General features: G+C 65.4%; 51 protein-coding genes and 1 tRNA gene (1 of these 52 running past the window's edge). 15 read left to right on the plus strand and 37 right to left on the minus strand.

The window, feature by feature from the left end:
- Positions 1–221: 221 nt before the first annotated feature.
- Both VSR71_RS00005 and VSR71_RS00010 read left to right on the plus strand, forming a co-directional pair.
- Positions 222–977, plus strand: a complete 756-nt coding sequence (locus VSR71_RS00005) for a hypothetical protein (RefSeq protein ID WP_342911957.1) — start codon at positions 222–224, stop codon at positions 975–977.
- A complete protein-coding gene (locus VSR71_RS00010) occupies positions 929–1318 on the plus strand; it encodes a hypothetical protein (RefSeq protein ID WP_342911958.1) in 390 nt (129 codons plus the stop codon). The genes VSR71_RS00005 and VSR71_RS00010 overlap by 49 nt, the downstream gene beginning before the upstream one ends.
- Before the next feature lie 100 nt (positions 1319–1418).
- On the opposite strand, the gene VSR71_RS00015 is transcribed toward VSR71_RS00010, so the two are convergent.
- From VSR71_RS00015 to VSR71_RS00040, 6 genes are all read right to left on the minus strand, one after another.
- Positions 1419–1494: transfer RNA gene (locus VSR71_RS00015), tRNA-His, on the minus strand.
- A gap of 102 nt (positions 1495–1596) precedes the next feature.
- Positions 1597–1875 (minus strand): hypothetical protein, encoded by a 279-nt coding sequence (locus tag VSR71_RS00020; protein WP_342911959.1) that lies wholly within the window; start codon positions 1873–1875, stop codon positions 1597–1599.
- A 980-nt stretch (positions 1876–2855) separates the two neighbouring features.
- Complete coding sequence (gene dusA / locus VSR71_RS00025) at positions 2856–3893, minus strand: tRNA dihydrouridine(20/20a) synthase DusA (RefSeq protein WP_342911960.1); 1038 nt, start codon at positions 3891–3893, stop codon at positions 2856–2858.
- 275 nt (positions 3894–4168) lie between these two features.
- Complete coding sequence (locus tag VSR71_RS00030) at positions 4169–4642, minus strand: NAD(P)H-dependent oxidoreductase (protein ID WP_342911961.1); 474 nt, start codon at positions 4640–4642, stop codon at positions 4169–4171.
- 133 nt (positions 4643–4775) lie between these two features.
- Positions 4776–5864 (minus strand): enoyl-CoA hydratase/isomerase family protein, encoded by a 1089-nt coding sequence (locus VSR71_RS00035; protein ID WP_342911962.1) that lies wholly within the window; start codon positions 5862–5864, stop codon positions 4776–4778.
- Positions 5865–5979: 115 nt separating this feature from the next.
- On the minus strand, positions 5980–7548 hold the full coding sequence (locus VSR71_RS00040) for a methyl-accepting chemotaxis protein (protein ID WP_342911963.1): 1569 nt from the start codon (positions 7546–7548) through the stop codon (positions 5980–5982).
- Between the two features lie 260 nt (positions 7549–7808).
- Here VSR71_RS00040 and VSR71_RS00045 point away from each other — a divergent pair, with 260 nt between their 5' ends.
- Entirely contained in the window at positions 7809–8669 is an 861-nt protein-coding gene (locus VSR71_RS00045; protein ID WP_342911964.1) for a sterol desaturase family protein, read from the plus strand.
- Between the two features lie 74 nt (positions 8670–8743).
- Here VSR71_RS00045 and typA read toward each other — a convergent pair whose 3' ends face one another.
- Positions 8744–10564 carry a translational GTPase TypA gene (gene typA / locus VSR71_RS00050; RefSeq protein ID WP_342911965.1) on the minus strand — a complete coding sequence of 607 codons (1821 nt, stop codon included), beginning with the start codon at positions 10562–10564 and terminating at the stop codon, positions 8744–8746.
- A gap of 211 nt (positions 10565–10775) precedes the next feature.
- On the opposite strand from typA, the gene VSR71_RS00055 reads away from it, so the two are divergent.
- The 9 genes from VSR71_RS00055 (at position 10776) to VSR71_RS00095 (ending at position 20336) form a co-directional block, all read left to right on the plus strand.
- On the plus strand, positions 10776–11261 hold the full coding sequence (locus tag VSR71_RS00055; protein ID WP_342911966.1) for a MarR family winged helix-turn-helix transcriptional regulator: 486 nt from the start codon (positions 10776–10778) through the stop codon (positions 11259–11261).
- Positions 11262–11360: 99 nt separating this feature from the next.
- On the plus strand, positions 11361–12917 hold the full coding sequence (locus VSR71_RS00060; RefSeq protein ID WP_342911967.1) for an efflux transporter outer membrane subunit: 1557 nt from the start codon (positions 11361–11363) through the stop codon (positions 12915–12917).
- Positions 12918–12961: 44 nt separating this feature from the next.
- Positions 12962–14275 (plus strand): HlyD family efflux transporter periplasmic adaptor subunit, encoded by a 1314-nt coding sequence (locus VSR71_RS00065; RefSeq protein ID WP_342911968.1) that lies wholly within the window; start codon positions 12962–12964, stop codon positions 14273–14275.
- A 2-nt stretch (positions 14276–14277) separates the two neighbouring features.
- Positions 14278–15888, plus strand: a complete 1611-nt coding sequence (locus tag VSR71_RS00070; RefSeq protein ID WP_342911969.1) for a DHA2 family efflux MFS transporter permease subunit — start codon at positions 14278–14280, stop codon at positions 15886–15888.
- Between the two features lie 174 nt (positions 15889–16062).
- A complete protein-coding gene (locus VSR71_RS00075) occupies positions 16063–16851 on the plus strand; it encodes an IclR family transcriptional regulator (protein WP_342911970.1) in 789 nt (262 codons plus the stop codon).
- A gap of 33 nt (positions 16852–16884) precedes the next feature.
- Entirely contained in the window at positions 16885–17601 is a 717-nt protein-coding gene (pepE, locus tag VSR71_RS00080) for a dipeptidase PepE (RefSeq protein ID WP_342911971.1), read from the plus strand.
- Positions 17602–17642: 41 nt separating this feature from the next.
- Complete coding sequence (locus tag VSR71_RS00085) at positions 17643–18566, plus strand: DUF1177 domain-containing protein (protein ID WP_342911972.1); 924 nt, start codon at positions 17643–17645, stop codon at positions 18564–18566.
- Complete coding sequence (locus VSR71_RS00090; protein ID WP_342911973.1) at positions 18563–19276, plus strand: AroM family protein; 714 nt, start codon at positions 18563–18565, stop codon at positions 19274–19276. Before VSR71_RS00085 ends, VSR71_RS00090 begins: the two co-directional genes overlap by 4 nt.
- Positions 19277–19343: 67 nt before the next feature.
- Positions 19344–20336 (plus strand): tripartite tricarboxylate transporter substrate binding protein, encoded by a 993-nt coding sequence (locus VSR71_RS00095; protein ID WP_342911974.1) that lies wholly within the window; start codon positions 19344–19346, stop codon positions 20334–20336.
- A gap of 24 nt (positions 20337–20360) precedes the next feature.
- Here the strand turns inward: VSR71_RS00095 and truB are convergent, their stop codons facing one another.
- From truB to scpB, 7 genes are all read right to left on the minus strand, one after another.
- A complete protein-coding gene (gene truB, locus VSR71_RS00100; RefSeq protein ID WP_342911975.1) occupies positions 20361–21317 on the minus strand; it encodes a tRNA pseudouridine(55) synthase TruB in 957 nt (318 codons plus the stop codon).
- An 85-nt stretch (positions 21318–21402) separates the two neighbouring features.
- Complete coding sequence (gene rbfA, locus VSR71_RS00105) at positions 21403–21771, minus strand: 30S ribosome-binding factor RbfA (protein ID WP_029046201.1); 369 nt, start codon at positions 21769–21771, stop codon at positions 21403–21405.
- A gap of 59 nt (positions 21772–21830) precedes the next feature.
- Positions 21831–24722, minus strand: a complete 2892-nt coding sequence (gene infB / locus VSR71_RS00110) for a translation initiation factor IF-2 (RefSeq protein ID WP_342911976.1) — start codon at positions 24720–24722, stop codon at positions 21831–21833.
- A 90-nt stretch (positions 24723–24812) separates the two neighbouring features.
- Entirely contained in the window at positions 24813–26288 is a 1476-nt protein-coding gene (nusA, locus tag VSR71_RS00115) for a transcription termination factor NusA (protein ID WP_342911977.1), read from the minus strand.
- Positions 26285–26773, minus strand: a complete 489-nt coding sequence (gene rimP, locus VSR71_RS00120; RefSeq protein ID WP_029046198.1) for a ribosome maturation factor RimP — start codon at positions 26771–26773, stop codon at positions 26285–26287. Before rimP ends, nusA begins: the two co-directional genes overlap by 4 nt.
- Positions 26774–27074: 301 nt before the next feature.
- Complete coding sequence (gene rluB / locus VSR71_RS00125; RefSeq protein ID WP_342911978.1) at positions 27075–28961, minus strand: 23S rRNA pseudouridine(2605) synthase RluB; 1887 nt, start codon at positions 28959–28961, stop codon at positions 27075–27077.
- A gap of 5 nt (positions 28962–28966) precedes the next feature.
- Positions 28967–29833 carry an SMC-Scp complex subunit ScpB gene (scpB, locus tag VSR71_RS00130; RefSeq protein WP_342911979.1) on the minus strand — a complete coding sequence of 289 codons (867 nt, stop codon included), beginning with the start codon at positions 29831–29833 and terminating at the stop codon, positions 28967–28969.
- On the opposite strand from scpB, the gene VSR71_RS00135 reads away from it, so the two are divergent.
- Positions 29822–30190, plus strand: a complete 369-nt coding sequence (locus VSR71_RS00135) for a hypothetical protein (protein WP_342911980.1) — start codon at positions 29822–29824, stop codon at positions 30188–30190. The genes scpB and VSR71_RS00135 overlap by 12 nt on opposite strands.
- Positions 30191–30389: 199 nt before the next feature.
- Here VSR71_RS00135 and VSR71_RS00140 read toward each other — a convergent pair whose 3' ends face one another.
- Entirely contained in the window at positions 30390–31148 is a 759-nt protein-coding gene (locus VSR71_RS00140; RefSeq protein WP_342911981.1) for a sulfite exporter TauE/SafE family protein, read from the minus strand.
- A gap of 77 nt (positions 31149–31225) precedes the next feature.
- Between VSR71_RS00140 and fnr the strand changes: the two genes are divergently transcribed.
- Positions 31226–31951, plus strand: coding sequence for a fumarate/nitrate reduction transcriptional regulator Fnr (gene fnr / locus VSR71_RS00145; RefSeq protein ID WP_342911982.1), 726 nt, complete (start codon positions 31226–31228; stop codon positions 31949–31951).
- 61 nt (positions 31952–32012) lie between these two features.
- On the opposite strand, the gene VSR71_RS00150 is transcribed toward fnr, so the two are convergent.
- From VSR71_RS00150 to ugpB, 18 genes are all read right to left on the minus strand, one after another.
- The gene (locus tag VSR71_RS00150; protein ID WP_342911983.1) at positions 32013–32258 is read right to left on the minus strand and encodes a hypothetical protein; all 246 of its coding nucleotides are present in this window, start codon (positions 32256–32258) and stop codon (positions 32013–32015) included.
- Positions 32255–32464, minus strand: coding sequence for a hypothetical protein (locus VSR71_RS00155; RefSeq protein ID WP_342912656.1), 210 nt, complete (start codon positions 32462–32464; stop codon positions 32255–32257). Before VSR71_RS00155 ends, VSR71_RS00150 begins: the two co-directional genes overlap by 4 nt.
- A 35-nt stretch (positions 32465–32499) precedes the next feature.
- Entirely contained in the window at positions 32500–33972 is a 1473-nt protein-coding gene (ccoG, locus tag VSR71_RS00160) for a cytochrome c oxidase accessory protein CcoG (protein ID WP_342911984.1), read from the minus strand.
- Positions 33973–34021: 49 nt separating this feature from the next.
- Positions 34022–34939 carry a cytochrome-c oxidase, cbb3-type subunit III gene (ccoP, locus tag VSR71_RS00165; RefSeq protein WP_342911985.1) on the minus strand — a complete coding sequence of 306 codons (918 nt, stop codon included), beginning with the start codon at positions 34937–34939 and terminating at the stop codon, positions 34022–34024.
- A gap of 2 nt (positions 34940–34941) precedes the next feature.
- A complete protein-coding gene (locus VSR71_RS00170) occupies positions 34942–35106 on the minus strand; it encodes a cbb3-type cytochrome oxidase subunit 3 (RefSeq protein ID WP_010809472.1) in 165 nt (54 codons plus the stop codon).
- A gap of 3 nt (positions 35107–35109) precedes the next feature.
- Positions 35110–35805 carry a cytochrome-c oxidase, cbb3-type subunit II gene (gene ccoO, locus VSR71_RS00175; protein WP_342911986.1) on the minus strand — a complete coding sequence of 232 codons (696 nt, stop codon included), beginning with the start codon at positions 35803–35805 and terminating at the stop codon, positions 35110–35112.
- 18 nt (positions 35806–35823) lie between these two features.
- Complete coding sequence (gene ccoN / locus VSR71_RS00180; RefSeq protein ID WP_342911987.1) at positions 35824–37272, minus strand: cytochrome-c oxidase, cbb3-type subunit I; 1449 nt, start codon at positions 37270–37272, stop codon at positions 35824–35826.
- A gap of 165 nt (positions 37273–37437) precedes the next feature.
- Entirely contained in the window at positions 37438–37584 is a 147-nt protein-coding gene (gene ccoS / locus VSR71_RS00185; protein ID WP_063238066.1) for a cbb3-type cytochrome oxidase assembly protein CcoS, read from the minus strand.
- Between the two features lie 7 nt (positions 37585–37591).
- Complete coding sequence (locus tag VSR71_RS00190; RefSeq protein ID WP_342911988.1) at positions 37592–40147, minus strand: heavy metal translocating P-type ATPase; 2556 nt, start codon at positions 40145–40147, stop codon at positions 37592–37594.
- Positions 40148–40263: 116 nt separating this feature from the next.
- Positions 40264–41361: a cell division protein ZapE gene (zapE, locus tag VSR71_RS00195; RefSeq protein ID WP_342911989.1), complete on the minus strand. Its 1098-nt coding sequence runs from the start codon at positions 41359–41361 to the stop codon at positions 40264–40266.
- A gap of 250 nt (positions 41362–41611) precedes the next feature.
- Positions 41612–43036, minus strand: coding sequence for a dihydrolipoyl dehydrogenase (lpdA, locus tag VSR71_RS00200; protein ID WP_342911990.1), 1425 nt, complete (start codon positions 43034–43036; stop codon positions 41612–41614).
- Between the two features lie 104 nt (positions 43037–43140).
- Positions 43141–44382 carry a 2-oxoglutarate dehydrogenase complex dihydrolipoyllysine-residue succinyltransferase gene (odhB, locus tag VSR71_RS00205; protein WP_342911991.1) on the minus strand — a complete coding sequence of 414 codons (1242 nt, stop codon included), beginning with the start codon at positions 44380–44382 and terminating at the stop codon, positions 43141–43143.
- A gap of 84 nt (positions 44383–44466) precedes the next feature.
- Positions 44467–47319: a 2-oxoglutarate dehydrogenase E1 component gene (locus tag VSR71_RS00210; protein ID WP_342911992.1), complete on the minus strand. Its 2853-nt coding sequence runs from the start codon at positions 47317–47319 to the stop codon at positions 44467–44469.
- Between the two features lie 322 nt (positions 47320–47641).
- The gene (gene ugpQ / locus VSR71_RS00215) at positions 47642–48397 is read right to left on the minus strand and encodes a glycerophosphodiester phosphodiesterase (RefSeq protein WP_342911993.1); all 756 of its coding nucleotides are present in this window, start codon (positions 48395–48397) and stop codon (positions 47642–47644) included.
- 1 nt (position 48398) lies between these two features.
- Positions 48399–49502, minus strand: coding sequence for a sn-glycerol-3-phosphate import ATP-binding protein UgpC (locus VSR71_RS00220; RefSeq protein ID WP_342911994.1), 1104 nt, complete (start codon positions 49500–49502; stop codon positions 48399–48401).
- Positions 49503–49553: 51 nt separating this feature from the next.
- Positions 49554–50402 carry a sn-glycerol-3-phosphate ABC transporter permease UgpE gene (gene ugpE / locus VSR71_RS00225; RefSeq protein ID WP_133096505.1) on the minus strand — a complete coding sequence of 283 codons (849 nt, stop codon included), beginning with the start codon at positions 50400–50402 and terminating at the stop codon, positions 49554–49556.
- 11 nt (positions 50403–50413) lie between these two features.
- Complete coding sequence (ugpA, locus tag VSR71_RS00230; RefSeq protein WP_342911995.1) at positions 50414–51295, minus strand: sn-glycerol-3-phosphate ABC transporter permease UgpA; 882 nt, start codon at positions 51293–51295, stop codon at positions 50414–50416.
- 132 nt (positions 51296–51427) lie between these two features.
- The gene (gene ugpB, locus VSR71_RS00235; protein ID WP_342911996.1) at positions 51428–52744 is read right to left on the minus strand and encodes a sn-glycerol-3-phosphate ABC transporter substrate-binding protein UgpB; all 1317 of its coding nucleotides are present in this window, start codon (positions 52742–52744) and stop codon (positions 51428–51430) included.
- 196 nt (positions 52745–52940) lie between these two features.
- Here ugpB and VSR71_RS00240 point away from each other — a divergent pair, with 196 nt between their 5' ends.
- Positions 52941–53732: an HAD-IIB family hydrolase gene (locus VSR71_RS00240; protein ID WP_342911997.1), complete on the plus strand. Its 792-nt coding sequence runs from the start codon at positions 52941–52943 to the stop codon at positions 53730–53732.
- 70 nt (positions 53733–53802) lie between these two features.
- On the opposite strand, the gene ntrC is transcribed toward VSR71_RS00240, so the two are convergent.
- The 4 genes from ntrC to VSR71_RS00260 all read right to left on the minus strand — a co-directional run.
- On the minus strand, positions 53803–55350 hold the full coding sequence (gene ntrC / locus VSR71_RS00245; protein WP_342911998.1) for a nitrogen regulation protein NR(I): 1548 nt from the start codon (positions 55348–55350) through the stop codon (positions 53803–53805).
- A gap of 74 nt (positions 55351–55424) precedes the next feature.
- Entirely contained in the window at positions 55425–56603 is a 1179-nt protein-coding gene (gene glnL, locus VSR71_RS00250; RefSeq protein WP_342911999.1) for a nitrogen regulation protein NR(II), read from the minus strand.
- A gap of 5 nt (positions 56604–56608) precedes the next feature.
- Positions 56609–57172 (minus strand): DUF4124 domain-containing protein, encoded by a 564-nt coding sequence (locus VSR71_RS00255; RefSeq protein ID WP_342912000.1) that lies wholly within the window; start codon positions 57170–57172, stop codon positions 56609–56611.
- A gap of 151 nt (positions 57173–57323) precedes the next feature.
- A protein-coding gene (locus tag VSR71_RS00260; RefSeq protein WP_063238097.1) for a 3-hydroxylaminophenol mutase crosses the window boundary here: on the minus strand, positions 57324–57671 show its end. 1068 nt of this gene lie beyond the right edge of the window; the window shows 348 of its 1416 coding nt (coding positions 1069–1416); its start codon lies beyond the right edge, outside the window; its stop codon occupies positions 57324–57326.

The following is a 57671-nucleotide window of genomic DNA, read 5'->3' on the forward strand; positions in this document are numbered from 1 at the left end:
TTTGAGCACTACAACGAGCAGCACCCCCATAGCGCCCTGAATTACCGCTCTCCGCGCGAGTTCAGGCGTGCGATGGCCTTATCAACCTAAGGGTGTGACCGTGTCCGCGGACACGGGGGCAAATCCAACCGCCGATACTATGACGCCCGAATGCACGGGGTCGCCCCTGTCTCGAATGTCGCGCCGGCTCCCGTAGAACCCGATTTCTCTGCCATCTGAACATGATTGGACGTCGTCATCGGCCCGACGGGCTGCCATTTCGCCTCTACATGCGTGCGGGCAAGTTCAAGACGAGCTACGGCTACAAGCTCGATACCGGTAAATGGGCCTTCCGGCTGTCGGCCTCGACAAATAATCCCGAGGCGGTTGCCGCTATCCGCGACGAGGCCATCCGGCGAGCCAACGAGCTGAACGGCAATGTCGTGCGCGCCGGTACGGTCGAATCGCTTTTCGAACGGTATTTCGAGTGGCAGGAAGGGCTGCCTGCAGACAGCGAGTCCAGAAAGGCTGACGGCACGCTCACTGAGAACAGACGCGAATCGAAAAAGCTGATCGGCGTGTTTGGGAAGATGGCGCCAGAGACCATCAAACCCGTCCACGTATACAAATACCTGGCGGGCCGTGCCAGCAAGGGAGCACCGGCGAAGGCGAACAAGGAGATCGCTCTCCTGTCAGCAGTGCTGGAGTATGGGCGCAAGCACGGCGACCTCGAGGAAAACCCATGCCGCGGGATCGAGTACAACCCGACCCGCCCCCGGCAGCGCGTGGTGTCACCGGCTGAGATGCAGTTGATGAGACGGATTGCGCGCGAGCGCGGCGGAAGCTACCACATCATGGCGCTGTGTGCCAACACGGCTTTCCTGACCGTCAGCCGCCCGGATGAGATGCGCGCCCTCCTCGGCAGCGCATCACTGACGCCGGCGTTCAGGTGCCGGTCGGAAAGCGCAAAGCAGGGCATGCCCAGCGCTGGAAACTGATCCATTGGTCGCCGGAACTGAAGGCGACTGTCGACGAAGCGCTGGCGCTACAGCGCATCCCTGGTGTCTACGTCTTTGGTAACACTTCTGGGCAGGTGTACAGCCGCAGCGGGTGGACCACGATCTGGGGGCGCCTGATGGACTATTGCGAAGCGGCTGCCGAGAAGGAGGAAATCCCGTTCGTGCGTTTTGCACTTGCGGACATGCGGCCGAGCGCGGTGACTGAGCGGATGGACGAAGGCGATGAGCGCATCGTGGATGCCACCGGGCACGCCGACGGGCGCATGGTGGCCAAGATCTACGACCGCCGGCGAGAGCGGAAAGTGAAGGCAACCCGCTGATGATCTTCCAAAATTGGAATCTCATCTTCCAAAAGTCGTAACAGGAGTCCCGGAAAGCAAAACAGCGCCTGTGTAAGGCGCTGTTTTGTAAGGAAATTCTTGGGGTGGCTGATGGGACTCGAACCCACGACGACAGGAATCACAATCCTGGACTCTACCAACTGAGCTACAGCCACCGTAGAGGTCATCAGCGAAGCGCTGATCGACGAAAACCAAGATTATACAAACTCTTTTCCGAGATGGCTAGTATCCCGCACAAATTTTTTTCGGGACTTGCATCACGCCTTGCGCGGCTGCCACTTGGCCTCCAGCAACACTGCCTGCTTGATGGCAGCAATGGTCTCCGCCTCGGAATCGAAGTGCCCCAGCAACCGGCGCGACTTGCCGTTGAGGACGGCTTCCTGCAATGCCCTGCCTGCGGCCTCCGAGGTGCCATGGTGCCAGCAGTAGCGCGCCGTCCATTTGCCATCCTGCAGTTGTTCGGCGACCCAGACCAGCCTGAAGTCCTCAAACACTTCGCCGAATGACTCATCGTTGTTCGCGTTCGCTTTGTCCACGCTAGCCGCCGTCCGTTCGCCTGTGGCGATGCGAAGAATCGTAGCACGCAGGCCACGTTGCCAGACATGGGCGTGGCAGGCGTTTGCGGGAAGTCACCAATCCGCAGGCGATATGGCGTTCTCAGCCCCCACCTCTGCAGGGTTCTTGCCGGACGTGCGCGCAGCGATACTCTGCTCCGAGGGACATTGACCCCCCTCGATCTTCCCATCAGGCGGCCCGCTCCATCGGGCTGCCTGCCTCTTTTCCTTCCCCGCAGTTCGGTTTGGCAGTGCAAGGTTCGCCGGAACCTGGCGCATTGGCAGTGGCCCAACCATTTTCGGGAAGAATTGCGAGGAAAAGAGCATGCGAACGATCCTTGGACGCCTGGCAGGTGTCTTGTCGCTGCTGGGGATGGTCGTGGCCCTGGCGGGCTGTGCGGGCGGCGCAGGCGATGGACGGGAGTCAGGAATCACGGCCTACGGAACGCTGGACGTGGGCATCAACCATACTTCGCGATAGATCCAGCGCTGCAGCGCATGACCGATGGAACTCTTTTTCATGCGATCCGGTCAAATCAGCTCGACTGGCGCGATCGCAGCAGGCCATAAAAGGCCAAAAAAAAGAGTCCGCAGCGCGGACTCTTAACTTTAGCGATCTCAAATGCCCTGAAGGCCGTTGCAATGTAACTGTCATCCGGGACTTGCACCATTCGGGTAAACGAAGAGCGCGGGACGCGCCGACGAAAAAAAGCCCGCCGAAGCGGGCTGAATAATCAGTTGAAGAAAGCCCTGTATTCGAGGGCAGGCACAGTGTAAAAAAGTGCCCTGCCTTGGCGAATTAGGGGAATCCCTTTGCGGGCGCCAGTTTCCGGACGATCGGAGCTGGCAAGCGTCGCGCGCGCTACCCTCGGTATTCAATGCACAGATTGGCGATTCGGTGTTAGAGCAACGATTCGATAGCCCCTGACGGGGTGATGCTCGATCGTCCAGCGCGAATCCCTCTATGCCGCCAGCGGCTCTGACGCGAGGGGACGCAGATGGCTACGCGCCTCTTCAAACAGTGCATCCACATCGGCCCGAGTGCGCGCGGCATGCATGCGTTTCGCATCGGACAGCACGCGGCGCCAGCCTCGTCCTCCCGCAACGCCGCGGTACAGCCCCAGCATATGCCGCGTGACCGCCCCCATATACCCGCCGCGTTCGACCATGTCGCCGATATAATCCTGCATCGATAGCTCTACATCCAGCCGCGATCGAACTGGTGCCCCCGCGTCGCCATAGAAGCGCACATCCATTTCCGCCAGCACATAGGGCTGGTGATATGCCTCGCGGCCAATCATCACGCCGTCGACGTGCTGCAGATGCCGCGCCATCTCGTCATAGGTGACGATGCCGCCATTGATCAGGATCTCCAGCTGCGGAAATTCCTGTTTCAGCTGGTATGCCACTTCATAGCGCAGCGGCGGAATCTCGCGGTTTTCCTTGGGGCTCAGGCCTTTCAGGATGGCATTGCGGGCATGAACGATAAACGTGTCGCAGCCCGCCTCCGTGACCGTGCCGACAAAATCCCGTACGAAATCGTAGTGCTCGATGGTATCGATGCCGATGCGATGCTTCACCGTCACCGGAATGCTGACCGCATCGCGCATCGCCTTCACGCAATCGGCAACCAGTTCGGGCTCCGCCATCAGGCAGGCGCCGAAAGCACCGCGCTGCACGCGCTCGGACGGGCAGCCGCAATTCAGGTTGATCTCCTTGTAGCCCCATTGCTCGCCCAACCTCGCCGCCGCGGCCAGGTCTGCCGGCTCGCTGCCGCCCAGCTGCAGCGCGACCGGCTGCTCCGCCGCATCGAAATCCAGGTGGCGCGGCACGTCGCCATGCAGCAGCGCACCGGTGGTCACCATCTCGGTGTACAGCCAGGTATGGCGGCTGAGCTGGCGATGGAAGGTGCGGCAATGGCGGTCAGTCCAATCCATCATCGGCGCCACGGATACGCGGCGCGGACTTGCCGCGGCAGGTTTACCTTGAAAATGGGTCATTTCGGAACGGATCGGCGCGGCCAATCCTCATGCTACTCGCAGATATCGACGGTGCCCGGTGGGGGCAGCTCCCATGCGCCTGAGGCGGCGCACAATGCAGCCGAAGCAGTATCGCGGCTTTGCGGGAGGCGCATGAGTTTACCACCCTCGCGGATCTTTCGCCCGAGACGCTGCCTACGACCAGACTGCAACGAAGGTTGTCGCTGGCATGGCCAAAATCTCGATGATCCTGACCATGAACCATCAGTCATGCCAGGGCGCGGCCGCGCCCAGACTCATCGTGCGGCTGCAGTCTTGTCAATCCACGTGGCGAACGTGGCCAGGAACTTGTCGAACAAGCCCCGCGTGGATTCGCTGGCAATGCCGCCTTGCTCGTCGAACAGTTTGTCGACGCCGCTGATATAGGCCTCGGGCTGCTGCAGCAGCGGAACATTGAGGAACACCATCGACTGCCGCAGGTGATGGTTGGCGCCGAACCCGCCGACGGCACCCGGCGAGGCGCTGATGATGGCGCCAGGCTTGCCGTCCCAGACGCTGCTGCCATAGGGGCGCGAGCCCACGTCGATGGCGTTCTTCAGCGGTGCGGGGACCGAGCGGTTGTACTCGGGCGTGACGAACAGCACCGCATCGGCGCGGCGCACGCGGTCCCGGAATGCGGCCCAGGGCTGCGGCGGCTTGTCGTCCAGGTCCTGGTTGTAGAGCTGCAGTTCGCCGATCTCGACGATCGGCTCCTTTGTCTGTGTGGACACTTGAAGCGGACGGTGCGGCGCCATGTCTGGCATGGCCGCCCGCGCCGGTCCAGCCGCCACTCTACCCGAGTCGCGACTGCTCCGCCGTCAAGCAAGTTGCGCGCAAACGCCGCCGGCCGTGTGAACGAGCTGATCAGGCGGACTTGCCCAGCGCGGCGAGCGGATGGTCTTCCGCACGCCACGGGCTGTCGAAGAACGACTGGATCGTCTCGCGACCAACCTCATCCAGCCGGGCATGCTGCCAGCGCGGCTTGTGGTCCTTGTCGATCGCCAGCGCGCGGATGCCCTCGACGCCGTCGCCCTTGCGGAACACGTAGTACATCATGTCGAGCTCCATGCGCAGCTCGTCTTCGAGCGACATGCCGCGCGCGCGGCGGATCTGCTCCAGCGACACGCACAGCATCAGCGGCGAACGGCTGCGCAGCATGGCAGCGGTTTGCGCGGCCCAGTCGCCCGGCGCATCGCTGACGGCCGCCAGGATATCCTGCGCGGTATTGCCCGCGAACAGCGCGTCGATCTGTGCGGACAGGCCCGCCAGCGTGCTTTGCGCAGGCGGGCAGTCAGCGCGGTGCGGCGCGGTGAAGCCTTCGATATGCGCGAGTACGGCATCGCCGCTGGCAAACTGCCGCGCGCGCAGCGAATCCACCAGCTCGGCCAGCCGGTTGCCCGGCAGGTAGGCATCGGCCAGGCCTGCGTACAGCGCATCGGCCGCGCTGATCGCGGTGCCGGTCAGCCCCAGGTATTCGCCGATATGGCCCGGCGTGCGTGCGAGGAACCAGCCTCCGCCGACATCGGGGAACAGGCCGATATTGGTTTCGGGCATGGCCATTCTGGTGCGCTCGGTGACCAGGCGCAGCCGGGCCCCTTGCGAAATGCCCATGCCGCCGCCCATCACCACGCCGTCCATCAGCGCGATATAGGGCTTGGCGTAGCGATGGATCAGGAAATTGAGCGCGTATTCCTCGACAAAGAACTGGTCGAGCAGCGGATCGCCTTCATGCGCCGCCTTGTGGAAGTAGCGGATATCGCCACCGGCGCAGAATGCCTTGCCGCCGGCACCGGAGACCACCACCGCCACCACTTCGGGCGCAGAAGCCCACGCCTGCAGCGCCTGGGTGATGGCGCGGATCATGTCGAGCGACAGCGCGTTGAGCGCTTGCGGACGATTCAGCGTCAGGTATCCGATGCCACCTTGGACTTCGGTCGTGACGAATTCAGTCATGTCTTACTCCTCCAATGCAACTGGCGATTTTACGCCAGTCGCACCGGCAGGCGTACCCCATGGGCAGCTTGCGGCGCATGCATGGATGATGCGCATGCGCCGCGGGCGGCCGCCTTCAGGCCAGCCTGAACGTCGCCACCAGCGCGGTCAGGCGCTGCGCCTGGTCTTCCAGCGAAGCGGCCGCGGCAGCGGCCTGCTCGACCAGCGCCGCGTTCTGCTGGGTCATGCTGTCCATCTGCGACACCGCCACGTTGACCTGCTCGATGCCGTGCGACTGTTCGTCCGACGCCGCGCTGATATCGCCGATGATGCTGCTCACGCGCCGAACGGCGTCGACGATGTCCTGCATGGCGCGGCCAGCATCGTCGACCAGTCCCGTCCCTTCGCGCACGTTCGCCACCGAAGCGCCGATCAGCGTCCGGATCTCCTTCGATGCACCGGCGCAGCGCTGCGCCAGGTCGCGTACGTCGCCCGCCACCACCGCGAAGCCGCGGCCGTGCTCGCCGGCGCGCGCCGCCTCGACGGCGGCATTGAGCGCCAGGATATTGGTCTGGAACGCGATCTTCTCGATCACGTCGATGATGTCCACGATCTTGCTCGAACTGCCGTCGATCGAACGCATGGTATCGACCACGCGCGACACCGCCTCGCTGCCCCGCTCGGCCAGCGCGCTGGCGTCCGTGGCCAGCGTGCGCGCCTCACGCGCGCTGTCGGCGTTCTGGCGCACGGTGCCGGTCAGCTCTTCCATGCTGGATGCGGTTTCTTCCAGCGATGCCGCCTGTTGCTCGGTTCGCTGCGACAGGTCGGCATTGCCGCTGGCGATCTGCTTGCTGGCCGAGGCAATGGCATCGGCACCACCGCGCACTTCGCCCACCATCGCCACCAGGCTGTGTTGCATGCGGCCCAGCATGCCCAGCATGCGCGCCGTTTCGTTGCGCGCCGACTCATCGGCCTGCACGCCACCGCTGGCCGCTGCCTGCACACTCAGGTCACCGCCGGCGATCCTGTCGAAGCGCGTGATGGCAACATCGAGCGGTTGCACGATCGAACCGCGCAGGCGCCACGCCACCACGGTGCTGAACGCCAGGCCCAGCACCAGCGCAATGACCGACATCGTGAACAGGTTGCGATAGCGGTGCTGCGACGCTTCGTAGACCCCCTTCGCGCTGGCCAGCTGCAGCTGGTTGAGTTCGGCGTTGGCCGCGGTGAAGGCGATGTCGAGCCGGGGGATTTCCTCGAGCACGTATTTCATCACCGCATCGCGATCGGCCGCGTGCAATGCGGCAATCATGGGGGCCACGCCTTGCTTGAACAGTGCGTCGCGCTTGGCGGTGACATCATCGACCATCTTCTCTTCTTCCGCGGAGCGCGGCAGCGCAAGGTAGGCCTTCCATGCTTTCTCGGAATCGCGCGCAAAGCCCTCGGCGGTCGCGGCGCGCGCCTTGGCGTCGGCGGGGTCGGTGGCGAAGGTGGCCTGGTCGAGCAGCACCCGCACCAGCAGCTGGTTCGAGCGCGCTTCGGCAAGATGCACCGCCGCCGACAGTTGCTGCGAATAGATCTGGCGCGTGGCATCGTTGCTGCTCGACATGCCGAGCCAACCGACGGCGCCGACAATCAGAATCAACACATTGGTAACGATTGTCAGGAACCACAATCTGACTCCGATGGTAGTGTTCTTGAACATTGAAGCTCCGGGGGTAGAAAGCCAAAAAATTCGGGACGAGGGCGTTTGCGAAATCAGGGGACGCGACATGCCGCTGCCCTGCTCATCTACGGCGCGCACAACGGTTCCTTAACCCGGATTAGTTACCTTCCGATGCGCAACACAACTGCGCATGAGTACAGCAATGCGAGGATGTGCCCGATGCGGCTCACCTCGCGTCATCCCGCATGTTTGGAGGAACTGCTCGTAGCAATTCCGGATGGAATGTGCACACTTGCGGGATGACCACCGAATCGCTCGATCCCGAACTCATCCTGCTGGCGTTTGCGCCGGTCTTCCTGCTGACCATTGCCGGCGAGGCCTGGTACTGGGCGCACCGCGACCGGTCGGTGTACAGCCTGCGCGATACCGTCTCCAATGCGGCGCTCGCGCTGATGCACCAGGCGTCGGACGCGTTCTTCCTGTGGCTGATGATCCGGACGGTCTACAGCTGGTGTTACCAGCATGGATTGCGCGCGGTCCCGGAGACGGCCTGGTCCTTCGCGCTGCTGCTGCTGCTGCAGGACTTGCTGTACTACTGGTTCCACCGCGCCAGCCATCGCGTGCGCTGGCTATGGGCGTCGCACGTGACGCATCACTCGTCGGAAGGCATGAATTTTTCGACCGCGTTCCGGCAGAGCCTGACGTATCCGCTGTCCGGGATGTGGCTGTTCTGGATTCCGCTGGCGTATATCGGCTTTACGCCGGACTGGGTGATCCTGGCCGTCGGCCTGAATCTGGCATTCCAGTTCTTCGTCCATACGCGGCTGGGGCGGCGCTGGCCGTGGATCGAATCGGTACTCAACACGCCTTCGGTCCATCGCGTGCATCACGCCAGGAACCCGCAGTACATCGATCGCAACTACGCCGGCGTGCTGACGGTGTGGGACAGGCTCTTCGGCACCTTCGTCCCCGAGCGGGAGGCGCCCGTATATGGCATCACGCGCCAGGTGCGCACGCACAACCCGCTGACGCTGACCTTCCACGAATGGCGCGACATGTTCGTGGATGCGTGGCGCGACCGGGATCTGCGCTACCTGTGGAAGCCGCCGGAATGGCGCAGCCCGCGTGCGTCCGCCACGGAGGTGCTTCCGCGAACTTAGGATGTGCGTGTGGTGACGCGGCGGCAATAAAAAAACCGCGCTCGAAAGCGCGGTTTTTTTGACACCGTGAACGCTTATGCGCCTTCGCGGGAGGCACGCTTGCGCTCGTGCTCCTTCAGGTGGCGCTTGCGCAGGCGGATGCTCTTGGGCGTGAGCTCGACCAGCTCGTCGTCGGCGATGAATTCCACCGCATATTCCAGCGACATCTGGATCGGCGGCACCAGGCGCACCGCTTCGTCGGTACCCGAAGCGCGCACGTTGGTCAGCTGCTTGCCCTTGATCGGGTTGACCACCAGGTCGTTGTCGCGGCTGTGGATGCCGATGATCATGCCTTCATACAGCGCATCGCCCGGCTTGACGAACATGCGGCCGCGGTCCTGCAGCTTCCACAGCGCGTAGGCCACGGCATCGCCGTCGTCCTGCGAGATCAGCACGCCGTTGTGGCGCTCGCCCAGGCCGCCTTCGCGCACCGGCGCGTAGTCGTCGAAGATATGGCTGATCAGGCCGGTGCCGCGCGTCAGCGTCAGGAACTCGCCCTGGAAGCCGATCAGGCCGCGGGCCGGGATGCGGTATTCCAGTCGGGTACGGCCCTTGCCGTCCGACGCCATGTCGAGCAGTTCGCCCTTGCGGCGGCCCAGCTCTTCCATCACGCCGCCCTGGTGGCTGTCTTCGACGTCCACGGTCAGCAGTTCGTACGGTTCGTTCTTGACGCCGTCGATTTCCTTGAACACCACGCGCGGACGCGACACGGCCAGCTCGTAGCCTTCGCGGCGCATGTTTTCCAGCAGGATGGTCAGGTGCAGTTCGCCGCGGCCCGACACTTCGAAGATAGTGTCGTCGCCGGTATCGGCCACGCGCAGCGCCACGTTCGACTTCAGTTCGCGGTCCAGGCGCTCGCGCAGCTGGCGGCTGGTCACGAACTTGCCTTCACGGCCGGCCAGCGGCGAGGTGTTGACGCAGAAGTTCATGGTCAGCGTCGGCTCATCCACCTTCAGCATCGGCAGCGCGTCCTGGGCGTCCGGCGCACACACGGTGCAGCCGATACCCAGTTCTTCGATGCCGTTGATCAGCACGATGTCGCCGGCTTCGGCCTCGGGCACGATCTCGCGCTCCAGGCCCTGGAACTTCAGCACCTGGTTGATGCGGCCCTTGATCGGGTTGCCTTCCGGGCCGAACTTGACCACCACGTCCTGCAGCGGACGGGCGCGGCCACGCGAGATGCGGCCCACGCCGATCTTGCCGACGTAGCTGGAGTAGTCCAGCGAGATGATCTGCAGCTGCAGGGGACCGTCCCGATCGTCGTCACGCACCGGCACCTTGTCCAGCACGGTTTCGAACAGCGGCTTCATGTCGCCGTCGCGCACGTCTTCGGTCAGGCCGGCAAAGCCGTTCAGGCCCGAGGCGTAGATCACCGGGAAGTCGAGCTGCTCGTCGGTGGCGCCCAGCTTGTCGAACAGGTCGAAGGTCTGGTTGATGACCCAGTCCGGGCGCGCGCCCGGGCGGTCGATCTTGTTGACCACCACGATCGGCTTCAGGCCCAGCGCCAGCGCCTTGCGCGTGACGAAGCGGGTCTGGGGCATCGGGCCCTCGACCGCGTCGACCAGCAGCAGCACGCCGTCGACCATCGACAGCACGCGCTCCACTTCACCGCCGAAGTCGGCGTGGCCCGGGGTGTCGACGATATTGATATGGGTGCCGTTGTATTCGACGGCACAGTTTTTCGCGAGAATCGTGATCCCGCGTTCCTTTTCCAGGTCGTTCGAGTCCATCACCCGCTCGGCGACTTGCTGGTTGTCGCGGAAGGTGCCTGCCTGGCGCAGGAGCTGGTCGACCAGGGTGGTCTTGCCATGATCGACGTGAGCGATGATGGCGATGTTTCGGATGGCGCGGGTCATTGCTGCGTCTCGCTAAAAGCGACTCTCGCAAGGAGGGTCGGAGAATCTGAGGTAACCCAACATTCTAGCATGTTGCGGCGCAAGATGCGTTGACCTCAACCGTCACTCGGATAGCAAATATCTTTGCTAAAAACGAAATAACCAATTTCCGTTCTTGTGCATCCTTAAATACAAACATATATTTGCCACAGCAAAGATTGCAAAGGCAAAGATGTCACAGGACCCTTCCTCCGGCCCCCCGGCAACGGGCGCCGCGTTGTTCGATCCCGCCGGATACCAGATGAGCGACAGCGTCGGGTATCTGCTCCAGCGCGCAAAGAATTCGCTGGCGCACACCGTGGAGCAGGAGGTCAGCAGCCTGGACATCACGCATGCGCAGGCAAGCTGCCTGATCATGATCGCCACCGGGCGTGCCGCCACCGTCACAGATCTGGGGCGTGAACTGAACACCGACATGGGCTCGGTCACGCGCCTGCTCAGCCGCATGGAAAAACGCGGCCTGGTCGAACGCCAGCGCCGCGACGACGACCGCCGCGTGGTCGACCTGTTGCTGACCGAACAGGGCCAGGCACTGGCAGACCGCCTGCCGACCATTTTCTGCAAAGCACTTTCCCAGCACTTCAGGGGCTTTTCCGCCGACGAACTCCAGTTGCTGAAGAGCATGCTGCGCCGGGTCATCGATAACAACAGCGGGTAGCGCGGCGCCTGCCGGACCCCGGCAAGGCAGACCGTCCGGACAAGCCGGACACACCGTACCACCCGTCACAAGGCATGGCTCCGGATACGGAGCAACACCATGAAACAAGCTCTCTCTTCACAAGCCACCCTGTCGGCGCGGCCACGCGAACTGGCACGCCGCGCGGGCACCCTGGCACTGACCGCCGTGGCCGCGGCAGTGCTGGCCGGCTGCGCCGCGCTCGGCAATTCGCACAGCACGCAGTCCATGGCCGAGCCGGCCGCGATGGCCACCTCGCAAACCCTGCCCGGCGAACACGGCCAGTGGCCCACGCAGGACTGGGTCGACCAGTTCAGGGACCCGCAGCTGAGCGCGCTGGTCGACGAAGCGGTCAAGGACAATCCCGGTCTGCAGGCGGCCTTTGCCCGCGTGGAAGCGTCGCGCGCCATGGCCGAGGCCACGCGCAGCGCGCTCTACCCGCACCTGGAGTTCGAAGGCAGCCTGATCCGGCAGCGCTTCTCCAACAACGACCTGTTCATGGGCACGCCGCTGGCCGGCTCGTGGCAGAACCAGTCGCGGCTGCAGGTCGGCCTGTCGTATGACTTCGACTTCTGGGGCAAGAACCGCGACGCACTCGAAGCCGCGCTGTCGGACGACCGCGCCGCCGAAGCGGAAAGCCAGGCCTCGCGCCTGATCCTGGCGACCTCGATCGCGCGCAACTACGCCCGCCTGGCCGCGCTGTATGCCCAGCACGATGTCGCCGAGCGCGCCATCGCGCAGCGCCGCGACCTGACCGAACTGTCGCGCCAGCGGCTGGCCGCCGGCCTGGACACGCAGGTCGAGACCACGCAGGCACGCGGCACCGTGGCCGCATCGCAGACCGACCTGCAGCGCGTCGACGAGGAAATCGCGCTGGCCCGCAACCAGCTCGCCGCGCTGCTGGGCAAGGGCCCGGACCGCGGCCTGCAGATCCAGCCTCCGGTGCTGCTGGCGCAGGCCACACCCACCCTTCCCGACGACCTGACCATCGGCCTGCTTGGCCGCCGTCCCGACCTGGTGGCGGCGCGCTGGCGCGTCGAAGCGGCATCCAAGGACATCAGCGTCGCAAAGAAGGAATTCCTGCCCGACGTCAGCCTGACCGCGTTTGCCGGCCTGGCGGCGCTGGACCCGTCCAACCTGCTGATGGGCATCAGCCGCACCTTCGGCATCGGCCCGACCGTGCGCCTGCCGATCTTCGAGGGCGGCAAGCTGCGCGCCAACCTGAAGGGCAAGTACGCCGGCTACGACATCGCCGTGGCCAACTATAACCAGGCGCTGGTCGATGCGCTGCGCGAAACCGCCGACACCATGACCAGCATCCGCAGCGTCGACAAGCAGATCGACAGCCAGCGCGAAGCACTGGACCTGGCCGAGCACGCCTACGCTTTGGCGACTACGCGCTACAAGGCGGGCCTGGGCACGCAGCTGACCGTGTTGAACGCTGAAAGCAACGTGCTGCAGCAGCGCCGGCTCGCGACCGACCTGCAGGCACGCCGGCTCGACTTGCAGATGGGCCTGATGAAGGCGCTCGGCGGCGGCTACCAGGAGCCTGCCGAGGGCGAAGAAAGCCACGCCGGCCACAGCCAGGCAGGCACCGCGCAGCACCAGCAGAAGACCGAGGCGGGCGCCCGCGGCTGATCCGCGCACCCAGCGATTGCAGACAAGATTCACCAGAGAACATCATGAGCAATAACCAGCAAGCGGCCGGCACCAGCAATCCCCAGCAAGCCCCGGCCCCCAACAGCAACGGCCAGCGCAAGCGCATGCTGCTGTCGCTGACCGCGGCGATCGTCGTTGCCGGCATCGGCTATGGCGTGTACTGGGGCATGTACGCCCGCCATTTCGAAACCACCGACGATGCCTACGTCGCCGGCAACGTGGTGCAGGTGACTCCGCTGGTGGCCGGCACGGTGGTGTCGATCGCCGCCGACGACACCCAGCTCGTCACCGCCGGCCAGCCGCTGATCCAGCTGGACCGGGCCGATACCCAGGTATCGATGGAACAGGCCGAGGCACAGCTGGCGCAGGCCGTGCGCGAGGTGCGCACGCTCTACGTCAACAACGGCTCGCTCGCCGCCAACGTGGCGCTGCGCGATGCCGATGTCGCCAAGGCGCGCGAAGACCTGCGCCGCCGCCAGGCCATCGCGGGCTCGGGCGCGGTCTCCAATGAAGAAATCTCGCACGCGCAGGCGGCGGTCAAGGCCGCCGAATCGGCGCTGCTGGCAGCGCGCGAGCAGTTGGCCTCGAACAAGGTGCTGACCGACCAGACCACCGTGGAAAAGCACCCGAACGTGCAGCGCGCCGCCGCCAACCTGCGCTCGGCCTACCTGTCGTTCGCGCGCTCGACCATGCCGGCGCCCGTGACCGGCTACGTGGCCAAGCGCTCGGTGCAGGTGGGCCAGCGCGTGGCCGCCGGTGCGCCGCTGATGGCGGTGGTGCCGCTGGACCAGGTCTGGGTCGACGCCAACTTCAAGGAAGTGCAGATCACCCATATGCGCATCGGCCAGCCGGTGACGCTGGAGGCTGACGTGTACGGCTCCAAGGTGGAGTACAAGGGCAAGGTCGCGGGCTTCTCGGCAGGTACCGGCTCGGCCTTCTCGCTGCTGCCGGCGCAGAATGCCACCGGCAACTGGATCAAGGTGGTGCAGCGCCTGCCGGTGCGTATCGCGCTGGATCCGCAGCAACTCAAGGACCACCCGCTGCGCGTGGGCCTGTCGATGACCGTGAAGGTCGACGTGCGCCGCGAGGAAGGCGCCGCCATGGCCAACGCCGCGCCGGCCAGGCCGATGCAGACCGATGTCTATGACAAGGTGGCGCAGGACGCCGACCAGCTGATTGCACAGATTATCACCGCCAACAATGGCGGCCGCGCCGCCGGCCTGCCTTCCGCCGCCGGGACCGAAGGCGCCAAGGGGACCAACGGAGGCAACGGGGCCATCGGGCCCGACACGGCCAACGCGGCCGGCGGTGCCAACGCCAAGCCTGCCCGCACCTGACCATGGCCAACTCCATCACCGCCGCGCAGTCCGGCGCCGGCTCGCCGGCGCGGCCTGCCGCGCCGCTGGCGCCGCAGCAGCCGCAGCCGCTGACCGGCGGCAAGCTGGTGATCGGCACCATCGCGCTGTCGCTGGCCACGTTCATGAACGTGCTCGACTCGTCGATCGCCAACGTGTCGATCCCGGCGATCTCGGGCGACCTCGGCGTGGCGCCGAACCAGGGCACCTGGGTCATTACCTCGTTCGCGGTGGCCAATGCGATCTCGGTGCCGCTGACCGGCTGGCTGACCACGCGCTTCGGCGCGGTGCGGCTGTTCATCACGTCGATCCTGCTGTTCGTGCTGGCGTCTTGGCTGTGCGGCGTCGCGCCCAACCTGGAAACGCTGCTGGCCGCGCGGGTCCTGCAAGGGGCAGTGGCGGGGCCGATGATCCCGCTGTCGCAGTCGCTGCTGCTGTCGAGCTATCCGCCCGCCAAGAGCACCATGGCGCTGGCGCTATGGGGCATGACCACGCTGGTGGCGCCCATCATGGGCCCCCTGCTGGGCGGCTGGATCTCCGACAACATGACGTGGCCGTGGATCTTCTACATCAACGTGCCGGTGGGCTTCATCACCGCCTACGCCACCTGGGCCATCTACAAGGACCGCGAGACGCCGACCAAGGTGCTGCCGATCGACCGCATCGGCCTGGCGCTGCTGGTGATCTGGGTGGGGTCGATGCAGCTGATGCTCGACAAGGGCAAGGAGCTGGACTGGTTCCACTCCACCGAGATCGTGGTGCTGACGCTGGTCGCCATTGTCGGCTTCCTGTTCTTCCTGGTGTGGGAGAGCCATGAGAAGCATCCGATCGTCGACATCAGCCTGTTCAGGGGCCGCAACTTCAGCTCGGGGGTGGTGGCCATCTCGGTGGCATACGGGCTGTTCTTCGGCAACCTGGTGATCCTGCCGCTGTGGCTGCAGACCATCATCGGCTATACCGCGACGGATGCCGGCATCGTGATGGCGCCGGTAGGGATCTTCGCGATCCTGCTGTCGCCGGTGATCGGGCGTAACCTGCCGAAGATGGATGCGCGCTGGGTCGCAACGGCCGCGTTCATCACGTTCGGCATCGTCAGCCTGATGCGTTCGGGCTTCACCACGCAGGTCGATACCTGGACGCTGATGGTGCCGACGCTGATCCAGGGCGCGGCGATGGCGATGTTCTTTATCCCGCTGACTTCGATCATCCTGTCGGGACAGCCGGCCGAGAAGATTCCGGCGGCGTCGGGCTTGTCGAACTTCGTGCGGATTACCTTCGGCGGCATCGGTGCCTCGATCTCGACCACGGTATGGGAGAACCGCTCGGCCCTGCACCATGCACAGCTGGTCGAGCAGGCGAACCCGTACAACCCGGCCTACCACGACCAGCTCAGCCACCTGATGCAGATGGGCATGAGCCAGGCGCAGGCGATGGGTGTGATCGAGCGCAACATCACCCAGCAGGCAGCCATGCTGGGCGCCAACGATATCTTCTGGATTTCGGGGATGCTGTTCTTCGTGCTGATCGGCTTTGTCTGGCTGACGCGGCCGGCCAAGGGCGGCGGCGGCTCGGCGGACGCCATGGCGGCGCATTGAGGCATTACGCCTGCTTATGGACAAAGGGACGCTTGCGAGCGTCCCTTTTTTTGCCTTCTCTCCGGGCCCTCTTGTATTCCGGCCACGACCGTCCTATGATTTCCTAACCGATTTACGGAACCAAGGTTCCTAAAAACGGAACCAAATGAAAAATCAGAGAGACGGAGCGACGGTGTGAGCATTCTCGAGGGCGTGGAAAGCGTGCTGGCCATGTTCGAACAAGGCCGGCACGAGGTCACGTTCAATGACGTCATTGATGAACTCGGCCTGGCCAAGAGCTCGGCTTCGCGGCTGCTGGCGCAGATGGTGCGGTACCGGCTGCTTGAACTGCAGCCATCGACGCGGCGCTACCGCCCCGGGACGCTGCTGATCCGCGCCGCCCAGGTGGCAACGCAGGCGCATCCGTTCGACGAGCAATGCCGGGGCATCCTGGCCTCGCTGTCGGACTCCACCGGCTTCACTGCCTACCTGTCGATGCTCGACGGCACCGACACCGTGGTCCTGCAGCGCCTGAACGGCAGCAACCCGGTGCAAGTGCTGTCGCCACCGGGCGCGCGGCGGCCGGCATTCACCACTGCGATGGGCCGCGTGCTGCTCTCGCGCCTGCCGGAAGCCGAATTCAGCGCACGCTATGGCACCTCCGGCGCGCGCAAATTGCCTGAGGCGCCGGCGGGCTGCCCCGCTACCGTGGCCGAACTGGCCGAGCGCGTGGCAAGCGCCGGCCGCGAACGCAGCGCGATCGCCGTGAATGAAGGCATGCCGGGCATCGGCGCCGTGGCCACCACACTGGCCGATCCGCTTTCCGGCGATGTGCGCGGCCTGTGCCTGTCGTTCACCGCGATGCAGGTCAGCCAGGCCCAGGCCCACGCGCTGCGCGAAACGCTGGTGCAGGCAGTGGCGCCGGTCGGGCAGCGCATCGGCGATCCGCTCTGGCTCCATCGCGGCGACAGCGCCGCTCAATAGCAATCCCAGCAGCTCAATCCCATGGAACTCCGCATGGAACTCCTCTTGCTCAGCAACTCCACCAGCGACGCAGGCTACCTCGTCCATGCCCACGACGCGCTCCGCGAACTGGCCGGCGGCCGCACCCGGGCCTGCTTCCTCCCGTTCGCCGGTGTCACGCGCGACTGGGACACGTACGAAGCGCTGGTGCGCGATGCACTGGCCCCGGCCGGCATCCAAGCGCACTCGCCGCACCGGCTGTCCGAAGCTGACTGCGTGCAGGCGGTGGAAGCGGCCGAAATGATCGTCATCGGTGGAGGCAATACATTCCGCCTGCTGCAATGCCTGCGCGAGCGCGGACTGCTGCCCGTCATCGCGCGCCAGGTGACTGCTGGTGCCGCGCGCTTTATCGGCTGGAGCGCCGGCACCAACGTCGCTTGCCCGACCATCCGCACCACCAACGACATGCCGGTCGCCGACCCCGGCGGGCTCGACGCGCTCGCGCTGGTGCCCTTCCAGATCAATCCGCACTACTTCAACCTGGTGGTGCCGGGCTTCCGCGGCGAAACCCGTGACCAGCGCCTGGCAGAGTTCACGGTGCTGCAGCCGCGGATGCCGGTGCTGGGCCTTCCCGAAGGCAACTGGTTGCGCGTATCGGGCGATCGCATGGAGATGGGCGGCGCGCACGGCGCACGCTGGTTCCTTGGCCAGGAGACCGAAGACGTCGCCCCCGGCGCATTGTCCGTGCCGGCCTGCGCCACCGCCATCTGACCCGTCGCAATCCAGGAAAGCAAGCAAGGAACCCAAGCAAGATGTCCATCAAGCAGGTGATTGAATCGATCGAGCTGCTGTCCGCAGCCAATGTCGACGGCGCAGCCGTTGCCGCCTTGCTGCGCGCACGCGGCATCAGCGACGTCACGGTGACGCGCGTGGAAGAGAACGGCCTGTACACCGACTTTCTCGCCTGCACGCTGCCCGGCCGCAACCCCGACGCACCCGCGCTGGGCGTGGTTGGACGGCTCGGCGGCGTGGGCGCGCGCCCGGCCGTGACCGGCCTGGTGTCCGATGCCGACGGCGCCATCGTCGCGGTCGCCACCGCGCTGAAGCTGGCCGACATGGCCGCCGGCGGCGACGTGCTGGCAGGCCCGGTCCGCATCCACACCCACATCTGCCCGCATGCCGCCACGCGGCCGCACCAGCCGGTACCGATGATGAAGTCGCCCTTCGCCATGCGCACGATGATGTCGCACGAGGTCCATCCGCAAATGGCGGCGATCCTGTCGGTCGACACCACGCGCGGCAACCGTTTCGTCAACCGGCGCGGCGTCGCACTGACGCCGGTGGCCAAGGCGGGCTGGCTGCTGCGGCTGCCCGAACGCATGCTGGACCTGATCGGCTGGGTCAGCGGCGAACTGCCGGTGGTACTGCCGCTGACCACGCAGGACATCACGCCCTACGAGAACGGCCTGTGGCATGTCAACTCGATCATGCAGCCCGCCATCGTCACCGATGCACCGGTGGTCGGCGTGGCGCTGACCGCGCAGACCACGGTGCCGGGCTGCGCGACCGGCGTGACCAACGCCCATGACCTGGATGTGGCCACGCGCTTCTGTATCGAAGTCGCGAAGCTGTTCGGCCAGGGCCAGTGCGCCTTCTACGATGTGGACGAATGGGCCGAACTGCAGCGGCGCTATGGCTCGCTGGCGCACCTGCAAACCGTCGGGGTGACGGCATGACCGCAACGGCCGGACGCTTGCCGCGCGTCGCCTTCGTCACCATCGGCCATTCGCCGAGGACCGACGTGGTGCCGCAGATGCTGGCCGACCTGGGCCTGCCGGTGGCGGAGGAAGAATTCGGCATCCTCGACGACCTCGATGCGGAGGCAATCGCCGCACTTGCCCCCGCCGGCGGCGAATACCACTTTGCCAGCCGCCTGCGCGACGGCTCGCAGGCGGTGATGGGCAAGCCGGTGGCCGAGGCCATGCTCGCGCGGCTGATGGCATCGCTGGACGATGGCCGCTTCGACGCACTGGTGCCGCTATGCACGGGCACCGCGCTGCCGCCGATGCGCACGCTGGTGATCGAGCCGCAGCAGGTGGTGGATCACCTGACGGTCGCGCTCGCCCGGGGATGCAAGCGGCTTGGCATCGTGCTGCCCCTGGAAGGCCAGGTCGACAGCTTTCATTTGATCGAACCGGTGTCCTGCGAACTGCGCGTCACCCATGCCTCTCCTTATACAGACACCGTCGCCGGCACCGGCCGTTTCGCGCAGGCCGGCGAGACGCTGCGCGGCTGCGACCTGGTGGTGATGCACTGCATGGGCTACACCGAGGCGATGCGCGCCGAAGTCGCGCGCCATGCCGGCGCGCCGGTGCTGCTCTCGAACCGCATGGTGGCCAGGCTGCTCGGCCAGGTGCTGGAAGGCGGCAGCGGCAGCGGCCTGTGATGTTGCTTACGGGTAAGGGCAAGCCCGCTGACAGATTGCCTGTGACACTGCTGGAGTGGATGTAACGATGGAAAAGGTGGCGAAGTGGATGGGGCCGCTGCTGCGCGGCATGGTGTGCATGAGCCTGGGCGCGGTAGCGGCCACGGGCGCGCATGCGCAGGAGTGGAAGCCGTCGAAGCCGGTGCGCTTGCTGGTCGGCTTCGCGCCGGGTGGTTCCGCCGACCTGCTGGCACGGCTGGTGCAGGGACCGTTGTCCGAAAGCCTCGGCGTGCCGGTGGTGGTGGAAAACGTGCCTGGCGCGGGCGGCAACATCGCCGCCGACAAGCTGGCCAAGGCGCCGGCCGACGGCTACACCATCGGCATGGGCGCGGCCGGAGCGATGGCGGTGACGCACGTGCTCAACCCGAAGGGCACGCCGTACAAGGCGGATGACTTTACGCCGATCGCCATGCTGGCGACGCAGCCCAACGTGGTGATCATCAACCCGGCCCTGCCGGTCAAGTCGATGGCAGATTTCACCGCGTACGTGAAAAAGACGCCACAGGTCACCTATGGCACCGCCGGCGTCGGCACGTCCAACCACCTGATCGCCGAGACCATGCTGCATCGCCTCGGCGTCGACATGGTCCACGCGCCGTACAAGGGGGCCACGCCGGTGATCACCGACCTGATGGGCGGCCATATCGCCATGACCGTCGACAACATCACCACGGCGGCACAACTGGCCAAGTCCGGCAAGGTCCGCGCCATCGCCGTCACCGGCAGCAAGCGCTCGCCGCTGTTGCCCGACGTGCCGACGCTGGCCGAGAGCGGCCTGAAGGATTTCAACATGCCGACCTGGCAAGGGATCTTCGGCCCGAAGGACCTGCCCAAGCCGATCGTGGCCCGCTACAACCAGGCACTGGTGAAGGCGCTGGCCAATCCGGAGGTGAAGAAGAAGATGGCGGAGTTCGGCTCCGAGCCGGTCGGCGATACGCCCGAGCATTTCGCCGGGTTCCTGGCGCAGGACCGCAAGATGTGGGCCGACGTGATCAAGACAGCGAAAATCACGCTCGACTGATACGCTCCCGGCAAGGAGCGGCGCCTACAGCTTGACCAGCCGCTCCGGCCGCAAAGCGCCCTCGCGCATGCGGGCAACGCCGAGCAGGCGCGCCGGCGCGCCGGCATAGACGCGCGCCAGCACGCCTTCCGCGATATCGGTGCCATCGGGCAGGTCGCGGCGCGCAATGCGCTGTCCCTGCAGGAAGCGCGCAGCGGCAGCTTCGTCCAGCGTCACCGGCGGGCTTTTCTGCAGCAAGGCGTCGACCGGGGCCAGCATCCCGGGCCGCGCGGCATCGTCCTGTTGCTCGATCTGCTCTAGCGTCACCGCACCGTCCAGCGTCAGGTCGCCCACGGCAATGCGGCGCAGCCCGGTCAGGTGGGCGCCGCAACCCAGCGCCTCGCCGATATCCTCGGCCAGCGTGCGGATGTAGGTGCCCTTGCTGCAGGTCACGCGCATGGTGAACACGGCCGTGGTGAACGACGGGGGCAGCGCGCAATCCAGCAGTTCGATCGCGTGGATGGTGACACGGCGCGCGGCGCGCTCGACCGTCTGCCCCGCGCGCGCGTACTCGTACAGCGGGCGGCCATCCTTCTTCAGCGCCGAATGCATCGGCGGCACCTGTTCGATCGCGCCGGTAAAGCGCACCAGCGCCTGCTCCACCGCGGCGCGGTCGCAGGTCACCTCACGGATATCGAGCAATTCGCCCTCGGCATCGCCGGTGCTGGAGCGCGCACCCAGCCGCACCACGGCGTCATAGGTCTTGTCCGCTTCCAGCAGGTCCTGCGAGAACTTGGTGGCCTCGCCAAAGCACAGCGGCAGCAAGCCGGTGGCCAGCGGGTCGAGCGTACCGGTATGCCCGGCCTTGCTGGCGCGCAGCAGGCGCTTGGCGCGCACCAGCGCATCGTTGGACGACAGGCCCAGTGGCTTGTCGAGCAGCAGCACACCATGGACGTCGCGGCGCGGCAGGCGTGGCGGACGAGCGGCGTTGGATTCGGTCATCGGAGGAAACAGGAGCGACGCTGATGCGGCGCGGCCCGCGACACTGGTGGTCGCGTTGCCCATGCCTGGCGGCACGGGCACCGGCTCAGTCGTCTTTCGAACGCGTGGCGTTCGCTTCGTTGATCAGCTTGGACATCTCGATCGCGTGTTCGACCGAGGTGTCGTGCAGGAAACGCAGCGTCGGCACGGTATGGATGTGCAGGCGCTTGTACAGCAGCGAGTGCAGGAAGCCGGCCTTCTCGTTGAGAATGGCTTCGGCCGTTGCCGGCTCGGCACCCAGCACGGTGAAGTGCACCTTGGCGTGGGCATAGTCCGGCGTCAGCGTGACCGACTGCAGCGTGACCAGGCCCAGGCGCGGGTCGCGCAGCTCGCGCTGGATCATCTCGGCCAGGTCTTTCTGGATCTGGTCGGAGATGCGGAGGTTGCGGGAGGAGATATTGCCTTTCTTGGCCATTCAATACTGTTCTGCTGAGATGACAACGGCAGGCCGAGGCCTGCCGTTGCTTGCGACGCTTACAGCGTACGCGCCACCTCGGTGATTTCGTACACCTCGAGCTGGTCGCCTTCCTGAACATCGTTGAAGTTCTTGATCGACAGACCGCACTCGAAGCCTTGCTTCACTTCCTTGACGTCGTCCTTGAAGCGCTTCAGCGAATCGAGCTCGCCGCTGAAGATGACTACGTTGTTGCGCAGCACGCGCACCAGCGAAGTCCGCTTGACCACGCCGTCGGTGACCATACAGCCCGCCACCGCGCCGACCTTCGGCACCCGGAACACCTGGCGCACTTCGACCGTGCCGGTCGTGGTCTCGCGCTTCTCCGGCGCCAGCATGCCCGACATCGCCGCCTTGATCTCGTCTACCGCATCGTAAATGATGTTGTAGTAGCGGATATCGATGCCGTTGTGCTCGGCCAGCTTGCGCGCACCGGCATCGGCACGCACGTTGAAGCCGATGATGACCGCCTTCGAGGCCGTCGCCAGGTTGACGTCGGACTCGGAGATGCCACCCACGCCGCCATGCACGATCTGCACGCGCACTTCGGCGGTCGACAGCTTCTGCAGCGACTGCACCAGCGCTTCCTGCGAACCCTGCACGTCGGCCTTGATGATCAGCGGCAGCGTCTGCACTTCGCCTTCCGTCATCTGCTCGAGCATGTTCTCCAGCTTGGCGGCCTGTTGCTTGGCCAGCTTCACGTCGCGGAACTTGCCCTGGCGGAACAGCGCGATTTCGCGTGCCTTGCGCTCGTCCGGCAGCACCAGCACTTCCTCGCCGGCGGCGGGCACTTCCGACAGACCCTGGATTTCCACCGGGATCGACGGACCGGCTTCCTTGGTCGGCTTGCCGTTCTCGTCCAGCATGGCACGCACGCGGCCGTAGGCGCTGCCAGCCAGGACCACGTCGCCACGCTTGAGCGTGCCGCTGCTGACCAGGATGGTAGCGATCGGGCCCTTGCCCTTGTCGAGCTGGGCTTCCACCACCAGGCCCTTGGCCGGGGCGTCGACCGGCGCCTTCAGTTCCAGGACTTCGGCCTGCAGCAACACCTGCTCCAGCAGTTCCTCGATGCCAGTGCCAGCCTTCGCCGACACCGGCACGAACGGCGAGTCACCGCCGTACTCTTCCGGCAGCACCTGCTCGGCCACCAGTTCCTGCTTGACGCGGTCCGGGTTGGCATCCGGCTTGTCGATCTTGTTGATCGCCACGACGATGGGCACGCCGGCAGCCTTGGCGTGCGCAATCGCTTCCTTGGTCTGCGGCATCACGCCGTCGTCGGCCGCGACCACCAGGATCACGATGTCGGTCGCCTTGGCACCGCGGGCACGCATGGCCGTGAAGGCCTCGTGACCCGGAGTGTCCAGGAAGGTGATCACGCCGCGGTCGGTTTCCACGTGGTAGGCACCGATGTGCTGCGTAATGCCGCCGGCCTCGCCCGCGGCAACCTTGGTGCGGCGGATGTAGTCCAGCAGCGAGGTCTTGCCGTGGTCGACGTGACCCATCACGGTCACCACCGGCGGTCGCGGCAGCTGTTCGGCGTCGGTATGTTCTTCACCGTCCACCACCAGCAGCGCTTCCGGATCGTCCAGCTTGGCGGCGAACGCCTTGTGGCCCATTTCTTCCACCACGATCATGGCGGTTTCCTGGTCCAGCACCTGGTTGATCGTCACCATCTGGCCGAGCTTCATCATCTGCTTGATGACCTCGGACGCCTTCACCGCCATCTTGTGCGCGAGATCGGCCACGGAGACGGTTTCAGGCACATGCACTTCACGCACCACCGGCTCGGTCGGCGCCTGGAAGCTGCTGCGGCTGTCGTCGTGCTGCTGCTGCCGGCCGCCACGGCCACGCGGGCCACCGCGCCAGCCGCCCACGCCGCCCGACGAATCGCCGCGCGTCTTCAGGCCGCTGCCCTTCTTGCGGCTGCTGTCGTCCTGCCAGCCTGCCTTCACGACCTTGCCCTTCTTGTCGGCGGTTGCCGTGGTCGTGGTCGTGGTGGCCGGCTTCTTGTCGTCCTTCTTCGCTTCCGTGGTCGCACCGGCCGGCTTCACCGGCTTGTGCAGCGTACCGGTCTGCTCGGCCTTCTTTTCTTCAGCCTTGCGCTCGGACGGCGCCTTCAGCACGCGCGGGGGTGCGTTCAGCATCTGCTGGATCGCACGAGCCTCGGCTTCGGCAGCCTCGCGGCGCTTGCGAGCAGCGACTTCCTGCTCGGCGCGGGCCTTGTCGGCAGCGGCCTTGGCCTCGTCCGCAGCCTTCTGCGCCTCGGCGCGTTCAGCGGCGACGCGGGCCTTCTCGTCCTCGGCCTTCTTGCGCGAGGAGTCCTCGGCGGCCTCGGTCACGGCGCGCGACGCGGCAGCCTCTTCCTCCACCTTCTTGGCGGCGAGTTCGGCCTGACGGCGCTGCTCCGCTTCCAGGGCTTCCTGCTGGGCGCGGCGCTCGGCTTCCTCGCGCTCGGCTGCCTCGCGGGCGGCCTTGGCTTCGGCTTCCTGGCGCGCCAGCAGTTCGGCCTGACGGCGTTCATCCTCGTCGCGGCGTGCCTGTTCGGCAGCCTCGGCCGCGGCCGCTGCATGCCCTTCGGCGGCGTCCGCGTGGACTTCAGGCTGGGCCTCGTCGCGCTTGATCAGCACGCGCTTCTTGCGCACTTCAACCTGGACGGTGCGAGTCTTCCCGGTGCCATCCGACTGGCGGATCTCCGAGGTCTCGCGCTTGGTCAGCGTAATCTTCTTGCGGGCGCTGTCGTCGGCCTGGCCGTGCGAGCGCTTCAGATAGTCCAGCAGCCTGGTCTTATCCGATTCCGTGATGATGTCTTCTGGCGCAGCTTTGCCCACCCCAGCCGCCTGCAATTGTTCCAGCAGGGCAGCTGCGCTGCGACTCAGTTCTGCGGCCAGTTGGGCAACTGTTGTGCTTGCCATTCAAACCCTTTCAATGCTTGGTGTCTTCGTCGGGACAAATCGTATGCGGAAAGCGCGTCCGGGCTGGTGTCGGCAGCCCGGCCGTGTCCCTCAGTTGAACCAATGTTCCCGTGCTTTCATGATCAGCGCCTTGGCTTCTTCCTCGGTGACGCCCGTCATCTCGACCAGTTCGTCGACGGCCAGTTCGGCCAGGTCGTCACGCGTGTGGATATCACCTTCGGCCAGCTTGCCGATCAGTTCCGGGTTCAGGCCGTCGAGCGAGCGCAGATCCTGCGACACCTCTTCCACCTTTTCTTCCCGGGCCAGTTCCATCGTCAGGAGCGCATCACGTGCGCGGTTGCGCAGCTCATTGACGGTGTCTTCATCAAAGGCCTCGATCTCCATCATTTCACTGATGGGGACATAGGCCACTTCCTCCAGCGTGGAGAAGCCTTCCTCGATCAGGATGTCTGCCACTTCCTCATCCACGTCCAGCTTGGACATGAACAACTTGCGCACGACATCGCTCTCTTCGGCCTGCTTCTGCGCCGATTCCTCTTGCGTCATGATGTTGATCTGCCAGCCGGTCAGTTCGGACGCCAGGCGTACGTTCTGGCCACTGCGGCCGATGGCGACGGCGAGGTTTTCCTCGTCGACCACCACGTCCATGCTGTGCTTCTCTTCATCGACCACAATCGACTGCACTTGCGCAGGTGCCAGCGCGCCGATCACAAACTGCGCCGGGTCTTCCGACCACAGCACGATATCCACGGCCTCGCCGCCGATCTCGTTGCGCACCGCGGTCACGCGCGTACCACGCACGCCCACGCAGGTGCCGATCGGGTCGATGCGCTTGTCATGCGCCACCACCGCGATCTTGGCACGCACGCCCGGATCACGCGCGGCGGCCTTGATTTCCAGCAGGCCCTGCTCCATTTCCGGCACTTCGTTTTCGAAGAGCTTGATCAGGAAGTCAGGGGCGGTGCGCGACAGCTCGATCTGCGGGCCGCGCGCGGCGCGGTCCACGTTCAGGATATAGGCGCGCACACGGTCGCCGGTGCGCAGGTTTTCCTTCGGGATGATCTGGTCGCGGGCCAGCAGCGCTTCCACGCGGCCGGATTCCACGATCAGGCCCTTCTTGTCGGCGCGCTTGACCGTGCCGGTCATGATCTTCTCGCCGCGATCGAGGTAGTCGTTCAGTATCTGCTCGCGCTCGGCGTCGCGGATGCGCTGCAGGATCACCTGCTTGGCGGCCTGCGCGCCAATACGGCCGAACTCGACCGACTCGATTTGCTGCTCGATGTAGTCGCCAAGCTCAAGGCTGGGGTTCTCATCGCGGGCTTCGAACAGAAGGATTTGCTTGTCCGGCTCCTGCAGGCCCTGCTCGTCGGGAACCACCAGCCAGCGGCGGAAGGTTTCATGCTCGCCCGACTCGCGATCGATCGCGACCCGGATATCCACGTCTTCTTCGAAACGCTTCTTGGTGGCCGAGGCGAGCGCCGCCTCCAGGGCACCGAATACCACATCCTTGTCGACGTTCTTCTCACGCGCAAGCGCATCGACGAGCAACAGAACTTCGCGGCTCATTGCTTGTTCCCTTTTCTTTGATTTCCTTTGAAGTCGAATACCGGCACCAGGCGTGCCTTGTCGACATCGGATACGGCAAATTCCAGCAGTGCCGGGCCATCCTTGCCCTCGAACTCCAGGCCGACCTTCTCCGCGCCAGCCTCGCCGGCCGGTTCGCGCAGGATGCCCGTGAAGTTCTTCTGCCCGTTTACCGGCAGGCGCAGCGTCACGCGCGCCTCGGCGCCGGCAAAGCGGACGTAGTCGGCCAGCTTCTTCAGCGGCCGGTCCAGTCCGGGCGACGAGACCTCGAGGCGTTCGTAGTCGACGTTCTCGACCGTGAACACGTGGGTGAGCTGGCGGCTCACCTTTTCACAATCCTCGATGGCAATGCCGGTTTCAGGCTGATCGATATAGACACGCAACAATCCGGCCGGGGCACGCTCGAGCTCAACCAGCTCATACCCCATGCCGTTAAGGGTGGTTTCGATCAAATCTGCCAGATGCACTGTTATCCCGAGTAATGGCCATCAACACCGTGGCAGGCAAACCCGCCGCTGCCGTCCGGGACGACCCTGCTGCAGTGCTGCCTGTCCGCCACCCCGCCCGCGCCGGGGCGCGGGACCGAATTCGGGCGAACCAAAAAAAAATGGGCGCAATGCCCATCATTCGCCCACCCTCGGCGAGGATGGCTTTTTGAATAGACTTGAATTATACGCGGATTATGTCGAAAAGGCAAAAGCCAGACATACTCGCAGATTACGCGCCGCGCTGGCGGGTCTTCACCCCGCCGTGCGCGGCATCAGGCACTCAGCGATTGCCGCCGCGGTTGCCCCCGCGGCTGCCTCCGCGATTGCCGCCACCGCCACCGCCACCTCCACCGCCGCCGCGCTGGGTGCGGTTTCCGCCGGCCTTCGCCGCCTTCGGCATGACATTTCCGTTCGGCTCACCGCCGCCACGACGCTGCGGCTTGCCCTGGCCGCCCAGACCGGCGCCCCCGCCGCCACGCGCCTGGCGCGCGCCGGTACCGCGACCGCCGCCAAGGTTGGCCGCGTGCGAGGTCAGCAGCGTGGGGCCGTGGCTGATGTAGCCCATCGACGTCTTCATCGGATCCGGCTGGCCGCCGCGGCTGCCGCCCCTTGCACCGCCCTGTTCATAGCGCGGCAGGCCGTCCATGCCGGTATGCATAGGCATGCCGGCAATCGCCGCTTCGGTCCGCTGCTTGCGCCCGCCGACCTTGGTCGCGCCCTTGCCGGACTGCTCGCCCTTGCCAGGCACCTTCAGGCCGACCGCGGTCATCAGTGCCTTGACGTCATTGGGCTCGACCTCCTGCCAGCGGCCGCGCTTGAGGCCGCGCGGCAGCAGGAACTGGCCGTAGCGCGTACGGATCAGGCGCGACACGGTCAGGCCGACCGCCTCGAACATACGCCGCACTTCGCGGTTGCGGCCTTCGGTCAGCGCCACGTGGTACCACTGGTTGACGCCCTCGCCACCGCCGTCCGCAATGCGCAGGAAGTTGGCCTCGCCGTCGTCCAGCTTGATGCCGTGCAGCAGGCGCTGGCGGTCGGCTTCGGCCAGCTCGCCCAGCGTGCGCACCGCGTACTCACGCTCGACGCCGTAGCGCGGGTGCATGAAGCGGTTGGCGATATCGCCCGAGGTGGTGAAGATCAGCAGGCCTTCAGTATTGAAGTCCAGCCGGCCAACGGCGACCCACTTGCCGGTCTTGATGCGCGGCAGGCTATCGAACACGGTCGGACGGCCTTCGGGGTCCGACTGGCTGACGATTTCGCCGGCCGGCTTGTGATAGAGCAGCACGCGCGGCGGCTTGGTCGACACCTTGCGGTGGATCAGCTTGCCGTTGACGCGCACCTGGTCGGCCGGCAGGATGCGCTGGCCGATATGCGCCGGCAGCCCGTTGACCGAGACCCGGCCCTGCAGGATCAGTTCTTCCATTTCGCGGCGCGAGCCCAGGCCGCCTTCAGCCAGCACCTTGTGCAGCTTCGGGGCGTCGTCCTCGGCCGACAGCTCGCGCACCGGCTTCGCCTTGGTGCGCGGGATGACCGTGTCTTCCTTGTCATACTGCTCGGAAATCACGAAGCGGAACAGGTCCTCGCTGCCGGCCGCGGCCTTGTCGGCGCCGCCCTGGCCCTTGCGCTGGCCCTGCGGCTTGGCACCCTCCTTGCGGCGGCCTTGCGGCTGCCGGCCGGCAGCGGCCTGCCCCTCGGCCGGCGCGGCTGACTTGCCGCCACGCGGGTTCGGTTTGCGCTTGCGGGCCGCCTGCTCACCCTTGTCTGCCTTCTCGGCCCTTTCGGCTTTCTCGCCCCTTTCAGCCCTTTCAGCCTTGGGCGCCTTGTCGGCCGGGGCCTGCGGCTGGCCGCCCTCGCCCTGAGCCGGCTTGCGCTTGCCGCGGCCACGCTGGGCACCGCGCCCGCCGGCCGCCGCAGGTGCCGCGGCCGCTTCGGCGGCGTCGCCGGGCATACCGGCCTCAGCGCCTTCGGCGCGGCCGGCATCGCGATCTTGCGTTGCCTGGCGGCGCGACGCCACCAGGTTCCTGAGCCCTCGGCGCAGCCCCTTGCGGCGGGGCGCGGCTTCGCTGCCCGATCCGGGTTCTGCGGCGCCGGAGTCGGCGGGTGCGCCCGCGTGGCGGGTGTCTTGCTCAACGGAATCAGACAAGGTATTCACTATCGGATGTTGCATGTTGTTCAGTTCGGCACGCGTTCGTCGTGCTCGCTCGGGTGCGGCGAGCTGCCGTCTTCCGGCAGTTCACCCCGTGCCCCGTCCGGATCGGAATCGGCAGGATTGGCCCGTTCGGTTGGTTCGCCTTCAGCACCCGGTTCCTCCGCTCCATGCTGGTGCGAGTGCAGGTCGAATCCGTTGGCAATTTCGCCGTCTGCGGAGGCGTGGCCGGCGTCCGTGCCTTCGGACTCGCCCGCGGCGGATGCCTCGGTCTGCGCCGGTTCGGCAAACGCCTCTTCATCGGCACTGCCAGGCTTGCTTGCCGCCAGCGCCTCGAAATCGATGGCCTGCTGGTCCAGCAGCGTTGCCTGAGCCTGCGCCTGGGCATCCTCGAGCGGCGGCAACTCGTCCAGCGTACGCAACCCGAGGTCGTCCAGGAAGGCCTTGGTGGTGGCATACAGTGCCGGCCGCCCCGGCACGTCGCGGTGGCCAATCACCTCGATCCAGCTGCGGTCTTCCAGCTTCTTGATGACTTCCGTACTGACCGTCACGCCGCGGATTTCCTCGATGTCGCCGCGCGTCACCGGCTGGCGATAAGCGATGATCGCCAGCGTCTCCATCACGGCGCGCGAGTATTTCGGCGGCTTTTCCGGATTCAGGCGGTCGAGGTATTCGCGCATCTCGGGGCGGCTCTGGAAGCGCCAGCCGCTGGCCAGCGCCACAAGTTCCACGCCGCGCGGGCGCCAGTCCTGGCGCAGTTCCTCCAGCAGCACGCGGACGGTGTCCGCGCCGACATCGTCGGCGAACAGCCGTCGCAGATCATTGACGCGCAAAGGCTCCTGCGCGCAGATCAGCGCCGTCTCGAGGACGATCTTCGCCTCTTGGGTATTCATGTTGATGGTGTGCAGCCTGTCTTTGCACCTGCTCCCGGACGGATCCGGGGCACCGGAGATTTTGGATACAGCGATGCCAATGCCATCGCCATCTCATTGCGCAGCTCACCCGGATGCCTGCTGCATCCAAGCCGTGCACTTCCCTTTCTTTGCATCGAGTTGCCGGGTCACTCCGGCAGGAGATCGTTCGCATGCCGCCATGGGCCGGTCAGCGAACCTCTTGCGTGGCGCGCCCGCAAAACGGACGCCGCTGTCGGCGAACTGAACGCCTCGGACGCAAGAAAAACGGGTATCGGGAGCAAGGCCGGCATCTCCAACACCGCAGTGCCAGCCGGGCTTTTGAACCAGATCTTTTAAACCGGATGGACCGCGGCACGGGCCGGGCATTGAACTACCAACGCTCCCGCCGCCGTGGGCGCACCTTCTGGTAGGAAGGCCGCTGGCGCTGCTCGCCGCTGCTTACAAAACATCGCGCAATACCGCAATGCTGGCGATTGTATGGCATTCCCGCCCTCGCCCGCAACCATCATCCGCCGTGCCGTGCGCCCCATACGCCTCAAAAGACCAAGCAAAAACCCTGCTCGGCGAGCGAATGTGGCAGCAACACCGCGCGCGCCAGGCCTAGGGCGCCGAAAGCCATAACAGCAACACCCGCGCCCACGCGCACCGCGCGCCGCCGCGACAGGCCGCGCAAGTAGCCGGACAGCCCCGACAGCACCAACAGGTTGGGCAGCGTGCCGACGCCGAATACGCCCATCACCAGCGCACCGGAACCGGCATTGCCGGCGAGCAGCGCCAGCGTCAGCGCCCCATAGACCATGCCGCACGGCACCAGCCCCCAGGCCAGGCCAACACCGTAGCGCCTGGCAAGTCCTCCATGCGCACGCACGAACGTTGGCATGCCGCCGCCCAGCCGGCCGATCTGCCGCGCCACGGCGCTGCCCGCCCGCGCCGCCAGCCGCTCAAGCCACGCGACGGTAAAGGCACTGCCGCGCAGCAGGCGCCAGCCCGACCACAGCAGCATGGCGCTGCCGGCTCCGAACAGCCAGCGCTGCACCGGCAGGTAATCCTGCTTCCACGCGCCGGCGCCGATCGCGCCCAGCAGCGCGCCAAGCAGCATGTAGGTTGAAATCCGGCCCAGGTGCATTGCCAGCAACTCCCCGGCCCAGACAGCGCGGCTGCGCACAAAGGTCACGGCCGCGACGCCGCCACGTGGCTGTTCGACCGCCAGGGCGATGCCGCCACACATTGCTGCGCAATGCACGCCGCCAAGCAACGCCAGCATAAAAACGCTAATTAGCACACCAAATGGCAAATCTGACTCCCTGCCTCATCACATCGCACGTTAAAATGTCGGGGTCGCGCCCTCGCATCCACTCTTGCAGGTTCCAATTGCTCACCTCCATTCCAATCACCGAGATGTCGCCCCGTTGCTCCACTTGCGCGATGGGGCAACTGTGCCTTCCGGTTGGCATGTCCCAGCAAGACCTCACCAAGATGGACACGCTGGTGCAGGAACGCATCCGGGTCCATAAGGGTGAGACCTTGTATCGCATGGGCGATCCCCTCACCGCGGTTTATGCCATTCGCTTCGGCACGCTGAAGACGCACGTCACGACCGAAGACGGCCGTTCCCAGATTACCGGTTTCCACCTGCCTGGCGAAATCGTCGGTCTCGACGGCCTCGGTGAGATGCAGCATGCCTCGGACGCGACCGCACTGGAAGATACCGAAGTCTGCGTAGTCCGCCTTGGCGACCTGCAGACGCTGTCAGCGGACCTGCCTTCGCTGCAGCATCAGTTCCTGCGGCTGATGGGCAAGGAAATCACGCACGACCAGCTGATGCTGGTGACACTCGGTTCGATGCGCGCCGAAGAACGCCTTGCCGCGTTCCTGATCAACCTGTCTGAGCGCCTGTCGGCCCGTGGCTACTCGTCGACCGAATTCGTGATGCGCATGAGCCGCGAGGAAATCGGCAGCTACCTGGGCCTGAAACTGGAAACCGTCAGCCGCCTGTTCTCGCGTTTCGCTGAAGCCGGCCTGATCCAGATTCGCCAGCGCCACGTCAAGCTGGTGGATCTCGCCGGCATCAAGCAGCTCTATAGCCGCAGCTGCTGATCCTTTCCTCCGCCCCGCCGCTTTGCGCCTGCGCCGCGCGGGGCGGCGCAGGTATCGGCATTCATTCCAACTCGTCGGTATCGCTGAGCCGCGTCGGCATCGTGTACAGCGTCAACCCGCTGGACAGCGCGCAGAAGATCCACGCCAGCAGGAAGCTCATCGTGTAGATCGATTCGCGCGAGGCGTCGATCGGATGCCCGAAGAACTTCAGATCACCGGGATCCACGACCGAGAACACTGTCGCGGTGGCAAACCCCGCCATCAGGAACCCCGGCCACAGGACCCACATCAGCCAGCGCAACCTCATGGCTGCCTCGCTGCGCTCGGCTGAGGCCGCGCCGCCTCGGCCTTCTCGACCACCAGTCCATGGCGCGCTGCGCCCTGCACCGGCACGTCAGGATGCGAAGACGCAAGCCAGATAGTGACGCCGCAGGCCACCATCGCGACCAGCGGGCCGCTCATCAACAGCCACGGCCACGGCTCTTTCCACCACGGATTGCCTTGCTGATTCATCATGCCCCCTTGAGTTCTGCACCGAACGCCTGGCGTCACAGGTCGCGCGGCACGATAAAGCTGGTGCTCTGCCGGATCTCGGCGTTGCCCCGCTCCGTTCCTTCGCCGGTCACCGTCACGCTGATCTTGTGCGTGCCCTGCGCGGCGTCTTCAATCGGCACGCGTATGCGGACCGGCAACAGCCGGTTCGACGTCGGCGCCAGCGATTCGGCCTGCTTGTCGTATTCGACCGTCAGGTTCTTCAGCTCATCGCTGTCTGCGCGCACGCTGATGTGCATCGGCCCCTCGGTCGTATTGATCAACTGCAGGCGATAGACGTTTTCGATCCAGCGCCCTTCGACCTCTCGGCCCAGCGCGCCACGGTCGCGGATGATGTCCACTTTCAGCGGCGTGCGCAGCGCGATCGAAGCCACGAAGCCAGCTAGCAGCGCGACCCAGATCACGGAATAGATGATGACACGCGGACGCAGCAGTCGCTTGCGCGACGCAGCCGCGGACAGCGCCTTGCGCATGGCATTTTCCGAGGTGTACCGGATCAGGCCGCGCGGATAGGACATCTTGTCCATGACCTGGTTGCAGGCGTCGATGCACGCGCCGCAGCCGATGCATTCATACTGCAGGCCATCGCGGATATCGATGCCGGTCGGGCACACCTGCACGCAGATGCTGCAGTTGACGCAATCGCCGAGGCCCGCCTGGCGATGGTCGGTCTTGCGCGAACGGCTGCCGCGCGGCTCGCCCCGGCCGATGTCGTAGGTCACGACGTAGGTGTCGCGGTCGACCATCACGCTCTGGAAGCGCGCATACGGGCACATGTATTTGCACACCTGCTCGCGCATGAAGCCCGCGTTGCCCCAGGTGGCAAACGCATAGAACAGCATCCAGAACGTCTGCCACGGGCCCAGCGACAAGCTCGCCAGCTCGCCACCCAGCTCACGGATCGGCGCGAAGTAGCCGATGAAGGTGAAGCCGGTCCACAGCGCGATCAGTACCCACAGGAAGTGCTTGGTGGCCTTGAGACGCAGTTTGCGCAGGCTCCAGGGGTCGCCATCGAGACGGATGCGGGCGATCCGGTCGCCTTCGATCCGCCGTTCGATCCACATGAATATCTCGGTATAGACCGTCTGCGGACACGCGTAGCCGCAGAACAGCCGGCCGGCGATCGCCGTGAACAGGAACAGCGCCAGCGCCGAAATGACCAGCAGCACGGCGAGGTAGATGACATCCTGAGGCCACAACACCAGCCCGAAGATGTAGAACTTGCGTTCGCCAAGGTCGAACAGCACGGCCTGGCGTCCGTTCCACTGGAGCCAGGGCGTGCCGTAGTAGATCAGCTGGGTGAAGAGGACCAGCCAGACGCGCCAGCTGGAGAAAGCGCCCGTGACCGAGCGCGGATAGATCTTGCGGCGGACCTCGTACAGCGTTTCATCCGAGGTCTCGGCAGGCGCAGCGGCCGACCGTTGGTGGTCGGCCGCCCGGGCCACTTCTTCGGTCCCGGGTGCGTTCATGGATGGTTTCTCCTGCGGGCGGCCCGCGCCCGCTCAGATGAGTCGCCTGTCATTGGCCGGCACCCCCGCCGGTATTGGACAGACCCCAGACATAGGCCGTCAGCATGCGGATCCGCTCTGGCGTCAGGATCTCTTCATGTGCCGGCATGTGGTTGTTATGCCCCTTCAGGATGGCGTCGACGATGCTGCCTTCCGAACTGCCATACAGCCACACGTTATCGGAGAGGTTCGGCGCGCCCAATGCCTGGTTGCCCTTGCCGCCGGCACCATGGCAAGCCGCGCAGGTCGACTTGAACGTGCCTTCTCCACGCGAGGCGCGGATGGGGTCCGAAGACAGCCCCGACAGCGAGCGGACATACTGCGCCACGTCGCCTGCCAGCTTGCCGTCGATGGTAGATGCGAACGGCGGCATCACGCCATTGCGGCCCTTGGCAATGGTCTGCTGGATGGTTTCGGGTTGGCCGCCATACAGCCAGTCCCCATCTGTGAGGTTGGGGAAGCCGCGGCTGCCGCGTGCGTCCGAACCATGGCATTGCGCGCAGTAGTTCAGGAACAGCCGCTGGCCGATTTCGCGCGCCTGCGGATCTCCTGCCACCTGCCTGACATCCATCTTCAGGTACTTGGCATAGATCTCGTTCTGCATCTGCTCCTGCGCGGCACGATGCGCCGCCAGTTCGCCCTGCGTCGAAAAATTCAGCACGCCTGCATACTTGCCCAGGCCCGGATACAACACCAGGTAGACCAGGCCGAAGATGCAGGCCAGCAGGAACATCCACATCCACCAGCGCGGCAGCGGATTGTTCAGCTCGCGCAGGTCGTCGTCCCAGACGTGGCCGGTGTCGTCGCCTCCACCGGCGGTCTTGGTGATCTTGCGTTGCGAGAACAGCAGCCATACGCACCAGACGATGCCGACGAGCGCGATCGCGGCAATGTAGTAACTCCAGAAATCGGAAAAGAAATCGCTCATGGCTAGGTGTTCCGGCTCGATGTTGTCGTGGTTTCGTCAGGCAGCGCGAACGGCAGCATGGCGGATTCCCGGTTGGCTGCCTGCCGGCCGGCCGACCAGGCCCACCAGCAGATGCCAAGGAAGACGACCATCGACACGACGGTCGCAATGGCGGTGATCATGGCCATGGCTTACTCCTTCGTCGGCGCAGCGGCTTCCGCTGCGGGCGCCGCAGGCGCAGCCGCTGCAGCGGTATCCACGCGGACATTGCGGCGGTTGGTGCCCAGGCCTTGCAGGTAAGCCACCAGCGCGTCTTCCTCAGTCTTGCCCTGGAGCGCGTCCGGCGCCTTGGCGATGTCGGCCTCGGTGTAGGGCACGCCCAGCTTTACCAGCGCCCGCATGCGGGCCTGGATATCGTTGGTCGGCAGCGCGGCTTTTTCCAGCCACGGGTAGGAAGGCATCACCGACTCGGGCACCACGTCGCGCGGATTGCGCAGGTGAATGCGCTGCCAGTCGTCCGAGTAGCGGCCGCCGACGCGCGCCAGATCGGGGCCGGTACGCTTCGAGCCCCACAGGAACGGGTGGTCGTAGACAGACTCGCCCGCGGTCGAGAAGTGGCCGTAACGCTCGGTTTCGGCCTGCAGCGTACGCACCTGCTGCGAGTGGCAGCCGACGCAGCCTTCGCGGATATAGATATCCCGGCCCATCAGCCGCAGCGGCGAATACGGCGTGATACCCGGATCCGGCTCGGTCGTGGAGTGCTGGAAGAACAGCGGCACGATCTGCACCAGACCCGCGATGCTGACCACGAGGATCGTGCAGATGATCAGCCAGCCGATGTTCTTCTCCAGCGTTTCGTGGGAAAAGAATCTTTGTTTTTCCGACATCTTTCTATCCTGGAATGATCAGTGTGCGGAGGCGGGGATGCTGGCCGGGATCGGCGCATCCACGGCACGCTTGCCGACGATGGTCTTGGCGATGTTGTAGGCCATCAGCAGCATGCCGGAGAGGAAGCAGATGCCACCCAGCAGACGGATCAGGTAGAACGGGTACTTGGCCTTGACCGCTTCGACGAAGGCATAGGTCAACGTGCCGTCAGGCTGCGTGGCGCGCCACATCAGGCCTTCCATCACGCCGGCGATCCACATCGAGGCGATATACAGCACCACGCCGATGGTCGCGATCCAGAAATGCCATTCGATCAGACGCACGCTGTACATCTGTTTCTCGCCGAACAGCCGCGGGATCAGGTAGTACAGCGAACCGATCGAGATCATCGCGACCCAGCCCAGCGCGCCGGAGTGCACGTGGCCGATGGTCCAGTCCGTGTAGTGCGACAGCGCGTTGACGGTCTTGATCGACATCATCGAGCCTTCGAACGTGGACATGCCGTAGAACGACAGCGCCACCACCAGGAACTTCAGGATCGGATCGGTGCGCAGCTTGTGCCAGGCGCCGGACAGGGTCATGACGCCGTTGATCATGCCGCCCCACGAAGGCGCCAGCAGGATCAGCGAGAACACCATGCCGAGCGACTGCGCCCAGTCCGGCAGCGCGGTGTACTGCAGGTGGTGCGGGCCGGCCCACATGTAGGTGAAGTTCAACGCCCAGAAGTGGACGATGGACAGGCGGTAGGAAAAGATCGGGCGCTCGGCCTGCTTGGGAATGAAGTAGTACATCATCCCGAGGAAGCTGGTGGTCAGGAAGAAGCCCACCGCGTTATGGCCATACCACCACTGGATCATCGCGTCCTGAACGCCGGCATAGGCCGAGTACGACTTCCACAGCGACACCGGCATCTCGATGTTGTTGACGATGTGCAACAGCGCGATGGTGAGGATGTAGGCGCCGAAGAACCAGTTGGCGACATAGATATGCCGTGTCTTGCGCTTGACGATGGTGCCGAAGAACACGATCGCATACGCCACCCAGACCGCGGTGATCAGCAGGTCGATCGGCCATTCCAGCTCGGCGTATTCCTTCGAGGAGGTGATGCCCAGCGGCAGCGTGATGGCCGCGGCAACGATGACCAGTTGCCAGCCCCAGAAGGTGAACGCAGCGAGCGGGCCGCAGAAAAGGCGGGCCTGGCAGGTGCGCTGGACCACGTAGTACGAAGTCGCGAACAGCGCGCTGCCGCCGAAGGCAAAGATCACCGCATTGGTATGCAACGGCCGCAGGCGGCCGAACGACAGCCAGGGCGTGTTGAAGTTGAGTTCCGGCCAGATCAGCTGTGCTGCCAGCAGCACGCCGACGGCCATGCCGACGATCCCCCAGACTACCGTCATGACAGCGAACTGTCTTACGACGCCGTAATTGAAGGTGTCGACGCGTGAAGACGCGGCAGTGACATCCATTCAGACCCCCAAAGCTAAGAGAAGAGAAAAAACCTACTGACGTTGCGACTTTAGAAAAACCCCGCCACCGGTGTGTTGATCTTTATCAAGTCGCGCAGGACCGGCAATGAACCTCGCGGCGCGGCCCCGGTCCGAGGCCCGATGGCATGTCGGGACATGCGCGCGTCAAGGCTTGTCGTTGTCAAGCAGGATCGATTCCGCGGGCCGGTCGAGGTCGTCGTACTGGCCCGCATGCAATGCCCACCACAGTGCGGCTGCGATCACGACGACGAGTACCAGGCTCATCGGCACGAGCAGGTAAAGCGTTTCCATGAGGCTCCTAGACCGGCTTGCGGCCGGCGCGCAGCAGACGCCAGGCGTTGGCCACCACCAGCAGCGACGACAGCGACATGCCGATACCGGCCATCCATGCCGTCACCAGCCCGGTCGCCGCCAGCGGGATCGCCACCACGTTGTAGAAGAAGGACCAGCCCAGGTTCTGCCGCACCACCCGCCGCGCCTTGCGCGACACCGCCAGCGCGGTCGCGATCTCGTCGATGCCGCCGTGTGTCAGCACCGCGTCGGCGCCGGCCTGCGCCAGCGGCGCGCCGCTGCCGATCGCGATCGAGACCTGCGCCTGCGCCAGCACAGGGGCGTCGTTGATGCCGTCGCCGACGGCGAGCACCACCGCCCCGCCCTGCTGCAGCCGCGCGACGTAGTCGCGCTTGCCCTCGGGCGTCACTTCGCCGGCGGCATCGTCGATGCCGAAGTGCTTTGCCCACCAGTGCACGGCCGCGGCGTTGTCGCCGGAGACGAGGTGGCAGTTCACGCCCAGCGCGCCGAGCCGCGCCAGCAACGCGGAAGTCTGCGCACGCTCGACATCGGCCAGCACGAAGCTGGCAAGCATGCCCTCCTGTGCCGCCAGCCACACGACCGTGGCGCCGGGATGGATCGGGCCCGCAACCGCCGGCACGTGCACAGGAGAGCCGCCGCCAACCAGGCCACGCGCGAAATCCGGCCGGCCGAGCCGCAGGCGGCGTCCGGCGACCGTGGCTTCAAGGCCCTGTCCGGGCACATTGCGGATGCCGGTGACCGCGCCGGCATGGCGCCCTCCATCAGGCGCTGCCGCGAGCAGCGCGCGTGCGATGGGGTGCTCGCCGCCGCGTTCCATCGCCGCGGCCAGTGCAAGGCATTGCGCCTCGCCAAGATCGGCCAGCGGCTGCACTGCGGCAACGGCAAACCGTCCTTCGGTCAGGGTGCCGGTCTTGTCCAGCACCACATCGGTCACCCGCGCCAGTGTCTCCAGCGCGTGGCCGCGCGTCAGCAGCACGCCGCGCCGCGACAACGCGGCGCCCGCGGCGGCGAGCGCGGCGGGCGTGGCCAGCGACAGCGCGCAAGGGCAGCTCACCACCAGCACTGCGATCGTCACCAGCAGCGCGCGTGATGGATCGATCCACAGCCCCCACACCAGCCCGGTCAGCGCCGCAAGCACCAGCAGCGTGGCCACGAACCAGCCGGCGACACGGTCGGCCAGCGTGGCCAGGCGGGGCTTTTCCGCCAGCGCGCGGTCAAGCACCGCAACGATCTCGGCCAGCCGTGTGCCGGCGCCCACGCGCGACACACGCAGCTCCAGCGGGCTGGCGGTGTTGAAGCAGCCGGCCAGCACGGTTTCGCCAGCACCGCGGCGCACCGGCCGGCTTTCGCCGGTCAGCATGGACTCGTCCAGTTCGCTGGCGCCGGCGACGACGGTGCCGTCGGCGGGTACGATCTCGCCCGCCTTCACGCGGATCAGGTCGCCCTGGCGCAAACGTGCCACCGGGATGCGTTCACCCGTGGCCCCTATTCCGGCAAGCCGCTCGCAGGTGGCGGGCAGCTGGCGCGCCAGCATCTCGGCGCCGCTGCGCGATGCCTGGCGCACGCGCAGTTCGAGATAGCGCGCCAGCAGCAGGAAGGCGACGAACATCGTCACCGAATCGAAATAGACCTCGCCGATGCCACGCACGGTGGCCAGCGCGCTGGCGATAAACCCCGCGCCGACGCCGATGGCAACCGGCACGTCCATGCCCAGATGGCGCTGACGCAGGCTGCGCCAGGCGCCGGCAAAGATCGGCGATGCGGAATAGAAGACCACCGGCAGCGTCAGCGCAAGGCTGGCCCAGCGCATCAGCTGCAGCTGGCCGGGGTCGATGGTGGCCTCATGCGTGTAGATCGGCCATGCATACATCATCACCTGCATCATGCCAAGCATGGCCACGGCCATGCGCATCAGCAGGCTGCGGCGCGCTCGCCGCTCCTGCTGGTCGGTGCGCGAGACCTCGAACGGCCACGCCATGTAACCGATGCCGGCGAGCGCCGCCAGCAATCCGGCCACGGACTGCGTGCCTTCGCGCCAGCGCACCACCACGCGGCGGGTGGCAACATTGGCCACCGCGGACTCCACGCCGGGCTGGCGCGTCAGGTGCTGCTCGATCAGCCAGGCGCAGGCGGCGCACCGGATGTTCTCGGGCGCCAGCGTGATCTCGGCCCGGCCGTTGTCGAGCGGACGCACGAACTGGGTGCGCAATTCGGGAGTGTCGTAGGCGGCCCAGATCGGTTCGGCTTCGCGCCGCGCCGCGTCGTCGATCGGGCGGGCAAAGCGGGCCTCGTCACCATAAAGATGGGCAAATCCGGCCGCGTAGAGGGTCTGTGCGAGTGCCTGGCAGCCCCCACAGCAGAAGACCCGGCGGGCGCCGTCCAGTTCGGCTGCCAGCGGCTCGGCCTGCGTGACCGGCAGGCCGCAATGGAAGCATGCGAGTTGCGCCCCGGCAGTGGCCGCGCCGGCGTTGGCGGCAGGCACGGCGGACGCTGCATGCATGGCCAGCACGCTGGCGGAAGGGATGGTGGCTGGGGACGACATGGGGGACCTTTTTCTACCCCCTGCAGGGTATAGGGCGGTCCCGGCATCGACCTTGATCTAAGTCAATGCGGCCCGGCTATCGTCGCGCCGGGCCGAAATGCAACGCTTGGCAACCCTCAGGTGAGCGACGTATCCATGGTGCGGCGCTCGGATTCCAGGTACTCGCGCGACTGCATCTCGATGATGCGCGACACGGTCCGGTGGAATTCGTTGGCCATCTGTCCCTCGGTGTAGAGTTCGTCCGCCGGCACTTCTGCCGACATCAGCAGCTTGACCTTGTGGTCGTAGAAGACGTCGATCAGCCAGGTAAAGCGCCGTGCTTCCGACGACATGCGCGGTGTCATGCGCGGCACGTCGGACAGGATCACGGTATGGAACTGCGAAGCCAGTTCCAGGTAATCGTTCTGCGAGCGCGGCCCGCCGCACAGCGTGGCGAAGTCGAACCACACCACGCCATTGGCCTTGCGCAGCGCGCGCAGTTCGCGGTGCTCGATATGCAGCAGCGGCGACTCGTCGGCCACGCCGGCAATCGACGTGAAGGCATCGCGCAGCGCCGAGTTCGCGCCGGCGTCGAGTGGCGTGTGGTAAGCCTGCACCTGTTCCAGCGCGCGCTTGCGGTAGTCGATGCCGGCATCCACGTTGAGCACGTCCATCTTCTGCTGGATCAGCGCGATGGCGGGCAGCACACGGTCCCGGTGCAGGCCGTCCGTATAGAGCAGGTCCGGCCGGTAATTGGAAGTCATCACAAACTGCACGCCGTTGTCGAACAGCTGTTGCAGCAGGCGGTGCAGGATCATCGCGTCAGCGACGTCGCTGACATGGAACTCATCGAAACAGATCAGGCGGAACCGGCGCGCAATGCGTTTGGCCAGCTCGTCCAGCGGATCGGGACGGCCGCGCAGCTCTTCCAGCTGGCGATGGACCTCGCGCATGAATTCGTGGAAGTGCAGCCGCGTCTTGCGCACCACCGGCACGCAGGTATAGAAGCTGTCCATCAGGAAGGACTTGCCGCGCCCCACCCCGCCCCACATGTAGACGCCCTTGGGCACGTCGGGACGGACCAGCAGCTTCTTCAGCGCGTTGTTGCGGCGGCTCTTGTAGGCGACCCATTCGTCGTAGCACTGCTGCAGCCGCGCCACGGCACGCAACTGCGCCTCGTCGGACGTGTAGCCGCGCTCCTTCAGTTCCTTCTCGTAGTACTCAGTGACGTTCATGCTGGGGGCTCACGCGGCACGCGCCGCAAGTGAAAACGGCGCGCCGCTGATGCGGCGCGCCGGTACTCAGGCCATGTTGGTCCACCGAATCACTGAAATTGGTCGGTGCCTGCCACGTCATGCGGGCACATCGCGTCGTTGCAAATGCTCGCAATAGCTGTGCTATTGCTGCGCTTTGCGCCTAGCGCTGTATCCCGCATGGCGTGTCCTTCACCGGCCATTTCAATGATTCAGTGGACTGGCATGCGCCTTACATATTGAGCTGACGCTTGTCGACAGCCAGCGCGGCTTCGCGCATGACTTCCGACATCGACGGGTGCGGGTGGCAGACGCGGCCGATATCTTCGCTGGCGGCCTTGAACTCCATCGCCACCACGGCTTCGGCGATCAGGTCCGACGCGTTGGCGGCAACGATATGCACGCCCAGGATTTCGTCGGTCTTGGCATCGGCCAGCATCTTGACGAAGCCGTCCGGATGGCCCATGCCCAGCGCACGGCCGTTGGCCATGAACGGGAACTGGCCAGCCTTGAACTCGCGGCCTTCGGCCTTGAGCTGGGCTTCGGTCTTGCCGACCCATGCGATTTCCGGGAAGGTGTAGATCACCCACGGCACGCAGTTGTAGTCGATGTGCGGCTTCTGGCCGGCGATGCGCTCGGCCACGGCCACGCCCTCGTCCTCGGCCTTGTGCGCCAGCATCGGTCCGCGCACCACGTCGCCGATGGCCCACAGGCCCGGCACCTTGGTGGCGCAGTGGTCGTCCACCTCGATGAAACCGCGCTGGTCGGCGGCCAGGCCGACAGCGTCCAGGCCCAGGTTGTCGGTGTTGGGCACGCGGCCGACCGACACGATCAGGCGATCGACTTCCAGGGTCTGTGCAGCACCGTCCTTGTCGGTGTACTTGACGGTGACGCCGTTCTTGCCGGTCGTCACTTCGTTCACGTTCACGCCGAGGCTGAACTTCAGGCCCTGCTTGGTCAGCTGCTTCTGGGCTTCCTTGGCCACGCCTTCGTCGGCGGAACCCAGGAATGCGGGCAGCGCTTCCAGCACGGTCACGTCGGCACCCAGGCGGCGCCACACCGAGCCCAGCTCCAGGCCGATCACGCCGGCGCCGATCACGCCCAGCTTCTTCGGCACTGCGGGGAACTTGAGCGCGCCCTCGTTATCGCTGATCAGGTCGTTGTCGACCTTGACGCCCGGCAGGTGGCGAGCCTTCGAACCGGTGGCGATGATGACCTGCTTGGCGGTCACGACTTCACCGGCGATCTCGACCTGGAAGCCCTCCGCGGTCTTGCCGACGAACTTGCCGTAGCCCTTGAGCAGCGTCACCTTGTTCTTGCGGAACAGGAACTCGATGCCCTTGGTCATCTTGCCGACGATATCGTCCTTGCGCTTGAGCATCTTGGACACGTCGACCTTGACGTCGCCCACGGTGATGCCGTGGTCGGCGAGGTGGTGCTGGGCGTTCTCGAACTCTTCCGAGGAAGCCAGCAGTGCCTTGGACGGGATGCAGCCCACGTTCAGGCAGGTGCCGCCCAGGCGCGGCTCGTTCTTGGGATCGTCGTACGCATTGCCTTCGCAGCAGGCCACGTTCAGGCCGAGCTGGCCGGCGCGGATCGCGGCGATATAGCCGCCGGGGCCGGCGCCGATCACCAGCACGTCGAATTGTTTGCTCATGGGAATTCCTTTGTGGCACCGGCAGCGTGTGCCGGCGCGCGATCAAATCTGGAGATGCGCGCCACGCGCGTCGGCATGAGCCGACGCGCGCGGGGGACCGTCGATTACAGGTCCAGCAGCAGGCGGGCCGGATCTTCCAGCGCGTCCTTCATGGCGACCAGGCCCAGCACGGCTTCGCGGCCGTCGATGATGCGGTGGTCGTAGGACATGGCCAGGTAGTTCATCGGGCGGATCACGATCTGGCCGTCTTCCACCACCGGGCGATCCTTGGTGGCGTGCACGCCCAGGATGGCCGATTGCGGCGGGTTGATGATCGGGGTCGATAGCATCGAGCCGAACACGCCACCGTTGGAGATCGAGAAGGTACCGCCGCTCAGTTCTTCCAGCGACAGCTTGCCGTCACGGGCCTTGACGCCGAACTCGGCGATCTTCTTCTCGATGTCGGCCAGGCTCATCTGGTCGGCGTTGCGCAGGATGGGCACCACCAGGCCACGCGGCGAGCCCACGGCGATACCGATGTCGAAGTAGCCGTGATAGACGATGTCGTTGCCGTCGATCGAAGCATTGATCAGCGGGAACTTCTTCAGCGCGTGCACCGCGGCCTTGACGAAGAACGACATGAAGCCCAGCTTCACGCCGTGTTCCTTCTCGAAGCGGTCCTTGTACTTGTTGCGCAGGTCCATCACCGGCTTCATGTTGACTTCATTGAAGGTGGTGAGGATGGCGTTGGTGGCTTGCGACTGCAGCAGGCGCTCGGCGATACGGGCGCGCAGGCGGCTCATCGGCACGCGCTCTTCCGGACGGTCGCCCAGCGCGGCGAAGTCGACCGGAGCGGAAACCTGCTGCAGCGCCGGCTTGGCCGCGGCCGGGGCCGGGGCGGCCTTGGCGGCCGGAGCGGCGGCGGCGGCAATCGCGTCGCCCTTGGTGATGCGGCCGTCCTTGCCGGTGCCGGCAACCTGACCAGCCGACAGGCCGGCTTCAGCCATCAGCTTGGCAGCCGACGGCATGGCCACGGCGCCGGCGGCGGCCGGAGCGGCGGCCGGTGCCGGAGCGGCAGCAGCCGGAGCCGGGGCAGCGGCCGCGGGGGCAGCGGCGCCAGCGGTGGCTTCGGTGTCGATCTTGGCGATGATTTCATCCGCGACGACGGTGTCGCCGTCGTTCTTGACGATGATCGACAGCACGCCAGCCGACGGGGCCGGCACTTCCAGCACGACCTTGTCGGTTTCGATTTCGATCAGGATCTCGTCCTGGGCAACGGCTTCGCCCGGCTTCTTCTTCCAGTTGAGCATGGTCGCTTCGGCGACCGATTCGGACAGCTGCGGAACCTTGACGTCAACAATAGCCATGGTTGTGAATTCCTCGTGTTATGCGTGTTGTCTTTATATTGGCAAGCCACGGCGCACCTGCGCGCGTCGCCGTGGCTGCCACGATTACTTGGTCAGAACAAAGCCCTTGAGCTTGGCGAAGGCAGCCTCCAGCAGCGCCTTCTGTTGCTCGTTGTGCTTTGCGTAGTAGCCCACCGCCGGCGAAGCCGAGGCGGGACGACCGGCATAACCGAGCTTCTGGCCATCCGTCATGTTTTCCATGATGTAGTGCTGCACGAAGAACCAGGCGCCCTGGTTCTGCGGCTCGTCCTGGCACCACACGATCTCGGTGGCGTTCGGATACTTCTTCAGCTCCGCGGCGATGGCCTTGTGCGGGAACGGGTACAGCTGTTCCAGGCGGATGATCGCGGTGTCGTTGGCCTCGCGTTCCTTGCGCGTGTTGACCAGGTCGTAGTAGACCTTGCCCGAGCACATGATGACGCGCTTGACCTTGCTGGCGTTCAGTTCTTCCTGGTCGCCAATGACCGTCTCGAAGTGGCCCTTGGCCAGGTCCGACAGCGGCGACACGGCGTCCTTGTTACGCAGCAGCGACTTCGGCGTCATGATCACCAGCGGCTTGCGGAACAGACGGATCATCTGGCGGCGCAGCAGGTGGAAGATCTGGGCCGGCGTGGTCGGCTGGCAAACCTGCATGTTGTGGTCCGCGCAGAGCTGCAGGAAACGCTCGATACGAGCCGAGCTGTGTTCCGGACCCTGGCCTTCGTAGCCGTGCGGCAGCATCAGGGTCAGGCCCGAGGCGCGGCCCCACTTCACTTCACCCGACGAGATGAACTGGTCGATCACCACCTGGGCGCCGTTGACGAAGTCGCCGAACTGGGCTTCCCAGATCACCAGCGCGTTCGGCTCGGCTGCGGAATAGCCGTATTCGAAGCCGAGCACGGCTTCTTCCGACAGCACCGAGTCGATCACCGTGAACGGTGCCTGGTTTTCCGACACGTTCTGCAGCGGCACATACGAACCGGCATCCCAGCGCTCGCGCGCCTGGTCGTGCAGCACGCTGTGGCGGTGGGTAAAGGTGCCGCGGCCCGCGTCCTGGCCGGTGATGCGCACGGGGTAGCCCGACGACACCAGCGAGGCGAAGGCCAGGTGCTCGCCCATGCCCCAGTCCAGCGGCTGGTCGCCACGGCCCATGTTGGCGCGATCCTTGACGACCTTCTCCACCAGCGGGTGCAGCTTCAGCGTTTCAGGCGTGGTGGTGATGCGTTCGGCCAGGCGCTTCAGTTCGGTCACCGGCACGGCGGTGTCGGCGGCGTCGGTCCACTTGCGGTTCAGGAACGGCATCCAGTCCACGGCGAACTTGTTCTTGAAGTTCGACAGGACAGGGTCGGCGGTATGCTTGCCGGCGTCCATCGCGGCGCGGTATTCCTTGACCTTCTCGTCGCCGAAGCTGGCAGCAACCAGGTTCTGCGCGGCCAGCTTGTCGGCGTACAGCTTGCGCGTGCCGGGGTGCTGGCCAATCTTCTTGTACATCAGCGGCTGCGTGACCGCGGGGGTGTCCTGCTCGTTGTGGCCCAGCTTGCGGAAGCAGATGATGTCGACCACGACGTCCTTGTTGAATTCCATGCGGAAATCAACGGCCAGTTGCATGGCGTACACCACGGCTTCGGGATCGTCCCCGTTCACGTGCAGCACCGGGGCCTCGATCATCTTGACCACGTCCGTGCAGTACAGCGTCGAGCGGGCGTCGCGCGGGTCGGAGGTGGTGAAGCCGATCTGATTATTGATGACGATGTGCATCGTGCCGCCCGTGCCGTAGCCGCGGGTCTGCGCGAGGTTCAGCGTCTCCATGACCACGCCCTGGCCGGCAAAGGCGGCGTCGCCGTGGACCTGCACCGGCAGCACTTCCTTGTGGCCGACTTCGCCGCGGCGTTCCTGGCGGGCCTTGGCCGAGCCTTCGACCACCGGGTTGACGATTTCCAGGTGCGATGGGTTGAACGCCAGCGACAGGTGGACCGGGCCGCCCTCGGTCGAGACATCGCTCGAGAAGCCCTTGTGGTACTTGACGTCACCGGCAGGCAGGTCGTCGACGTGCTTGCCTTCGAATTCGGCGAACAGGTCGGCGGGCATCTTGCCCAGGGTGTTGACCAGCACGTTCAGGCGGCCGCGGTGGGCCATGCCGATCACGATTTCCTGCACACCCTTGGTGCCGGCGTGCTGGATCAGTTCGTCCATCGCGGCGATGAAGCTCTCGCCGCCTTCCAGCGAGAAGCGCTTCTGGCCCACGTACTTGGTGTGGAGGAAGCGCTCCAGGCCTTCGGCCGCGGTCAGGCGGTCGAGGATGTGCTTCTTCTTCTCCAGCGTGAAGACCGGCTTGGAACGCGTGGTTTCCAGGCGCTCCTGCCACCAGCGCTTCTGCGCCTGGTCGCTCACGTACATGAATTCGGCGCCGATGGTGCCGCAGTAGGTTTCGCGCAGGTTGTTCAGCAGCTCGCGCAGGCTCATCGACTCCTTGCCAAAGTACGTATTGCTGGCATTGAAGACGATGTCGAGGTCAGCTTCGGAAAAACCGTAGAACGCGGGGTCCAGATCCGGCAGGGGCGGACGCTCCTGACGCTTGAGCGGGTCCAGGTCGGCCCAGTGCGAACCGATGTTGCGGTAGGCGGCGATCAGCTGGGTGGCAGCGACGCGCTTGCGGCCCATGTCGGAATCGGCCGAGGCAACGATGGTTTTGATGGGGCCTTGCTTGGCGCGCTCGGCGAACGAGGCAACGATGGGAGCGTGGGCAACATCCCGGCCGTTCGAGCCGTCGACGGCGGGAACGTTCTGCATGGCGTCGAAGTACGAACGCCAGTTGTCGGGAACCGAGGCGGGATTCTGGAGGTAAGCTTCGTACAGTTCTTCGACATACGGGGCGTTACCGCCGAAGAGGTACGAATTGCTCTGGTACTGCTGCATCATGGGACGCTCACTTTTCTCCGGGTATGCCGGAGTTCAGCGGGTTATTCAACCTTCCGCGACACGGCTTGACCGGTTAGCGGATTGCAAACAACTCTTGGGAGCCCAACTGAGGACCCTACGCAAACGGCACCACTGGGGCGCCGGATGTGCTGGCTTCCTCACAAGGCCCGAAAGGGCAAGTTGTGCGGGGAAGGACCTTAAGTCTTCACGGCGGTAAGCATAGCACGTTTGCTTTTAAGCAATGTGTACTTTTCGCGATACGAAACTTCATCGCACGACAATTCGCCTCGTCATCGGCGTTTTGGCAACAGCCGCACAACAATCAGAAGCGCGGCTCTATGTTGTCGACGGCATCGGTGATCAGCCCGTCCAGCCCCCAGCCCAGCAGTTGCACTGCCTTCGCCAGGTCGTTCACGGTATAGCTTAGGACGCGGTAGCCGGCCGCGTGCGCGGCCGCAATGACACCCTCGTCCAGCTCGCGGTAATTTGCATCGAGTGCCACGCAGCCGAGCCGGCGCAGCCGCTCGAGCCAGTCTCCCGGCAGCTTGTCGAGCAGCAGCGCCCGTGGCAGGTCCGGCGCCACGTGCGCTGCCGCAATCAGCGCCTCTTCCGAGAACGACGACAGCAGCGGCGGCACCGCGGCGCCGGCCCACAGCGCCGCGGCATCCAGCGCGACCGCCGCGCCGGTGCGTGCTTCGGTGCCGGGCACCGGCTTGATCTCGATATTGGCCAGGAAGCCGTTGGCCTGCGTATAGCGGGCGATGGCGGCCAGCGTCGGCACCGGCTCGCCGGCCCAGGCCGGGCTGTGCCAGCTGCCGGCATCGAGCAGCGCCAGCTCGCCCAGCGTCAGCGCATCGACCCTGCCTTTGCCGCTGGTGGTGCGGTCGAGCGTCGCGTCGTGCATCAGCACCGGCTTGCCGTCGGCAGACAGCTTGACGTCGAACTCGAACATCCGGTACCCGAAGCCGGCGCCGTGGCGGAATGCGGCGAGCGTGTTCTCTGGTGCCAGCTTGCCTGCGCCACGGTGCGCGATATGGCGCGGGTACGGCCAGGATTGGGTGTCTGCAATGGCTGGCATGTCAGGCCTCGATGCGCTTTCCGGTATCCGGAGCGAAGAAATGCAGGTGGTCGGGCGACGAGGTCACAGGCAGGCGGTCGCCGGCGCGCACCCGGGCATGGCTCTCCAGCCGCACCACCACCGGCTGGCCGCCGAGCGAGCCGTACGCGAACGAGTCGGCGCCGAGCGCCTCCACCACGCGCACATCGACTTCGGCGATGGCCTCGTGCGAGGCGCACGGCTCGATATGTTCCGGCCGCAGCCCCAGCAACGCCTGTTCGGGCAGGTGCAACCCCATCGGCAGGTGGCCGAGCGTAGCGCTGGCGCCGCCGGCGCCCTCCTTCGCTACCACCCGCATCTGCGCGCCACCATCGCCAGCGCCGTTGCGCACCACTGGGATCAGGTTCATCGGCGGCGAACCGATAAAGCCCGCCACGAAGGTGCTGGCCGGCTTCGAATAGACTTCAAGCGGCGTGCCGATCTGCTCCACGCGGCCCGCATTGAGCACCATCATGCGGTCGGCCAGCGTCATCGCCTCGACCTGGTCGTGCGTCACGTACAGGCTGGTGGTGCCGAGGCGGCGATGCAGCTCCTTCAGTTCCAGCCGCATCTGCACGCGCAGCTTGGCGTCGAGGTTGGACAGCGGCTCGTCGAACAGGAACACCGCCGGCTCGCGCACGATCGCCCGGCCCATGGCCACGCGCTGGCGCTGCCCGCCCGACAGCTGGCGCGGCTTACGGTCCAGCAGCGGCGACAGTTCCAGGATGCCGGCAGCATGCTCCACGCGCTGCTGGATCTCGGCCTTGGCCATGCCGCGGATCTTCAGGCCGTAGGCCATGTTGTCGTACACGCTCATGTGCGGATAGAGCGCGTAGTTCTGGAACACCATGGCGATGTCGCGCTCGGCCGGCTCCAGGTTGTTGACGACCTTGTCGCCGATATGGATCTCGCCGCCGGTGATGGTTTCCAGCCCCGCCACCATGCGCAGCAGCGTTGACTTGCCGCAGCCCGACGGGCCGACGATGACGATGAACTCGCCGTCGGCGATTTCCATGTCGATGCCGTGCACCACCTGGGTACCGCCGGCGTAGGTTTTCTGAACGTTGCGAAGCGACAGTTTTGCCATTGCTGTTGTCCTGCGCGCGCGCGGGTGGCGCGCCGCGCCTTGTTGTTCCGCTTATTTTTCGGTTTCGACCAGGCCCTTGACGAACCACTTCTGCATCAGCACCACCACCACCGCAGGCGGGATCATCGCCAGCATCACCGTGGCCATCACCAGGTTCCAGTCGGTGGCGGCATCGCCCGAGCGCGAGATCATCTGCGTCACGCCCACCACCACCGGCGTCATCGACTTCTGCGTGGTGATCAGCAGCGGCCACAGGTACTGGTTCCAGCCGTAGATGAACTGGATCACGAACAGCGCGGCGATGCTGGTGCGCGACAGCGGCAGCACCACGTCCCAGAAGAAGCGCAGCGGCCCGGCGCCGTCGATGCGCGCGGCTTCCGCCAGTTCATCGGGAATGGTGAGGAAGAACTGGCGGAACAGGAAGGTCGCCGTCGCCGACGCGATGATCGGAATGGTCAGGCCGAAGTAGCTGTCGAGCAGCCCGAGATCCGACACGACCTTGTAGGTCGGCAGGATCCGCACCTCAACCGGCAGCATCAGCGTGATGAAGATCAGCCAGAAAAAGGTCTTGCGCAGCGGGAACTTGAAATAGACGATGGCAAAGGCCGAGATGATCGAGATCGCGATCTTGCCCAGCGCGATGCCGAGCGCCATGATCAGGCTGTTCTTCATCATGGTCGAGACCGGCGAAGCCGCCTCGCCCACGCCCTGGAACAGCACCGTGCGATAGTTCTCGATCAGGTGGCTGCCGGGGATCAGCGTCATCGGTGCGTCCAGCACTTCCTCCGCGGTCAGCGTCGACGCGACGAAGGTCAGGTACACCGGGAACACCACCACCACGATGCCAAGGATCAGCACCGCGTGGGTCAGGAAATCAAGGAAAGGACGTCGTTCTACCATGGCTGCCTCCGTCAGTACTGGACCTTGCGTTCCACGTAGCGGAACTGCACCACGGTCAGCGCGATCACGATCACCATCAGCACCACCGACTGCGCGGCCGAGCCACCGATATCCATGCCGCGGAAGCCGTCATGGAAGACCTTGTACACCAGCGTGTTGGTCGAGTTGAAGGGCCCGCCGTGCGTGACTGCGTCGATGATCGCGAAGGTATCGAAGAATGCGTAGACCACGTTGATCACCATCAGGAAGAAGGTGGTCGGCGACAGCAGCGGGAAGATGATCGACCAGAAGCGGCGCCACGGCCCGGCGCCGTCGATGGCCGCGGCTTCAATCAACGAGCGCGGGATGCTCTGCAACCCGGCCAGGAAGAACAGGAAGTTGTAGCTGATCTGCTTCCATGCCGCGGCGAGCACCACCAGTAGCAGCGCCTGGTTGCCATTGAGCAGGAAGTTCCATTCCACGCCCATCTTGCGCAGCAAATACGAGACCACGCCCAGCGTCGGGTTGAACATGAACATCCACAGCACGCCCGCTACCGCCGGCGCGACCGCGTACGGCCAGATCAGCAAGGTCTTGTAGCCGACCGCGGCGCGGATCACGCGGTCGGCAAAATAGGCCAGCGCCAGCGCGGTGGTCAGGCCCACCACGGTGACGCCGATGGCGAAGATCGCGGTGGTCTGGAACGACTCCACATACAGCGGGTCGCTCCACAGCATGCGGAAGTTATCGAGGCCGACGAATTCCAGGTTGATGCCGAAGGCATCCTGCTGCAGCATCGACTGGTACAACGCCTGCCCCGCGGGCAGGAAGAAAAAGATCAGCGTGATCGCGATCTGCGGCAAGACCAGCAGATACGGCAGCCACGGCGAGCGGAAAACAACGCGTTTTTCCATGAACGGATTCCGGCGGATGCCGCGGGTTGCGGCATCGTTCCAGGTACGGCCGGATGTAGCCGGCCACAATGCAAGCGGGCGGAGGTTTCGCCGCCGCCCGCCCTGTCTTGTCAGCTTGCCTTCAGGCCGCGCTTATTCGCGCGCGGTCTTCTGGAAGCGCTCCAGCAGATCGTTGCCACGGGCCACGGCCGAATCCAGCGCTGCCTTGGGCTCCTTCTTGCCAGCCCAGACGGCTTCCAGTTCCTCGTCCACCACGGTACGAATCTGCACCATGTTGCCCAGCCGCACGCCGCGCGACTTGTCGGTGGTTTTGACGACCATCTGCTGCACCGACACATCGGCGCCCGGGTTCTTGTCGTAGTAGCCGGACTTCTTGGTCAGCTCATAGGCGGCCATCGTCACCGGCAGGTAGCCTGTGGCCTGGTGCCAGTCGGACTGGATCTCCGGACGCGACAGGAAGTTGAAGAACTTGGCCACGCCCTTGTACTCGTCCGGCTTCTTGCCGCCCATCACCCACAGCGAGGCGCCACCGATGATGGTGTTCTGCGGGGCGCCCTGCACGTCCGGGTAGTAAGGCAGCTGGGCCACCGCGAACGCGAACTTGGCGTTTTTGCGAATATTGGCCAGCGAGGCCGACGAGCCGGTGAACATCGCGCACTCGCCGTTATAGAACTTGGCCTGTGATTCCGCCTTGCGGCCGCCATAGCTGAAGTAGCCCTTCTTCACCATGTCCTGCAGATTGGTGATGTGCTTGACGTGCAGCGGGCTGTTGAAGACCAGGCGCGTGTCGGTGCCGCCGAAGCCGTTGTTCTTGGTTGCGTACAGCGTGTTGTGCCAGGCCGAGAAGCTTTCCAGGTGGACCCAGCCCTGCCAGTCGGTGGTGTACGCGCAGTTGGTTCCCGATGCCTTCAGCTTGGCCGAGTACTGCATCACCTCCGGCCAGGTCTTGGGTGCCTTCTCCGGGTCCAGGCCGGCCTTCTTGAAGGCATCCTTGTTGTAGTAGAAGACCGTGGTCGAGCTGTTGAACGGGAACGACAGCATCTCGCCCTTGGACGAGGTGTAGTAGCCCGCCACGGCCGGGATGTAGGCCTTCTGGTCGAAGTTCTCGCCGGCGTCCTTCATTACCGTCGACACCGGCTTGATCGCGCCCTTGGCGCTCATCATGGTGGCGGTGCCGACTTCGAATACCTGCAGGATGGCCGGCGCGCCGCCGGCACGGAAGGCGGCGATGCCGGCCGCCATGGTTTCGTCGTAGTTGCCCTTGTTGACCGGGACCACCTTGTATTCGGACTGGCTGGCGTTGAACTTGTTGGCGATTTCGTTCACCTTGTCGTTCAGCGCGCCTTGCATGGCGTGCCACCACTGGATTTCAACGGCGGCCTGCGCGCTGCCGGCCCCGGCCAGGGCGGCCAGCACGGCAAGTTTAAGCGCGGTACGGGATACGGACATGGGTGGCTCTCCTTGGTCTCACTTGTTTCTGGGCGATCGGAAATCCGACAGCATGTGATTCTTTTGTGACAGCGGCATGTTACGCCGGTCGCACCCGGGCAAGCAAATCCGCAACTTCACGGATCTCGGCCGTTTTGCGCCGCAATAACCAACATAACCGACGAAGACGACTGAACCACGGCTACAATGGCCCGCCATGCAATCCCTGAACAAGCTCTCTAATTCCGTGCTGCAGCGCGTGCGCGGCGTGCTGACCGATATCGACGGCACGCTGACCACCGACGGTCGGCTGCCCGCCTCCACCTATCTGGCGCTGGACGGGCTGCGCCGGGCCGGCCTGCACGTCATCCCGGTGACGGGGCGCTGCATTGCGTGGGCCGAGATCCTGACCCGCCTGTGGCCGGTGGACGCGATCATCGGCGAGAACGGTGCCTTCTATTCGCACCTGCGCAATGGCCGGCTGCACACCCGCTTCCTGGACGACGCGTCCACCCGCGCGCGCAACCTCGAGCGCATCGATGCGCTTGGCCGGCGCATCCTGCTTGAGGTGCCGGGCTGCGCGCTGGCGTCGGACCAGGCCTGGCACGCCGCCGACCTGGCGATCGACCATGCCGAAGATGTGCCGCCGCTACCGCAAGAAGCGGTTGCCCGGATCGCCGCGCTGATGCGCGAGGCCGGCATGACCGCCACGGTCAGCTCGATCCATGTCAACGGCTGGTTCGGACAGCACGACAAGCTGTCGATGAGCAAGCTGTGCGTGGCGGAACTACTGGGCGAAGACCTGGATGCGCGCCACGATGAATGGCTGTTTATCGGCGATTCGGCCAACGATGCCAGCATGTTCGCGCACTTTCCGCTGTCGGTCGGGGTGGCCAATGTGCGGGATATCCTGCCGCAATTGCCGGTGCCGCCGGCTTATATCACTGCGGCGTCGGGTGGCGAAGGGTTCGCGGAGATGGCGCAGCGGCTGGTGCAGGCGCGCGGCTGAGAGCCAACGGAGGCAACAACGCAAGACGGCCGGGGATATGCCCGGCCGTTTCTTTTTGCACTCTGTCCGCTCAGTCGAACCCCAGTTCCTGCAGCTTGCGCGTAATGGTATTTCGCCCGATGCCCAGCCGCGTCGCGGCCTCCACCCGGCGCCCGCGCGTGACACCGAGCGCGGCTTCCAGCACCGCCTTCTCGAACCGGCGTGTCAGCACATCCATGACCTCCGGCTGCCCGGCCTCGAGCATGGCGCGCGCTTCGCCGGCCAGCAGGTGTTCCCAGCCTGCGGTGGCGCCGGCCGGCGCGGCGCTGGCAGCCGGCGCCGGCCGCACCACCGTCGCCGTATCCGCCTCCGCCACCGGCATGGCAAAGCCGCCGTAGTCGGCCAACTCATGACCGGCTTCGTACTCGGCGGCACGCGCCTCAACCACGCGCTCGGGCCGCGGCGCATTGATCGGCTCGCTGGTGCCGGCCTCCAGCATCTCGCGCGGCAGGTCCTTGACCTCGATGGTCTGCGCCGGTGCCATCACCGTGAGCCAGTTGCACAGATTCTCGAGCTGGCGCACGTTGCCGGGGAACGGCAGCGTGCTGACATAGGCCAGCGCCTCGTCCGACATGCGCTTGGGCTCGACACCCAGTTCCTTGGCGCTCTTCTGCAGGAAATGGCGCGCCAGCAGCGTAATGTCCTCCGGGCGCTCGCGTAGCGGCGGCAGGCGCAGCCGGATCACGTTCAGGCGGTGGAACAAGTCCTCGCGGAACAGGCCTTCCTTGACGCGCAGCTCCAGATTCTGGTGCGTGGCGGCAATGACCCGCACATTGGCGCGCAAAGGGTTGTGGCCGCCGACGCGATAGAAATTGCCGTCGGACAGCACGCGCAGCAGGCGCGTCTGCAAATCGAACGGCATGTCGCCGATTTCATCGAGGAACAGCGTGCCGCCCTCGGCCTGCTCGAAGCGGCCGCGCCGCATGGTCTGCGCGCCGGTGAAGGCGCCGCGCTCGTGGCCGAACAGTTCGGATTCGAGCAGGTCCTTCGGAATGGCCGCGGTGTTGAGCGCGATAAACGGGCCGTTGGCGCGCGGGCTGTGCTTGTGCAGCGCGCGCGCGACCAGTTCCTTGCCTGTGCCGGACTCGCCAGTGATCATCACCGTGACGTTCGACTGCGACAGCCGCCCGATGGCGCGGAACACGTCCTGCATCGCCGGCGCCTGGCCGAGGATCTCGGGCGCGTCGACCAGCCGGTCGTCCATTTCTTCTTCGCGCAGGCTTTCTTCCAGCGCGCGGCGGATCAGCTCGACCGCCTTGTCGACATCGAACGGCTTGGCCAGGTATTCAAAGGCGCCACCCTGGAACGCCGCCACGGCGCTGTCCAGGTCGGAGTAGGCGGTCATCACGATGACCGGCAGCCCCGGATGGCGCGCCTTGATGGCCTGCAGCAGATCCAGCCCGGAGCCGCCGGGCATGCGGATATCGGAAATCAGCACCTGCGGCTGGTCTTCCTCCAGCGCGGCCAGCACGTCTCGCACATTGGTGAAGCTGCGCGAGAGCAGGCTTTCACGGGCAAGGGCCTTTTCCAGGACCCAGCGGATTGATTGATCGTCGTCGACTATCCAGATCGGCTTCATGTGCGTCGCTTGTCTGCTCGGTGTCATTTGGTCTTCCGCATGCCCGGCACTGCGGCGCGATCGCTCGCGGACAGCTAGTGCAACGGCAGCAGGATGCGGAAGTCGGTACAGCCCGGCCGGCTCTCGCATTCGATCAAGCCCTCGTGCTGCTGCACGAAGGTTTGAGCGAGTGTGAGACCGAGACCGCTGCCGCCATCCCTACCCGATACCAGCGGATAGAAGATGCGCTCGCGAATGTCTTCCGGGATACCCGGGCCGTTGTCGATCACATGCAAGTCCAATGCCAGCTTGAACAGGCGCTTGGCGATGGTGACCTGGCGCGCCACGCGCGTGCGCAGCACAATCTGCGCATCGCCGCGCGCAATGCGATCGGCCAGCGCCTGCGCGGCGTTGTGCACGATGTTGAGCACCGCCTGGATCAGCTGCTCCATGTCGCCCTGCAGCTCGGGCAGGCTGGCGTCGTAGTCGCGCACGATCTCCAGGCCGTTCGGAAACTCGGCCAGCACCACCGAGCGCACGCGCTCCAGCACCTCGTGGATGTTCAGGCTCGACACGATATGCGGATGGCGGTGCGGCTCCAGCAGGCGGTCGACCAGCGTCTGCAGCCGGTCCGACTCCTTGATGATGACCTGCGTGTATTCGCGCAGCGAGCGCTCCGGCAGCTCGAACTCCAGCAGTTGCGCGGCACCGCGGATGCCGCCGAGCGGGTTCTTGATCTCGTGCGCCAGGTTGCGGATCAGTTCCTTGTTGGCCGAGGTCAGGTCGAGGATGCGTTCCTCGCGGTCGCTGCGCACCTTCTGCTCGTTGGGGAGGATCTCCACCACGACGGTGTCGCCGGACGCTTCCAATGCGGCGATCACGACGTGCGCATGGATCGGTTCCTGCAGCGGCGGCTGCAGCACCAGGTCCTGCCGGCGCACGTCGAACTGGCGCGCGACCACGGTGTCGAGCATGTTGTGCAGTTCGTCCGAGTGGCCGAACAGGTCCGGCAGCGACAGCTCCACCATGCCCCGGCGCGACACACCGAAGGTCGCCTCGGCGGCGGGATTGGCGTAGACCACGCGCAGGCCGGGCTGCCTCACCAGCAGCACCGGGTTGGCGACCACGTCGAGACCGGCATGGAAGGCCACCACACCCATGGGCAACACCTGGGCGCCGCCACCCGATTGCACGAGGTCCGGCGCGGAGGTCTCGCCACGGACACTGTCGGCACCACCGACCTTGCGCGACACACCGCGAATCAGGCGACGCATAAGACTTAGTCCTTCAGGTTGCCAAGCTCGCGCCGCAGCGATGCGGCGTTGGCCTCGCTGCGCGTGATGTCGTCACGCAGCGACGCGGTGCGATCCAGGTATTTCTGATAGTTGCGCTCGTTGCCCTGGCGTTCGGGCTGGCCGTTGTTGTATTCGGCGCGCAGCGCCTGCAGCTTGGCCTCTTCGGCCTGCAGCTCCTGCGTGAGCACGGTTCTGCGCTCGCTGTCGCGGCTGCGCTGCGTGGCACTGTCCACGCGCGGGAAGCTGGCGTTGCTGGCCGTTGCCGCAGCGCCCTTGGCCGGCGCCGGCGCCGGTGCGATACGCCCGCCAGGCACGGTCACCACGTCCGGCAGGTTCAGCTTCTTGCACCCCTTGCCGGCGTTGCCATTGCGATATTCGGGAACACCGTTGGGTCCGGTGCAAACGTAGACGTCGGAAGACGACTGCGCCCGCGACGGCACGGCCCAGGCACCAAGCGTCAATGCCAGGGCACTCACCAGAACAGGGAAGCAAACACGAAATTGGTGCAGCGACGCGGCCCGGCCGGCCTTGCGCGATGAAGCGTCCATGGACATGGCGTTAGGTGTGAACAGGGATGGATCGGGATGGGATCGGATTCCCCATTCTAGCGAGCAAAGCAAAAAGGGACAGCCGAAGCCGCCCCTTTCTGGTGCAACTGTTGCCCGGTCACAACCTGTGTCATTTCCGGGCAAGGGCCGCTTACAGCGAGTAGTACATTTCGAACTCGACCGGGTGCGTGGTCATGCGGAAACGCGTAACTTCTTCCATCTTCAGTTCGATGTAGGCATCAATCATCGAGTTCGAGAACACGCCGCCGCGAGTCAGGAATTCGCGGTCGTTGTCCAGGTACTCCAGCGACTGGTCCAGGCTCGAGCAGACGGTCGGGATCTTTGCATCCTCTTCCGGCGGCAGGTCGTACAGGTTCTTGTCGGCGGCTTCGCCCGGGTGGATCTTGTTCATCACGCCGTCCAGGCCGGCCATCAGCAGTGCCGAGAAGCCCAGGTACGGGTTCATCAGCGGATCCGGGAAGCGGGTCTCGATGCGGCG

The sequence above is a fragment of the Cupriavidus oxalaticus genome (assembly GCF_038900635.1).
GTDB lineage: Bacteria > Pseudomonadota > Gammaproteobacteria > Burkholderiales > Burkholderiaceae > Cupriavidus > Cupriavidus oxalaticus_B.

Coding starts and splice junctions, on each gene's coding strand:
- VSR71_RS00005 (WP_342911957.1), top strand. CDS start 222: ATGATTGGACGTCGTCATCGGCCCGACGGGCTGCCATTTCGCCTCTAC.
- dusA (WP_342911960.1), bottom strand. CDS start 3,893: ATGACCCATTTTCAAGGTAAACCTGCCGCGGCAAGTCCGCGCCGCGTA.
- VSR71_RS00035 (WP_342911962.1), bottom strand. CDS start 5,864: ATGACTGAATTCGTCACGACCGAAGTCCAAGGTGGCATCGGATACCTG.
- VSR71_RS00040 (WP_342911963.1), bottom strand. CDS start 7,548: ATGTTCAAGAACACTACCATCGGAGTCAGATTGTGGTTCCTGACAATC.
- VSR71_RS00045 (WP_342911964.1), top strand. CDS start 7,809: ATGACCACCGAATCGCTCGATCCCGAACTCATCCTGCTGGCGTTTGCG.
- typA (WP_342911965.1), bottom strand. CDS start 10,564: ATGACCCGCGCCATCCGAAACATCGCCATCATCGCTCACGTCGATCAT.
- VSR71_RS00055 (WP_342911966.1), top strand. CDS start 10,776: ATGTCACAGGACCCTTCCTCCGGCCCCCCGGCAACGGGCGCCGCGTTG.
- VSR71_RS00060 (WP_342911967.1), top strand. CDS start 11,361: ATGAAACAAGCTCTCTCTTCACAAGCCACCCTGTCGGCGCGGCCACGC.
- VSR71_RS00065 (WP_342911968.1), top strand. CDS start 12,962: ATGAGCAATAACCAGCAAGCGGCCGGCACCAGCAATCCCCAGCAAGCC.
- VSR71_RS00070 (WP_342911969.1), top strand. CDS start 14,278: ATGGCCAACTCCATCACCGCCGCGCAGTCCGGCGCCGGCTCGCCGGCG.
- pepE (WP_342911971.1), top strand. CDS start 16,885: ATGGAACTCCTCTTGCTCAGCAACTCCACCAGCGACGCAGGCTACCTC.
- VSR71_RS00085 (WP_342911972.1), top strand. CDS start 17,643: ATGTCCATCAAGCAGGTGATTGAATCGATCGAGCTGCTGTCCGCAGCC.
- VSR71_RS00090 (WP_342911973.1), top strand. CDS start 18,563: ATGACCGCAACGGCCGGACGCTTGCCGCGCGTCGCCTTCGTCACCATC.
- VSR71_RS00095 (WP_342911974.1), top strand. CDS start 19,344: ATGGAAAAGGTGGCGAAGTGGATGGGGCCGCTGCTGCGCGGCATGGTG.
- truB (WP_342911975.1), bottom strand. CDS start 21,317: ATGACCGAATCCAACGCCGCTCGTCCGCCACGCCTGCCGCGCCGCGAC.
- rbfA (WP_029046201.1), bottom strand. CDS start 21,771: ATGGCCAAGAAAGGCAATATCTCCTCCCGCAACCTCCGCATCTCCGAC.
- infB (WP_342911976.1), bottom strand. CDS start 24,722: ATGGCAAGCACAACAGTTGCCCAACTGGCCGCAGAACTGAGTCGCAGC.
- nusA (WP_342911977.1), bottom strand. CDS start 26,288: ATGAGCCGCGAAGTTCTGTTGCTCGTCGATGCGCTTGCGCGTGAGAAG.
- rluB (WP_342911978.1), bottom strand. CDS start 28,961: ATGCAACATCCGATAGTGAATACCTTGTCTGATTCCGTTGAGCAAGAC.
- scpB (WP_342911979.1), bottom strand. CDS start 29,833: ATGAATACCCAAGAGGCGAAGATCGTCCTCGAGACGGCGCTGATCTGC.
- VSR71_RS00150 (WP_342911983.1), bottom strand. CDS start 32,258: ATGAGGTTGCGCTGGCTGATGTGGGTCCTGTGGCCGGGGTTCCTGATG.
- VSR71_RS00155 (WP_342912656.1), bottom strand. CDS start 32,464: ATGAATCAGCAAGGCAATCCGTGGTGGAAAGAGCCGTGGCCGTGGCTG.
- ccoG (WP_342911984.1), bottom strand. CDS start 33,972: ATGAACGCACCCGGGACCGAAGAAGTGGCCCGGGCGGCCGACCACCAA.
- ccoP (WP_342911985.1), bottom strand. CDS start 34,939: ATGAGCGATTTCTTTTCCGATTTCTGGAGTTACTACATTGCCGCGATC.
- VSR71_RS00170 (WP_010809472.1), bottom strand. CDS start 35,106: ATGGCCATGATCACCGCCATTGCGACCGTCGTGTCGATGGTCGTCTTC.
- ccoO (WP_342911986.1), bottom strand. CDS start 35,805: ATGTCGGAAAAACAAAGATTCTTTTCCCACGAAACGCTGGAGAAGAAC.
- ccoN (WP_342911987.1), bottom strand. CDS start 37,272: ATGGATGTCACTGCCGCGTCTTCACGCGTCGACACCTTCAATTACGGC.
- ccoS (WP_063238066.1), bottom strand. CDS start 37,584: ATGGAAACGCTTTACCTGCTCGTGCCGATGAGCCTGGTACTCGTCGTC.
- VSR71_RS00190 (WP_342911988.1), bottom strand. CDS start 40,147: ATGTCGTCCCCAGCCACCATCCCTTCCGCCAGCGTGCTGGCCATGCAT.
- zapE (WP_342911989.1), bottom strand. CDS start 41,361: ATGAACGTCACTGAGTACTACGAGAAGGAACTGAAGGAGCGCGGCTAC.
- lpdA (WP_342911990.1), bottom strand. CDS start 43,036: ATGAGCAAACAATTCGACGTGCTGGTGATCGGCGCCGGCCCCGGCGGC.
- odhB (WP_342911991.1), bottom strand. CDS start 44,382: ATGGCTATTGTTGACGTCAAGGTTCCGCAGCTGTCCGAATCGGTCGCC.
- VSR71_RS00210 (WP_342911992.1), bottom strand. CDS start 47,319: ATGATGCAGCAGTACCAGAGCAATTCGTACCTCTTCGGCGGTAACGCC.
- ugpQ (WP_342911993.1), bottom strand. CDS start 48,397: ATGCCAGCCATTGCAGACACCCAATCCTGGCCGTACCCGCGCCATATC.
- VSR71_RS00220 (WP_342911994.1), bottom strand. CDS start 49,502: ATGGCAAAACTGTCGCTTCGCAACGTTCAGAAAACCTACGCCGGCGGT.
- ugpE (WP_133096505.1), bottom strand. CDS start 50,402: ATGGTAGAACGACGTCCTTTCCTTGATTTCCTGACCCACGCGGTGCTG.
- ugpA (WP_342911995.1), bottom strand. CDS start 51,295: ATGGAAAAACGCGTTGTTTTCCGCTCGCCGTGGCTGCCGTATCTGCTG.
- ugpB (WP_342911996.1), bottom strand. CDS start 52,744: ATGTCCGTATCCCGTACCGCGCTTAAACTTGCCGTGCTGGCCGCCCTG.
- VSR71_RS00240 (WP_342911997.1), top strand. CDS start 52,941: ATGCAATCCCTGAACAAGCTCTCTAATTCCGTGCTGCAGCGCGTGCGC.
- ntrC (WP_342911998.1), bottom strand. CDS start 55,350: ATGAAGCCGATCTGGATAGTCGACGACGATCAATCAATCCGCTGGGTC.
- glnL (WP_342911999.1), bottom strand. CDS start 56,603: ATGCGTCGCCTGATTCGCGGTGTGTCGCGCAAGGTCGGTGGTGCCGAC.
- VSR71_RS00255 (WP_342912000.1), bottom strand. CDS start 57,172: ATGGACGCTTCATCGCGCAAGGCCGGCCGGGCCGCGTCGCTGCACCAA.